This window comes from Rhodophyticola sp. CCM32, from assembly GCF_004751985.1.
Classification (GTDB): domain Bacteria; phylum Pseudomonadota; class Alphaproteobacteria; order Rhodobacterales; family Rhodobacteraceae; genus Rhodophyticola.
The window spans coordinates 2,337,970-2,391,848 of the sequence record NZ_CP038492.1 but is presented as its reverse complement, the minus strand read 5'-3'; the positions used below and the strand labels follow the sequence as shown (position 1 = coordinate 2,391,848).

The following is a 53,879-nucleotide window of genomic DNA, read 5'->3' as shown; positions in this document are numbered from 1 at the left end:
TGCAACGACAATCGCACCGGGTACGCAAACCCGAAGAAAACAAAGGCATCTGATAGGAGGAGTAAACGATGCAAAGGTTATTGAACTCAATTGCGGTCATGCTGGTCATGCCGGGCGTGCTTGCGGCGCAGGAATTGCGCATGATGCACCAGGGCAGCCCTGAATCGATCGCGACTTACGAAGGCGTGGCGGAACGGTTCCATGAGGCCACCGGCGTCGAGATCGAACTCGTTTACGCCCCCCATGACAGCTATAATGAAAGCTTCGGCGCAGCGGTCCTGTCCGGGCAGCTTGCCGATATCGTCGAGCTTGATGCACCGTTTCTGTCCAATTACGTCTGGTCCGGGCATATGCGGGAAATCACGCCCTATGTCAGCCAGGAACTGCTGGATGACATGACCGCCTCGAATATCGCGCAGGGCACCTATCCGGTTGACGGCAATCTCTATGCCCTTGGCCTGACCGACAGTGCGGTCATGCTGTTCGGCAATCGCCAGTTGCTGGAGGAGGCGGGCGTTCGGATCCCCACCGGGATCGAAGATGTCTGGAATCGCGACGAACTGGTCGGCGCGATCGAGGCGCTGGCCGGGCTTGATGGCGTGACATGGCCGATTGATATATTCCGCAGCTATGGCAACCGTACCGAGTGGATTACCTATGCCTATGAACCGCTGATGATCTCGGCGGGCTGCGACCTGATCGACCGCGACAGCTGGGAGGCCAGCGGCACCATCGACAATGAGGCCTGTGTTGACCTGCATGTGGAAATGCAGCGCTGGGTCGAAAATGACTGGGTTGTTCCGGCCTCAGCCGGGGCCAATGCGTTCTATGCCGATGGCGGAAATGTCGGCATCTCGCTTGGCGGCTTCTGGGTGTATAACGAATATATCAACGCACTTGGGGCCGGGAATGTGGTGGTCATGGGCATGCCCGATCTGGGCAATGGGTCCATCGGCCCCAATGGCACCTGGATCTGGGGCATCACAACCGCCGCCGAAGACCCTGATCTGGCCGGACAGTTCATTGAATTCATGATCAACGACACGGATTACCGTGAATATGTAAAAGGCAATGTCGGCTTTCCGGGCATGAACAGCTTTGCCGCCGAAAGCCCGCTTTATGCGGAAGGCGGGGCGATGCATGTGGCACTGGAACAGCACGCGGTCGAACGCCCGCCGCACCCGGCCTACCCGACGATCACCCTGGCCTATATGGAGGCGATTGATGAGATCTTCTCGGGCGGGGACGTGCAGGACGCCTTGGAGGAAGCTGCCGAAAACATCGACATTGATATCGAGGATAACGGTGGCTACCCGCCATTCGGTGGCTAGAAGACAAGCACATTTCCCCCGGCGCATTGCGATGCATTCCGCGCCGGGGGCATCCAGACATGCCCCATATGTAAATCGAGATCAGTTGTGAACGTCTCTTCATCCTCTCAGCGGCAGGAATGGCTGATGATTGCGCCCGCAATCCTGCTTCTTCTGACGTTTCTTGTTGCGCCTTTCCTGTTGTCATTCTGGACAGCAATGACCAACCAGCCCCTGATCCCGCGCCCGGTGCCGGTACAGTTTGTGGGCTTTCGGAATTATGAGCGCATTCTGACAGATGATGATTTCTGGCAGGCGGTCTGGAACGTGGTCCGGTTCACGTTGATGGTTATTCCGGTTCAGTGCGGCCTGGCCCTGGCCCTTGCGATGCTGCTGAACGCGGCACTTCCGTTCCGCAACTTCTTTCGCGGGGTGATGTTTCTGCCGCAGATCACGTCCATGGTTGTGGTCTGCGTCATATGGGTCACGATCTATCAATACCCGTCCGGCCCCGCGAACCAGCTGGTCCATATCCTGAGCTTTGGGTTGCTGGACCCGGTTGACTGGCTGGCCGAACCTTCCGTTGCGATGCCCGCGCTGGTCGTCCTGTCCGCATGGCAGGCTTACGGGTTTCAGATGATCATCTATCTGGCCGGGCTTCAGTCGATTTCCGAAGATCTCTATGACGCGGCCAAGCTTGACGGGGCCAGCCCGTTGCGCCGGTTCTGGCATGTCACCATGCCCGGTCTGCGCCCGACCCATGTGCTGGTGCTGCTTGTCACAACCATTCAGGCCTTCAAGCTTTACACGCAGGTCGCGATCCTGACCCAGGGCGGACCAAGGGGCACCACCGACACCATTGTGCACTATATCGTGGAGGCCGGCTTCGCCCGCGGGCGCCTTGGCGCCGCCGCCGCCGGCTCGGTCATCCTTTTCGTGCTGGTTCTGTTTATCACGCTCATTCAGCGGCGCGCGTTAAGGAGGTATGATGTTTAAGTCTCAAAACGGGGTTTCGCTGCGGACCGTGCAGCTTGTCACGGCGATTTGTGTCTCTCTCATCCTGATCGCCCCGCTTGTGATGCTGTTTGTTGCCTCCCTCAAAACCGACCGGTTCGAGATCATGGCGGATATGGGATCGTGGCGGGCATTCTGGGTGTCGACCCCCAGCTTCGATAACTTCGCAGAGATCATGTCCTTCTCGGGGCCCTATGGCTTTGCCCGGTATCTGGTGAATTCCCTGATCATTCTGGTGGGCACATTGGGCCTGGGCATCATCTTCTGTTCGATGGCGGGTTATGTACTCGCGCGCGGCTCGATGCGGGGGCGGGCGGCGCTTCTGGCGGCGGTCATTTCCCTCTACATCATCCCGCAGGAAAGCATCATGATGCCGCTTCTGCTGATCGTGACCCGGATGGGGTTGGGGGATGGCTTTCTGGCGCAGATTCTGCCCTGGGCGGCCAACCCGATCTATATCTTCATTTTCTACCAGTTCTTTTCACAGATCCCGATAGAAATCCACGAAGCCGCAACGCTGGATGGCACCAAGCCGTTCCAGGCCTGGCGGTATGTCTATATGCCGATGAGCGTACCGGCGACGGCGACTGTCGCGATCCTGATGGGGATCGAAAGCTGGAACCAGTATCTGTGGCCGGTGCTGATCACCCAGACAAGCTATGCAAGGCCGATCTCGGTGGCGATTGCCGCGATTTTCGGGAATGACGAAATTTACTGGAACTATGCGATGGCCGCATCGGTGACGATGATGATCCCGATCCTGATCTTCTACATGCTGTTCCAGCGCTGGTTTGTCAGCTCGTTCATTTCATCGGCCGTAAAGGGATGAGCGCGCACATGCAGAAAGACGGGCAAACTGAAACTCTCTCCTTCACGGCCAAAGCGGGTATGCAATTGCATGCGTGGATCGGGCCGCGTGGCAGTGGCACGGCCGAATTGTCTATGCATATTCCACCGCTGGATACCGTTGGGCTCAAAACCACCGAAACCGGCATTACTGCGGTGCATTATATCTGTGACACCGCAGGGGCGGCCCAATTGAAATGGAATCGCGACGATACAGACTGTCGGGCAATCTATGTCTTCGATCCTGCAACTGTGACCGATAAGGGTATCGAGATACTATATGTTGACCCGATCACCCGGCGCAGCAATCCGAATGGCCCTGCCGGGTTCCGTCCGCCATTCGGGTGGATGAACGACCCGAATGGTTTCTGCTATCATGATGGATGCTTTCACCTGTTTTACCAATTCAACCCGACCAGCCTTGCCTGGGACAGGATGCATTGGGGCCATGCGGTTTCAAAGGATCTCTATACATGGACCGATCTGCCTGTGATTTTGTTTCCCGACCCGGCTTTCCCCGGTGACGGAGGCGCCTTTTCGGGAAGCTCTTGGCCGGCGGAGGGGGCGGGGCTTGATCTGTTTTTCACGCATCATCGCCACGGTGCTGATGAGGTTGAGGTGCAATGCCGTGCCCGAACGTCGGATCTTGTCGGGATCGACGCGGAACCTGAGGTCCTGATTGATGCGCGCCCCGCCGACGCACGCGAACGTATGGATTTTCGGGATCCGTTTATAACCCGTGGCCCGGATGGTCGCCTGTATATGGTGTTGGCAGGGCGAAACCGGGCCGAGGCATTACTGTTTCTCTACCGGCAGGCTGAAGATGAAAGCTGGGACTATCAGGGCGTGCTTTACAGTGAACCCCGGTTTGGTGGCGTTGCCGCGGAATGCCCGGTTTTGTTGCCTTTCGGTGATCCGCAGGATGCAGGCACAAGCTGGCTTCTGATTTTTAGCCTGCTTGGCAGCCGGTCAAAGGTAAAGAACCGCCGAAATGTCACTCTTGCGCTTGTTGGGCGTTTCGATGGTGTTCAGTTCACGCCAGATCTCGAACGTGAACTTGACCATGGCCCCCATTTCTATGCTTTCCAGGCGTGTAACAGCCCTGAAGGCATCATTGGTCTGGGTTGGGTTGCAAACTGGTCCGAGTTGCACGCGGGTAAAAAGCTTGAGAGTGGCATGACATGGCCCAGACAGCTTGCGCTTCTTGATGCGCCGGACGGGTCAAGGCAGCTAAGCGTGTTGCCATATAGAATCCCCGGTGACGGGCCGACACTGGACATAGCTGCGAATGATGAACCAGTCGCCATACCCGCTGCCGATATTCTCGAAATCAAGTTATCCATCCCCAAAGGGAATGATCCGCTTCATATGACCCTTGGGGGCGACATTGATCTGGACCTCATCCTTTCAGAGCGGTCCTTGATCTATCGTTGTGCCGATATGGATCAACGAGAGCTTGATGTGCCGTTTACAGGCGTTGGCGGGGTTCGGGTTCTGCTTCACCACGGGACGTTGGAGATATTCGATCAGGCCGGGGAATGGAGCTCGACACTCGCCTGTGCGTTCTATGGCAAGACCTCGCACATAAACATTGCAGTCTCAGGAAAGGCCCAAATGTCAGTTGCTGCACGTAGCGTATAGGTGTGACGATATCTTACCCAACCGGTTTTGGGCGGATAATCCGTATCTATGCCAGCTTGAAGGGATACCAAATATCACTCTGACAGATCAAACTCTGCCAAGGCATTCACAATCTCTTCAAGGGCATAGATCGCACGCACGGTCGGGCTCAGGGCGTGGGCATCAATGATAATGATCCGCCCCTCGCGCACTGCGGTCATTTTGCGTGTGACAGGGTCCGTCATCAGAAATTCAAGCTTCCGCTCGATATCATCGGCCGCGAAACGGCGCCGATTCATTTCGGCCAGAATTATAACGCTGGGGTCTGCAAGGGCAATGTCCTCCCAGTCGAGTGTGGGCCATTTCCGGTCGGATTGAACGATATTCTCGATACCCAGACGGTCCATCATATAGGCAGGCACGCCCTGTTGGCCGGCGACATAAGGGGCGGCATAAATATCCGCAGATGAAAACCAGACTATGGCCGAGGTGCCCTCTGGCAGGTTCAGCGCTTCAACGCCTGCAACCGCCGAGGCTTCCCGCGCCTGTAGATCAGCGATAAGGGCCGCACCTTCCTCCCGGGCATCGTAGATATTCGCCAGCTCTTCGATGCCCCTGTAGAGCTGATCTGGTGTAAAGGCGTCTTCCCCACCGGGACTGTCCTGTTCCTCGCAATCGGTTGGCATCACATAGGTGGGAACATCCGCGTCGTGAAACATCTCGCGCGTGGCGACAATTCCGTCTTCGCCGACAAGCCAGTCATGCATGACCGTGACAAGATCAGGCTGTTCTTCCAGAATGCTTTCAAAGCTTGGATCATCATCGGATAGCCTGTCTATTCTGGCATTCAGGCCCTCAAACTCCGGCAGGACAGGGTTGAACCAAACGGATGTTGCGGCGACATGATTGCCCAGCCCCAGAAGATAAAGGATTTCCGTTGTGGATTGGCCAACTGTGACGGTTGTTTCGGGGGCTGCATCAAAGATGAGCTCCTGACCGCAATTTTCCAGAGTGAGCGGATATCTGGTCTCTTGGGAGAGACCTGTGGATGCTGCAACAGATGCAGCAAAAGCAGCCATCAGAACGTTTGGAAGATGCATAATGTCAGAATCCGGGAACAGCTCGATGGCATGGCTTGAACATCAAAGAGTAACGCGCTCCATACCCGCAGAATATATCTTCCAGATGAAGGTCGAATGTCATATGCATCGCCTCTTTATACCGGATAGACGCGCATCCGGTCGTTCCTGTCTAAAACGGCATGCCGTCTGATTTATGGTTCACTCTGGGCCTGGTTTTCCTGACCCTGTCGCGGGTGTGGAAATGCTTGCAGTATCTGGCTCAAAGTTACATGTTGATTTCATTCGGAGAATTAAAGATTTAGGGGGGGCCCGTCTTTAAATTCCAAAACAAATTCTGAAATACTGATCTGAGCAACCGAAGGAATTGTCAAGTAATAATATGTTGTTGATCCGCAATCGCAATTATTTCAGGTCTTAAAGAGTTTTGTTTTTATTGGGGCGAGGTTTATGTTTATGCATATTGCCGTTTACATGATGTAATAAAAAACTTATAATGTGGCGCATTGTATAAATAATACCCCATAAAATTTTGGGGCGCCAATCCTATATTATCGTCTTGCTGCCACACTTGGACAGTCTCGTTTCAAACGCCCAGATACCGGTTCTTGACCCCGTCTTCGAGGCTGCCGATCACATCAGACCAGACGGTCTTGCCCCGTTGCAGAATAACGGCCGTATCGGCAATCGCAGTTATCTCGCGCAGGGATTTATCAACCACCAGAATCGCCATGCCCGTGTCGCGTTTCAGGGCGGCGATGGCGGTCCAGATTTCCTGTCGCACCACCGGGGCAAGGCCTTCGGTCGCCTCATCCAGGATCAGAAGGCGCGGGTTGGTCATCAGCGCGCGCCCGATGGCCAGCATCTGCTGTTCCCCGCCTGACAATGAGCCTGCGGGTTGGTCGCGCCGTTCCGCCATGCGGGGGAAAAGCGCGGCAACCCGCGTCATGTCCCAATGGCCGGGTCGCGCGGCGGCGATCAGGTTTTCGCCGACTGTCAGGTTGGTGAAACAGCGCCGCCCTTCCGGCACAAGGCCCAGCCCAAGGCGCGCGGCCTTATAGGCGGGCAACCGGGCCAGATCATGGCCGTCAAAGAGGATCTGCCCCGCGCTCACCGGCAACAACCGGCAGATGGTCTTGACGGTGGTTGTCTTGCCCATCCCGTTGCGCCCCATCAGGGCCAGAACCTGCCCCTCTTCCAGCGTCAGGGATACATCGAAAAGCGCCTGTGAGGCGCCGTAGAAAGCGGCGATATGGCTGACCGAGAGCAGCGTCATGCCTCTTCCCCCAGATAGGCGCTGCGCACGGCGGGGTCGGTTCTGATCTCATCTGCGGTGCCGGTGGCAATGACCTCGCCATAGACCAGCACGCTGATCCGGTCGGCCAGGGCAAACACCGCGTCCATATCATGTTCAACCAGCAGGATCGGGGCGGTTGTGCGCAGCCCGTCCAGAAACCCGGTCAGGGCCTTTGAGCCTTCAAAGCCAAGCCCGGCCATGGGTTCATCCATCACGAAAGCCTTCGGTGACAGGGTCAGCGCCACGGCAACCTCCAGCTGACGCCGCTGGCCATGGGACAGATCCGAGGTGCGGGTTTTGGCGTGATCGGTCAGGCCGACCTGCTCCAGCGCGTGTTCGGCAATTTCCCGCATCTGCCGCTGTGCCAGAGCACGGCCGAAAAACCGGAACGGGGTGCCGCTTGCCCCTGTGGCCCCCAGAACCGCGTTTTGCAGCACCGTATCTTCCATCGCCAGCGCCGATATCTGAAAGGTCCGCGCCAGGCCCCGCTTTGCGCGGGCCGCCGTCCTCAGCGCTGTCACATCCTCCCCGTTCAGCCTCACCTGCCCCGCATCAGGGCGCAGCCCGCCTGCGATCTGCTGGATCAATGTGGATTTGCCCGCGCCATTGGGGCCGATCAGGGCGTGAATTTCCCCCGGATGCAGGTCGATGGAGATATCCTTGCTGGCCTGCAGGGCGCCAAAGGATTTGCGGATGCCGATGGTTTGCAGAACCGGGTCAGTCATCGGGTGTCTCCCGCCCGGCCAGCGTGCCGATCACCCCGCCGCGCGCAAACAGCACGATCAGCAGAAGCAGGGCCCCCAGATAGATATGCCAGTAATCCGACAGCCCCCCCAACAGATGTTCCAGCAGGATGAACAGCACCGCGCCCACAACCGGCCCGAACAGGCGGGCCACCCCGCCGATGATGACAAAGACCATAATTTCGCCGCTGGTCTGCCAGCTGAACATGGTGGGGCTGACAAACCGGTTCAGATCGGCAAACAGCGCACCGGCCAGTCCGGTGATCATGCCCGATATGGTAAAGGCGATCAGGCGCAGCCGATAGGGCGAGATACCAACTGTTTCGACCCGGATATCACTTTGCCTTGCAGCGTTCAGGGCCAGCCCGAAAGGGGATTTCGCCAGCCGGGCCGCAAAGAGAAGGACAATCATCAGAAGCCCCAGAACGATCGCGTAGAACTGGATCGGGTCCAGCGTGTTCAGCCCCGGAAACCCGTTGCGCACATAGATCGACAGCCCGTCCTCGCCGCCATAGGCGGGCCAGCTTATGGCGAAGAAATACAGCATCTGGCCAAAAGCCAGCGTGATCATGATGAAATAGGCCCCTGATGTGCGAATGCTGATCGCGCCGATGATCAGCGCGGCCAGACCCGAGGCGCCCATCGCCACCAGCCAGATGACAGGCATGGATTTGGTGCCTTCAATCAGGAACGGGATTTCCAGGATCGGGTCGAAATTCTGCGCATGGCTGGCCAGCACCCCCATCGCATAGCCGCCGATGCCGAAAAACGCCGCATGGCCCAGGCTGACCATGCCGCCAAGCCCAAGCGCGATGTTCAGGCCCACACCGGCCAGCGCCAGAATCGCGGCCCGCGTGGTCAGGGTGATCAGAAACGGCTCATCCGCCGCCCAGGCCCATAGGGGAAAGACCACAAGCGCAAGCAGCATAAGCGCATTGACGCCCTGTTCCCGGGTCATGTGCGGGCTCCGAACAGGCCGGTGGGGCGGACCATCAGAACCACCGCCATCAGGATGTAGATCAGCATCGACGCCAAGGCAGAACCGGTGCTGCTGGCCGCGGAGGCCTCCATGAACCTCCCGAACAGCGCCGGCAGAAGCAACCCGCCAAGCGTATCTGTCAGCCCCACCAGTATCGCCCCGATCAGCGCGCCCCTGATCGACCCGATACCACCGATCACAATGACCACAAAAGCCAGGATCAGAACCGGTTCGCCCATCCCCACCTGCACCGATTGGATCGCCCCGATCAACGCGCCCGCAAGGCCCGCAAGGGCCGCGCCAAGGGCAAAGACGATGGTGTAAAGCCGGGAGATGTCGATGCCGAGCGCCGCGATCATCTCCCGGTCATTTTCGCCTGCGCGGATCTGGATACCAAGCCGGGTGCGGGTGATCAGCAGGAACAGGCCAAGCGCCACCACAAGGCCGATGACAATCAGCGCCAGCCGATAGACCGGATATTGGATGCCACCGGGCAGCATGATCGGGCCGGACAGATAATCAGGCGTATCAAGGAACAGCGGGAAGGAGCCGAAGATCCAGCGCGTGCCTTCGGAAAAGATCAGGATCAGCGCGAAGGTGGCCAGCACCTGGTCCAGATGGTCCCGGTTATACAGCCGTCGGATCACCAGAACCTCGACCAGCGCGCCGGCGGCAGCCGAGGCGGCAAGGGCCGCGACCAGCGCCAAAAGGAACGAGCCGGTCAGCCCCGCCACCGCCGCCGCCGCGAAGGCCCCGATCATAAACAGCGAGCCATGGGCCAGATTGATCAGCCCCATCACCCCGAAGACAAGGGTCAGACCGGCGGCCATCAGAAACAGCATCACACCCAGTTGCAGGCCGTTCAGGGCCTGCTCGGCGAAGAGAATGAAACTCATATCGGTGCTTTGCGAATAGGGGCCCGACGCGCCGCGTATATGGCTGCGTCAGGCCCTGAGAGAGGGGTCAGTAAGAACACTCGGCCGCGTAAACGTCACCGTGATCTTCCAGCGCCACACCGATGATCTGGTTGGTGAAGACATCACCTTCCTGGATCACCTCCCGCACATAGATATCCTGCACCGGGTGCTGGTTTGTGCCAAAGGCGAAATCACCGCGTGTGCTGTCGAAATCAGCGGCGGCAAGTGCTGCGCGAAACGCGTCGGTGTCATCCGGCGATGCGACGGCCAGAGCCGAGAGGATCAGATTGGCCGCATCAAAGCCCTGACTGGCATAAAGCGATGGCAGGCGCCCGTATTCTGCCTGAAAGCTTTCCACGAAAGCCGCATTGGCGGGGATGTCGATATCCTTGTTCCATTGCGAGGTGTTGACGATGCCAAGCGCGTCTTCGCCCACGGCTTGCAGAATGCCCTGATCAAAGCTGAAAGCCGGGCCGACCAGCGGAATATCAACGCCGCTATCGGCAAATTGCTTCACAAAGGCGATGCCCATGCCGCCGGGCAGGAAGAAGAACACCGAATCCGCGTCTGAGGCCCGGATCTGCGCGATTTCCGAGGCATAATCGGTCTGCCCAAGTTCGGTGAACAGCTCCCCTGCCACTTCCCCCTCATACATCCGCTTATACCCGGTCAGCGCATCCTGACCCGCCGGATAATTGGGTGCGAGGATGAAGGAATTTGCATAGCCTTCTGAATTGGCATAAGCGCCTGCGGCCTCATGCAGGGCATCATTCTGCCAGGCCACATTGAAGTAATTCGGGTGGCATCCACGCCCGGCCAGTTGCGAGGGCCCGGCATTGGGCGAGACATAGATCACGCCCTGGGCGACGGCGCTTGGGATGACCGCCATGGCCAGGTTCGACCAGATGATCCCGGTCATGATGTCCACATCTTCCGACTGGATCATCCGGTCAGACAGCTGCACCGCCAGATCCGGGCGGCGCTGATCATCCTCGATGATCACCTCGATGTTTTCGGCACCGGATTGTGCCATGGCCAGCATAAAGCCGTCACGCACATCAATGCCCAGGCCAGCCCCGCCCCCGGACAGGGTGGTGATCATGCCGACACGCACCTCCCCTTCATGGCCATCGGCCAGTGCCGCTGTTCCAAACGCCGCGATCCCGGCTGCCATCGCAAGTGATTTCAGGGTCATGAATGTCTCCTTGTTGAGTCCTGGCCCTTTGTCGACCATTCTGATTGTTTCCAAAAGGAAAACATGCATGAAATATAACTTCAAGCCCATATATTTTAAGTTTAAAATGTATGGCAAGTGATGCAGAGGCCTTATATTTCAAACCGTAGCCCCGTCAGAAGACCTGTGTGTTTCTGCTTCAGGTAACGCGGCCGGTTTTCTGATACTCCGGGTTGATCCAAAGCCGGTTGTCCAGCACATCGGCCAGCACATCCACCGCGCGCCGCACATCGCCCGCGTCGATATAAAGTGGTGTGAAACCGAAACGCATGATGTTGGGCGCGCGGAAATCCCCGATAACGCCCCGCGCGATCAGCGCCTGCATGGCCGCATAGCCATGTTCGAAGGCGAAAGAGACCTGACTGCCGCGCAGCGCCGCATCGCGCGGACTGACCAGCGCAAGATCAGGGCAGCGCGCCTCGACCTCGGCGATGAACAGATCGCAAAGCGCCATGCTGGCGCGGCGCAGATCCTGCATATCCACCTTGTCCCAGACCCGCAAAGCAGCCTCCAATGCGGTCATCTGCAACACCGGCGGGGTGCCGACGCGCATCCGTTCAATGTCTTTCGCGGGCCGGTATGAGGGTTCAAAGGCAAAAGGCGCGTCATGACCCAGCCAGCCGCTGAGCGCAGGCGCGATATCGGGTGTGATATCAGGTCGGACATAGATAAAGGCGGGCGCGCCGGGGCCGCCATTGAGATATTTATAGGTGCAGCCAACGGCGAAATCGCAGCCGGACGCCACCAGATCCACCGGCAGCGCCCCGGCACTATGGGCCAGATCCCAGATCATCACGGCACCCGCCTCATGGGCCGCTTTGGTCAGGCTGTTCATGTCATGGAGCCGCCCGGTGCGATAATCGACCTGGGTGAGCATCACCACCGCGACCTCGTCAGTGATCGCGGCGGCCACATCTTCGGGGGGCACGACCCGCAATTCATGGCCCGCATTCATATGCGCAATCAGACCTTCGGCCATATACAGATCGGTGGGGAAATTGCCGCTGTCGGACAGAATGATTTTCCGGTCCGGGCGCATCTGCAATGCCGCAGACAGCGCCTGATACACCTTGATCGACAGGGTGTCGCCGATGACGACCGAACCCTCGGGCGCGCCGATCAGGCAGCCCAGTTGATTGCCCACGCGCAGGGGTTGCCCCATCCAGTCATCCAGATTCCAGCCGGTGATCAGATGCTGGCCCCATTGTTCCTCGACCATCCCGGTCAGATGCCCGGAAACAGATTTCGGCAAGGGCCCAAGCGAATTGCCATCAAGATAGATCACCCCTTCGGGCAGGACGAACTGGTCTTTCATCGGCAGGTTGCCTGTGGCGGATGTCATCACAATTGCCCCCGCATGTTCCACAGCTCGGGGAACAGCTCCACCTCCAGCATGCGGCGCAGATATTTCACGCCCGAGGTGCCGCCGGTGCCGCGTTTGAAGCCGATGATCCGTTCCACGGTGGTGACATGATTGAAGCGCCAGCGGCGAAAGTAATCCTCCAGATCCACCAGCTTTTCGGCCAGTTCATAAAGCGTCCAGTGTTCATGAGGCGATTGGTACACTGTGGTCCAGGCCGCCATCACCTGGTCATTTGCGGCATGGGGCTGATCCATCCGGTAAATCTCGGGGTCGAATTGCAGGCCCAGTTGCGCGGCCAGATTGTCCAGCGCCACATGATACAGCGATTTGGTGGTCAATTCCTGACCCAGCATATGGTGCAGTTCGGGCCGGTGTTCATGTACCTTCAGCATCGCCCGGTTGCGATTGCCCAGGATGAACTCGATCAATCGGTATTGATGGGATTGAAACCCCGAGGACTGGCCAAGCTTGGCCCGAAACTCGGTATATTCACTGGGGGTCATCGTGCGCAGCACATCCCAGGCATTGTTCAACTGCTCGAAAATGCGGGCCACGCGGGTCAGCATCTTGAAGGCCGGAGGGAAGCGGCCTCCGATCAGTTCATTCCGTGCAGTCGACAATTCATGCAGGGTCAGCCGCATCCACAATTCCGAGGTCTGATGCTGAATGATGAACAGCATCTCGTCATGGGCATCCGATTTGCAGTTCTGGGCCCCCAGAATCGGATCCAGCGACAGGTAATCCGTATAGCTCATATCCTTGGAAAAGGACATTTTGGCGCCATCGCCAGCGGGGTCATAGGCTGTGGTCATAGGTTTTTGTCCCGGTCTGGGTCGCATGTGAATCTGTCGCGTCCGGCAGCAGCGCGACCAGTTGTTCAAAGGCCTGGATCGACAGGTTGGAATGGGCCTGAAAGACGGCCGGTGCGGCCTGTGTATCGCGGCTCAGCGCCACGTCGTAAAGCGCCTGATGCGGTTCAAGCGCCATGGCTTGGGAAAATGCGTCGGCCGCCGGGTTCGCGGTGCCCGGCTGACTGTGTGACAGGTCGCGCAGGCCGGTCTGGATATAAAGATGATAGCGGTGCAACTGATCATTCAGCATGGCCCGAAACCGCTGCATCCAGACGGATGGTGCCGCGCTGATCAGCGTGTCGTGGAACGCCTCGTGCCGTTTGGCCCACAGCTCCAACTCATCTTCCGCGTGCAGGACAGAGGGGAAGGGTATTTTCGACAGGTGGTGGAAACTGCCGACAACCCTGGCCTCCCAGCCCTCATCGCCGCAGGCAACAGCCTCGGCAAAGAGCGCCCCCTCAATGGTGCTCCGGCTGCGTTCCAGATCCAGCAGATCCGCAAGCGACAGGGGCGCGACGCGAAATCCTTTATTGTGTTCGGGCACCACCAGCCACTCGGCGCTCAACCGGTTCAGGCATTCCCTGAGCGGGGTCAAACCCAGACCATAGAGGTCAGACAGGGCTGACAGGCGCAGAGGGGCGCCGGGTTCCAGATGTAGGGCGAGAATGTCCTGACGGACCTGACTGTAAAGTGCATCGGACTTGGACTGTAAATTTGACATAGGCGACTCGACATGACTGCATTCATATGCAGTCTATAATATCGCATATATAAATACAAATCGTATATTATATTTGGAGAAAGCCTCTGATGATGTCACTTTCCGGGTTGTTCAAGCCTTCAATCACGGTGAAATGGTCATGGGTGCCGTCCACCACACAGCGCGTGTCCGCATCCAGCCCCTGCCAGAGCTGAGCAAGAATCTGTGTCTGGCGAATGAACTCGGGCCGCTCCCCCCCGCCGACCCAGGTGGTCAGGCACGGATTGCCCGCAGGCCAATGCAAAACGGCACTTTCGGCGCTGGCCTCTGCCGCATCCAGGTGCAGGGTGTCATTCATGCCTGTCCACATCAGGGGCCGCAAATCATGCAGACCGCTGATTGACATCGTATGGGCAACCCGCGCCAGCACATCCGCCGCCAAAGGCGTATCATCGCAGATCATCCGGCTGACCAGATGCCCGCCCGCCGAATGCCCCGACAGGCGGATCGGCCCGGCGACCTGCCCCGCCGCCACCGTGATTGCCTGACCGATCTGCCGGGTCATATGGGCAATTCGCGCCTCGGGGGCCAGGGTATAGCTGGGCAGGCACACGGCCCATCCCCGCGCCCGCGCGCCTTCGGCCAGATCGGTCCAGTAGGATTTGTCGAGCCGCATCCAATAGCCGCCATGCACAAACACGACGAGCCCTTTTGGTGCCCCCCCGGGCCAGACCATATCAAACCGTTCGCGGGGGTGTTTGCCATAGGGCAAATCCAGTTCAATCCGCACCCCGCTGTCGCGATAGGCCGCGGCCCTGGCCGTCCATCTGTCCGGCAGGTCTTCCGAGCCGGGTATATAGGCCATATTGGCAAAGGCGTCGTCCCAATCCTGTATGGATTTGGTCTTCATGTTCACTCCACCTGATATTGGGGTGTTGAGGCCAGGAACCGGCCATAGGCCGCCGCATTCGGATGTGAGAATTGTTCGGTCAGCGGGCCGCGTTTGCGGATCGTTGCCCCCATATCGGCCAGCAATTCATCGAAATGCTTGAAATGGAACGGGGCAGAGCAGAGGCCGCCATAAATCTGCGCGGCTGGGCGTTCATTCCGTTTCCAGGTCAGCATCATCTCGATATTGGCACTCATCTCATCCGATGTGGGTTGCCGGGCCAGTTGCCCATCCGCATAGCGCACCAGCCAGTTGGCGATCATTTCAGCAGACAGAACCGTGCAGAAGCTGGAGTTGAAACCGACAAAGCCCATATCGGGCAGGTCCGGGTTCACCGACAAACGATAGACGCGGTATTGCCCATCCTCCTCGATCAGCTTGTCCTGATACGCTTGCGGCAGATAGGGCACGCCCAGGGTCCATCCGACGGCAAGAATGGCCATGTCGCAAGGGATCAGATCACCATTGCTCAGCCGCACGGCACCGTCTTCATAGTGCTCAATCGTTCCCATCACCGGGGTGATCGTGCCTGCATTCAGCGCTTCAAACAGGCCCGGCGTTACGATGGGAACGGAACACGAAACCTCTTTTTCAATCGGCGTGTCGGGCACCATATTGTGCTTTTTCAGGCCCAGTTGCAGCTTCAGCAATGTCTCAAGGCCCCGGAAATTCACCCAGACCAGCGGTTTCAGCACGGCGGCGATCACCCGTTGCAGGGGTGTTTTGCCCCACATGTTGAACTGCTGTTCCTGCGCCCGCATGTAGAGCAGCCGCTTGAAATTGATCCCGCCCACGAAATAGGGCACGCGCCAGACGTTTTTACGATACACCATGGTGACCGATGCCGCCCCGTTACCCGCCGCATTGACTGCAATGTCAGTGGCGGATTTGGAACCACCCAGCACCACCACATGTTTGCCATCCACAATGGCCGGGTCCGTGTAATCCGAGGAATGCACCACCGCGCCGCCCTTTGCGGTGAAATCCTCCTGCCCCGGAAGGACCAGTTCATTCTTGTCGGAAAACTGGCCGGTCCCGATGGCGACAAAATCGAAATCCTCGGTCCAGATATGGCTGCCCGCCTCCAGCGTCAGGGTCCAGCCGGGCTGCCCGTCGCTGCGCCGATCCATGGTTTTGACCACTGTATTCAGGCGGAACAGACGGGCCAGATCGTGCTTGGCGGCATAGGAATGCAGATAGGCATGCACCTGCGGGCCCTTGGGCCATTCCGGGTAGCTGTCCGGCATCGGGTGGTCGGTATAGCAGTAGAGATCCTTGGGGGATTGCGTCTGCACATCCGGGTAGGAGCGTGAAGGCTCCCACACGCCGCCGAAATCCGCGCTGCGTTCAAACCCGCATACCCGATGTCCGCGTTCGTCAAACGCCTTGGCCGCAGCCAGCCCGCTGACGCCGCCGCCAATGACGGCCACTTTCTTGCGTTGTGTCATCTTGTGCCCCTCCTTCATGCCGCATCCGGCGGAGGCAGGAAATCAACCTCATGCAGCGCTGACAGGCGCACCAGTTCGGCAGGGTCGGTGACACCGTCCAATTGCGTGAAAAGGTCATAAAGCTTGCGCGACGGCGCAACACCGAACACGCAGGTTGCCTCAGCCCCCGAACGGTTGAAGATGCCATGGGCCTGCCCCATCGGCATTGCGATCATGTCACCCGGGCCCGCCTTGTGCACATCGCCCAGGAATTCAACCTCAAGATGACCGTCCAGCATGATAATCCATTCATCCTGGGTGGGGTGAATATGGGGCGGTACAAACGTGTCGGCGGGTATCGTGGCGTGCCAGATAAAGGCATTGGGGCTGTGTAGTTTCGGCACATATGTGTGGCCAACGACATTCCAGCTGACATCATTCAGGCCGCTTGCGGCGGGCGTGATCCCTTTGTCCATCTTTGGGTTTCCTTGTTGCCTTGTGCCGACACGAAGCCTGCACTGGTTTGAATAAACCGGTTATCCAGAAAACGAACCTATTTCAGACTTGGATACTTTACACGTGAAACAAGCCGGTTCACCGGTAGGCTTTGCAATCAGAAGATGTGATACACCAAGCATATCATAAGTTTTGCACAGCCAACCGCTGCTTGCCACATGTGATCTGAACGAAGCGCGCCATCAGGTGACACAGATATTTTGCGATCACAGACTGGCGTAGGAGCGGCGTGACACTACCCTGTCGGTGCGTCCCAATCATGTGGCGGGGGCGGGAGGGGAGACCTCACTCAACTATCTGTATGACGGAACCGAAACGCTGGCCCATATCGCGGGGCATGCGAAGGTGAATGTCCACAGACCCTATAGCCTTTCGAGTTAACATTGAATCGCTTGTTCGCTGCCTCTCCCTTCGGTCGAACGCGAAAAGCGATGATCATGTCTCAATGAAAACTCGAAAGGCTTTAATGCAACAGTCCCTTCGTTGCTGTTTCGGGTCTATACAGGCCGGTCCCGCGCAAACTATAAGTGTGGAGAGGCCCAGTTCCTACTTGCCAATAGGATTTCTTTTTTGTGGCAGATACTCGCGATAAAACAGTTTCGCCATCTGTTTGCAGCCCAAATTGTTGCATTGATTGGCACTGGCCTTTCGACGGTTGCACTCGGACTTTTGGCATTTGATCTGAGTGGCGGCAACGCAGCGCTCGTGTTGAGCGGGATCTTCACCGTCAAGATGATCTGCTATGTTGCCATCGCACCAATCGCAGGCGCTATCGCTGAAAATCTACCACGCCAGAGCATACTGGTTTCGCTTGATCTGGTCCGGGCGGCGGTGGCGCTGTGTTTTCCGTTCGTGACTGAGGTATGGCAGGTTTTCGGGCTGGTCGCCGTGCTGCAAGCTGCCTCTGCAAGCTTCACGCCCGTGTTTCAAGCGACTATTCCCGATATTCTGACAGATGAGGCAGACTATACGCGGGCCTTGTCCCTGTCGCGTCTTGCCTATGATTTGGAAACGATGTTTAGCCCTCTTCTGGCGGCGGTACTTTTGACATTGGTGGGATTTGATGTCCTTTTTTCAGTGACCTCCGCCGGGTTTCTTGTCTCGGCGGTTCTTGTCGGGTCGGTGGTGATACCTTACGTCGTTGCAGGCGGCCCTCCGCGCTCTATCTACGAGCGGACGACACGCGGCATACGCACCTATTTTGCCACGCCACGATTGCGTGCCCTTCTGGCACTTTGCTTTGCCGTTTCATCGGTGGGTGCGATGGTTCTGGTCAATACCGTCATTCTGATTCAAGGCGATCTCGGCTTGTCGCAAAGTGACCTGGCCGTGACGATGGCGGCGTTTGGTGCAGGGTCAATGGTTGCAGCATTATGGGTTCCGCGTGCGTTGGAAGCAGTATCGGACAGGTCGATCATGTTACCGGCCGCAGCGCTGATGGGAACGGCGCTGATTGCGCTGGCGGTCTGGATCGCATTGTTCGATCTAAATTGGGCCGCTATTTTGGTGACGTGGTTTGCTGTTGGCCTTGGATATTCGACCATCCTCACCCCATCGGGCCGTTTGCTGCGCCGCTCATCAAATACACAGAACCGCACCTCCCTTTTTGCGGCGCAATTTGCGCTGTCTCATCTGTGTTGGCTGATCACCTACCCGCTGGCCGGAGCACTTCTGACATGGGCAGGCGTGCAGCTTGCCTTGGTGGTTCTGGGCGCATTGGCTTTTGCCGGGCTGATCATCGCACACAGGCAATGGCCCGATCCCGACCCTTTGGTCATCGCGCATAGCCATCCCGAGCTGTCGAAGGATCACCCGCACATGAAAGAACATGATGGTCACCATCACCCGTTCGTCATTGACGATCTGCACCCAAGCTGGCCCGCGCATCGTTAATCGGGGCGGGGGGTGTACGCCCTTGTGTCATTGCGACAATACGGTCCGCCAACCGGCTGAGCAGGCCATGATCGTGGCTTACCATCAACACCGCCGTGCCTGCCTTTGCGGCTTCGCGCAGCAACAGGCCGATTTTGTGGGTCGATGGACCGTCAAGGGCGCTTGTCGGCTCATCGGCGGTGATCAATGCGGGCCGTGCGATCATCGCGCGCGCAATCGCGGCCCGCTGGCACTGGCCAATGGAAAGTTCGGCGGGGCGGGCTTCGGGGTCGATCCTCTCCAGACCGACGGAAGCGAGGGCCGCCTGGGCTTGGTCCCGGGCAACGGCACGCGCAATGCGGGGCCTGTGGGGTGCGGTCAATGGCTCGGCAACCGAGCGCCAGATCGGCCAGTGTGGCACCAGACTGGCAACCGGGTCCTGAAAGATAGGCAGAACAGCCGCGGGATTCGAAAGCTCGGGTCTCCGGAATATCTCGCCGGACGTTGGCTTTTCCAATCCCATGACCAACCGCAAGAGCGTGGATTTCCCGCAGCCCGACGGCCCTTGCAGCCCGACGATTTCACCCGCTGCGATCTCCAGTGATACGCCGCTCAGGGCATTGATGCGCCCTTGAGTATACCGGACAGCGACATTCGACAGACGCAGTATCGAAGCAGGGCAAGGGATTGCGGGGCGGGCTGGAAACGGCGCGAGCACGCTTAACAGGCGACGGGTTTCGGCATGCACCGGCGCGCGTCGCAAGGTTTCGGATGTGCCGGTTTCCACCAAGCGTCCATCGTGCAGAACACTGATCCGGTCGGCGTTGCGCAAGACCAGTTCAACGTCATGGCTGATCAATACAACAGCGCGCCCCAGCGCACGCAAGGCATCCATCACCGCCTGCGCGCGGTCCGCGTCAAGGGCGCTGGTCGGCTCGTCCGCGATGATCAGCGGGCAGTCCAGCGCCGCTGCTGCCGTGATTGACGCGCGTTGCAGCATACCACCGCTCCAAGTATGCGGATGCTGCCCCATACGCCCAGACGCCTGATCCACACCCAGGCCCTCCAGACGTCGCGCAATGTCGTGCCAGTCCGGCGCAAGGCCGTGGCTGCGCCAAGCCTCTGCCACATGATCACGCACAGTGCGTAGCGGATCACAGGCCGCCCATGGGTTTTGTGCAATGAACCCGACTTGCCGGCCACGTGCCGCTTGCCATGTCGGCCTGTCAGCGGTGGTCATGTCATGCCCATTCAGACGCAGTGCTCCGGTCACGCGCGTACCCTTGCGATGCAAGCCGATCAACGCCTTGGCGATCGTCGATTTCCCTGCGCCCGACCCGCCCACCAAAGCGAAACACTCTCCTGGATGCACCTGAAACGAGACATCGCGCACAGGCGTTTCACCCGAAGGATAGGTGATGGTCAGGCCATCGCAGTCTAGAACAGGCGCCATCTAGTGTTCCTTTGGGCTGGCCACGTCACGCAGCGCATTGCCCAGTAAATTCGCCGCCAGAACTGAAAGGAAAATAAGCGCCGCCGGGGCGACAAGAAGCCAGGGCGCTACGGAAAAGAACAGCCGCGATTCCGATAACATGGCCCCCCATTCGGCATGGGGCGGCTGCACGCCGAGGCCCAGAAACGAAAACCCCGAGATCGCACCGATCATGCCGCCAAGCGCGAGGGTCGCGATAATCCCGAGCTGCAAAGCGACGCCGGGCAGGATATGACCCAGAATAATGCGCCAGTGTGGAATACCCGCCATCTGCGCCGCGATGACGTGGGGCTTGTGGCGTGCATTCAGTGCCATGGACCGCGCCAGCCGTGCATACCACGCCCAATCCGCCACGATCAGCGCAATCAACAGGTTGAGAAAGCCCGGCCCCAGAATTCCGAGCACCGCGAAGGCCAACACAAGTCCCGGAAGCGTTAGTGCGATATCGACCATCCGCATGATAAGCGTGTCTATGATCCCACCCGCAAGGCCCGCAAATGTGCCCAGGACCAATCCAATTGCAAAGACGGCCCCCAAAACGAACATCGCCGCACCGATAGAGCGGTGCGCGCCATCCATCGCCCGGCTGAAGATATCCCGGCCCGTGGCGTCGGTACCGAAGGGATGCGACAGGCTGGGGCCTTTCATGGCGTTGATGTAGTTGGGCACGTCCGGCGCGTGTGGCGCCCAGAACATGCCGATGATGGCAAAACCAAGCACGGCCATGGCAAGCAGAATGCCTAGCCGACCGGCCCTATGCCGCCACAGGCGCAAGACGATGCGCCGGTCACCGACGAAGGGCGCAACTTTGGGGCGCGTGAGGTCCAGCAAGCTCATCTTCGGCCCTCGCGCAAGCGGGGGTCCATCGCCAGCGCAAGCAGGTCAATCAGCAAGGCAGCGGTCACATACGACACTGCAGCGATCAGAACATAGGCCTGGATAACCGGATAGTTGCGAGCGGTCAGCGCCTCCAGCAGATAGGCCCCAAGGCCGGGCCAGGTGAAAATAACCTCGATCAGGGGCGCGCCGCCGATCAGGGCGCCGATACTGACACCGATGGCTGTCAGAAATGGCAAAACCGCGTTTGGCAGGGCATGGCGCAACAGGATACGCCGTTCCGTTGCACCACGGGTGCGGGCCACATCGGCGTAGCCGCTGGCCATCTGTTCCAGAAGGCCGGCGCGCAAAAGCTGGGTCCAGCCTGCCGCACGGTCGATCCCGATGATGAACGCCGGGATCAGGGCCGCTGTCCAAATCCCGTCCGACAGCACCCGGCCTATATTGAAGCCGACGATAATGAATTGCAGCGCCAGCAACCCGAATATGAAAGTCGGCAGCGAGGCGCCGATCTGCGTATAAAACCGGATCAGACGATCTGGCCAGCGGTCACGATAGTAGGCGGCAACAAGCGCAAGGAGCATCGACAGTACAATCGAGACAACCAGCGCAGTTCCCAGCAGGATCAATGTCGCGGGCAAGCGATCAAGAATTTCACCGGTGACCGAGCCACGACTGGTAAAGGACTGCCCCAGATCGCCCTGAAGCACCCGCCCCAACCAATCCCAGAACTGCACGAGCAGCGGTTTGTTAAGGCCCAGAACTTCACGCGCCACCTCGATCTCGGCGGCGGTCGGGTCTTGCACACCGCGCGCCAGCAATACGCGTGTCGCGGGATCGCCCGGTGCCAAGGGCAGGATCGCCCAGACGACAATACTGGCGGCAAATGCCGTCGCAATCGCCTGGACGATCCGCCAAACCGTTGCGGTGATCACGCTGGGGCGCCTTTGTGCAGGTGGCTTTCGATCACGTGTTGGGCGCAGTTTGCCAGCTGATGTGATGCCAGGCGACGCCCGGCACGTAATCAGACCAGGCATCACTGACCAAAGCGCGTTCCACAAGAATTGTCAGGGCGAATGCATACGGATCCTCTTCGACCAGAATGTGCTGGATATCCGCCAGAATGACCGCCCGCTCGTCCGGGTCCACGGTTTCATCCAACCGGTCGATCAGACTGTTCATTTGCACGTTGCAATAGCCGCCATAGTTTCGATCCCCCTCGCATGCGACATAACGGTTCAAGAACCCGCTCACGGCCCCAACGGTCGCGGTTCCTGTCGCGACCATCGCAAGATCCCATTCGACCAGATCATTCAGCGCGGCTTCGCGGATACTGTCGACCGATATGATACTGGACGCGATGCCTATTTCCGCAAGATAGGCTTGCACCGCATTGCTCAGCGGCACCAGATCAGGTTGCTGGGGATAGATCATCAAGATCAGTTCAAGGGTCTCGCCATCGCGGGTGCGGGTGTCACCTTCACGGACCCATCCCGCCGCATCAAGCCGCGCATTGGCCGCGCCCATGTCAAAGCTATAGTTTTCGACAGCCCAGGGAAATCGCGGATTGTATAGCCCCGTCGCAGGTATCTTTGCGCCGTGGAAAACAGCGTCTGCGATCTCGGAATAATTGATCGCCTCCATCACGGCCATGCGCACCGCAATATCCTCGAACGGCCCGTCCGTGACGTTCATCACCCCCATGAAGCCCCCGGTCGAGGGCGCTCCGAGAGCAAGGTTGAGATTAGGGGTTGCGGCAAAGACGGGTGCCGCGGAAATAGGCGGATAAAGTGCGATATCGACCTCGCCGTTTTGCACGGCAAGAATACGCGCGTTCACGTCCGACACGAAGCGCAACTCGACACCCTCCATCGCAGGTAGACCTTGCCAGTAGGCGTCATACCGCTCGGCGATCATGCGTTGGTCATCCAATGCGACAAGACGGTAGGGGCCGGTATGGATCCCGGCGCCGATCAGGTGATCGTAGTCTTCGCCAACCGCCAGAACGGTTTCGACGTCGATCATCATCAGGCGGCTTTCATGGGCAAGGATATTGGGCAATTCGGGCACGGGAACACCGGTTTGCACCGTAATCTCCAACGGGCCGGTCTGGGTGAAGGTCACCACAGCGGGGAGAACGGCCTGTGTGCCGCTGCTGCGCTCACGGAAATACGCGATTGAGGCCAGAACGGCAGGCACGTCCATCGCGCGCCCGTTTTGGAATGTCACCCCATCGTGGATCGTGATGACCCAGGTCGTATCATCGATACGGGTCAGGCTTTCGGCCAACCAGGGCGTAATGGACCCATCGGGCTGGAACTTCATCAAAAGCTCCCCCTGGCCAAATTCCTGCATCCAGAACCCCTGATCGACAGGGTCCATGGACCGGATCTGAAAGCCAGTGGCCATATTGATGATCGTGTCTTCGGCGACAGCGGGCACCGAGGTAACCGCACCAAGAGCCAGCACCGTGCCAGCCAGGATTGAACGCAAGTTCATGAAAGTGTTTCCTTTTCGGGGGATTGATAAAGTGAGGGTCCACTGCGGCTTTTGCAGTGTGAAACCGAAGATCAGGAGCGTTGCCACCCTGGACAAGCACGTCTTCGACAAACCGGCGGGTGGCCGTGCGATCCGGCAGCCGGAACCAGTGACCCTGCGGATACAGGACCAGTATGGGCCCTTTGTTGCAGGGGAAAATGCAGCCGGTGCGCGTCGTCAGACAGCGATCAAAAACACCCGCCTGTTTCAGCTCGTCCTTGAGCATCTGAACGAAAGGCCTCGCACCATGGATCGCACAGCGCGGACCGGTGCAGACCAGCAGATGAAAATCATAGTCCGGCGGTGTGTTCCAGCCCGGTTTCCCAAGGCTGGGACGTACCTGCTCCACGGATGTTGCGGGTTGTGGGTGCGCAAGTGTTGCGGCTGCGAACTGGGCCAGCTGAATCGCATCAGTTGCCAGATCAGGACCAAGTTCAACTGTCGTATCTGCATTTTGACCGCGGGTCCTCCAGTCTGCGATGACACCGGGCAACCACTTCATCAGGCCTTCGGGGAAGGGTACGCCCAGCGGCTGCACGCGAATGGTCCGAAACCCCTCTGCGCGGAGGGACACGAGCATATCGGTCAGGCTTGGCCCGGTGCCTTCCAGCCGGATCAGACGCACAGGACCATCTGCACCTGCTTTGCAGGCCGCTTCCAGGCGGTCAAAAGCGCGGTTGCTGAGTGAATATGCCGAGATGACAAACAGCACTGCATGTTGATCGGTCAAGACAGCCCCCGTGCGGTGCACGTTGCTATGGGATGCGCGCGGTTGAGGGCTGCTGCCGAAAGCTCTCCTTTTGCAAATGCAATGACATCCTCGCCCGCGTTTAAATCACCAAATACCTGACATTCTCTGCACGATCCGACACAGCCGATTTGGCACCGTTGCCTGCACCTGTCTACAGCCGCGCAGCCGTTGATTGAAAAATCCTCGGCAATGCAGCCATCCGCAGCCGCCATCGCCGCTAAGAGCTTTGTCGTCAGATCGAAACTGGTCTCGCAAGTTCGTCCTCTAATCGGACAGGATTGCACATCTTTGATTGTATAAGATACCTGGTCCATCGCTCCCTCCGCACAGCGGCGAGGGCGTGGGAAAACCAGATTTATGTTCAGCTTGCGCTGGTATTGCCATCTCTAGCCTCCTGCCAGACGCCCCGCCTGGGTTGAGTTTCTATAAGATGGCAGGTCTCCTGACTCGCGGATCATGGCTAGGCCAACCTTCCCGGGAATTGTCCCAGTGGTATTTCGGCTTCGCTCACCGCTCACAGTTGCGGGGGCAGTCACGGATTCGGTGCCTGTTGGCTATTACTCACCGTGTTCCCTTTTCATTCCAGACGACACTTGGGACGCCAGAAACCATCAAGATCTAAGTTTCATATTCGAAAGACTAAAGCAACACCCCGGGACATTGGCAATATGTCATGTCTCAGATCAAAGGCGGGCTGCTGTAGCGGCACACTGAGGAAGATTTGAACACGACCCCTCAATTCGAGGTCTGAAACAAGCCGCCTGGATGCTTGCGGGCTGATAGACACTTTTTCACTGATGAAAGAGGGTGTTTTCATGCCGAGAACACCCTCGGTTTCGCACGGGCCCCCGCCAATGAACTCCTCCTCTGTCAGATCTTGATGCGTAGAACCTGATAGCTCAGGCTCGGCAGGGCGATGTTAACGGTGCTGCCATCAAGATCGGCGCCCGTGGCAGGCCGGGGCGCGACAGTGTCGGGGGCGGTGGCCGTATTGACGGCCTCAAGATCGTCATGGCGGATCATCTCGTGAAGGGTGATCCGCCCTGCATTGCCGAAACCCGCGAGATTGATGCTGGTCTCAAGCGTCTCGGTCAGATGCCGGTTGACCATGAAGAAGGTCATGACACCCTCTTCCTCGTCATAGGCCGATGAAATATCAAGATATTTTACGTTGTCGGCAAACTCGACATCATAGCCCGGGCAATCGACGCTCAGACACCACAGACGGCAGCCCCATGGGTCAGGACATCGTCATGCGGGTACGCGCAGGCTGAGTTTTCACCCGGGCGGGCTGGACGGTGCCGGGGCCCGGTCGGCATTTCGTCTCACCGGACCCGGGTCAAAGACGATTTCCATCCGCACCGAAAAGATGCGCCGCCGCATGGTCATAGGACAAATGAACCATCTGGCCCGCGTCCAGCGTGAGCGGGGCCGCCATTTTGGCCAGAACAAGCGCGCCGCCATCCAGAACGATATGCAGGATGGCGACATCGCCGAGATATTCGACCAGGTCGACGCGCCCCTCGAATTCCGCCGATTGCGGATCCGCCAGACGCAGCATTTCGGGCCGCAGCCCGATCGCCCCCCTTTCGGCCTTGTCGGTCCGGCTGTCGGATGGCAGCGTGAGCCCATCCGATATCCGAATGCGCGCGCCCCCCGGATCCGGCAGGATGTCGCCTTCCAGAAGGTTCATCGAGGGTGCCCCGATAAAGCCGGCCACGAAACGGTTGCGCGGCGCGCGGTAAAGCTCTTCGGGTGTCCCGATCTGTTCCACCTGACCCGCGTTCAGAACGACAATGCGATCAGCCAATGTCATCGCCTCGACCTGATCATGCGTGACATAGATCATCGTCGTATCGGGCAGTGACTTTTTCAGCTTGGCAATCTCGGCACGGGTCGAGATTCTGAGCGCGGCGTCAAGGTTCGACAAGGGCTCATCGAACAGGAAAATCTCTGCTTCCCGCACGATGGCGCGGCCGATGGCAACACGCTGCCGTTGGCCACCGGACAGCTCTCGGGGGCGGCGGGCGAGATACGGGGTCAGTTGCAGCATGTCGGCGGCAAGCTTGACCCGCCGGTGGCGCTCTGCCCACCCGACCCCGGCCACTTTCAGGTTGAACGACATGTTGTCCTCCACGCTCATATGCGGATAAAGCGCATAGGACTGGAACACCATCGCAACACCGCGTTTGGAACCCCGAACATCGTTCATCACCTTGTCGCCGAACCGCAGCGTTCCGCCGCTGATCTCCTCCAGCCCCGCGACCATTCTCAACAGCGTTGATTTCCCGCAGCCGGACGGACCAACGAAGACCAGCATCTCGCCCTGATGCACGTCCATCGAGACCTCGTGGATCACCTGCAAGCCACCGTAGTTCTTGCAGACAGCTTGAAGTTGAATATCAGGCATGTTGCACCCTCACCAAACAGCGCGACGGGGCGCGATGGGATCAATCGTGCCGGCCATTCGGTCGCACAGGCGTTTCAGCAACGCAGATTGCAACGCGCTGGCCTCGGCATCGTCCCACAAGTTGACATGCTCACCCGGATCTTTTGTCAGATCGTAGAGCTCCCCCGGCCCGGCCCCGTGTTGAACCACGATCTTTGCCGTGTCGGTCCGCAGCATCGTCAGGTTCGCGCCGCCGATATCGTCATGCCAGGGCATGGCGTTGTAATACTCGCAATAAATATCCTCGCGATGCGGTTCCCGGCTCTTTCCGGTCAACTGCGGCCAGAGCGAGCGTCCCTGAACCCCCTGTTCCGGCGGCAGGCCGACGGCGTCAAGCAGTGTCGGTACGAGATCGACAAGTTCGACAAGACCCTGAACCTCACCCTGCCTGATCCTGCCCGGCCAGTGGAACACCAACGGGACATGGACACTGGGTTCGTAGAAAAACGGCCCCTTCAGGTAGATGCCATGATCCCCAAGAAGCTCTCCGTGATCCGACATGAAGACGATAAGCGTATCATCCGCCTGGCCGGTTTCCTTCAGCATCTCGATGATCCGGCCAACCTGATCCGAAACCAGATCACACATGGCGAAATAGGCCGCCCGGACGTAGCGGTGATCCCGCTCGGTCATCTCGGGATAGGGAAGGGCCGCCAGGCCGCAATAGGCGCTTTCATGATCTTTTTTCTGAAGGGGGGTTTGCCCTCCAGCTCGCCCGCCCGGTAGCTCGGCAATGGCAGGTCGTCCAGTTGATCGAGATAGCGGTCAAGATAAGCTTTGGGCGGGTCGAACGGGTGATGTGGGTCGAAGAAATTCACCATATACATCCAGGGCGTGTCGCTGATGTCATGTGCCTGGATGAAATTCCGCGCCATTTCGGCGCAGAACGTGGTTTGGTGATCCTCGGCTTCCGGCCCGATGCGGATATGCGCGCAATCGGGGAAAGCTTCGGTGGCATAGGCTTTGCCCCGCTCGGCCAGCCACATATTATGCGCATTGAGCGGCCAATTGGGCGCTGAATCCGTCGCTGTGCCGTCGATCTGATCGCGGACCGACGATGACGGGTGATGCGACCAGTGAAAGCTGTCGAAACCATCGTTGTGGCGCGGCTCGTGCACCGGGGCAATCGACGGATTGCAGGCCGAGACATGGAGCTTGCCTGCCAGGCCGCAGGCATATCCTGCCTCCGAGAGAATGCGGGAGATCAGCCGCTCCCTCGGTGGCAGATCCTGACCGTTCTGATACGCGCCGGTGGTGCGCGGATACCGTCCGGTCATGAAACTCGCACGGCTCGGCGTGCAGACCGGGCTCTGGCAGTAGGCATGCGGCACGGCGGCACCCTCGGCATAAAGGCGGTCGATATCCGGTGTGTTGACATAAGGATTGCCCGTGGCCCCCAGCGTGTCCCACCTTTGCTGGTCTGTGCACAGCAATAGGATATTGGGTCGTTTGCTCATTGTCTCACGGCTCCTAAGTTCATTGTTTCACTGCCCCTGCGATCCCCTCGACAAAGAACCGCTGTACGAAAAAGAAGAAGAGGATCACCGGCAAAAGCGAGATCGTCGCCGCCGCCGCCATGCCCGACCAGTCAGTCTCGTTATTGCTGACGAAAGCCAGCATCCCCACCGGCAACGTGCGCAGATCGGGCGCCCCGAAGGTAAAGACAAGCGGAATGAGGAACGTGTTCCAGGCATACAGAAAGGTCAGCACGCTGACGGTCGCGGTGATCGGACCGGCCAGTGGCAGCATGATTGAAAAGAAGATGCGGAAGAAGCCTGCGCCGTCGAGTTCCGCGCTTTCCTCCAGATCCTTCGGAACGCCGTTGAAGAACCCGGCATAGAGAAGAATGGCCGCCGCCTGCCCGGACCCGGCCAGCGCCAGAATGATCCCCCATCTTGTGGAAAGCAGACCGAAGGAATCGGCCAGATCGACAATGGGAATGATCGTGACGCCGACCGGCACAACCATCGTGACAAGCAAAACACCAATGACAAAGCGTTTGCCGAGAAAATCGAACCGCCCCAGCACATAGCCCGTCAGCGAGGTATGCACGATCACCAGAAGGACGGTTCCGGCGGTGATGAGCACGGTATTCAGCATATAGGTCGAGAAATGCGCGGAGACCCATGCGCGGCTGTAATTCTCCCAGAGAAGCGTATCGGGAATGAGGTCCAGCCCCTTCTGGAAGATCTCAAGCTGACCCTTGAGAGAAGCCGAGATCAGCCAGGCAAACGGATAGCACCAGACGACCAGAAGACAGACAAGCGCCAGGATTCTGATCACATTCCAGGGTTTGCGCAGCAGTTTCATGTCGCCTCCGCCGCAGAGCGCCGAAACCGGCGGATCGCCAGAACCTGCAGGACCGTCGCAAGCGAAACGATCAGCCCGAAAAGGATCGCAGCCGCCGAGGCATAGCCCAGCCGGGGAACCGTGTTGATGAAGGCGTTGCGATAGACGAAGATGTCGATCACCTCGGTTCCGTAGAACGGCCCGCCACCGGTCAGCGTCAAGATCAGGTCGAACACATTCGTAGCCTCGATCAGCGTGATCAGCGTGATGATGATTGTGAAGGGGATCAGCATCGGAAATGTCACGCCGGTGAATTTCTGCCAGGCATTGGCCCCGTCCAGTTCGGCAGCCTCATAAAGATCGGTCGGGATCGTCTGGAGCGCGGCCAGCCAATAGATCACGGTGATGCCAAGCCATTTCCAGACCCAGATGCCGACAGCACTGTAAAGCGCGAGACCGGCATTCCCCAGAAAGTTGATCGGCGCCTCGATCGCGCCGGTCTGCATCAGCGCGATATTGACCGGCCCGCCTGTCGGATCAAGGATATACCGCATGACAACGCCGACAATCGCGGCGGTGGTCACCACCGGCAGGAAGATACCGGTCCGGAACAGGCGCACACCGGGGAACCGGGCATTCAGCACAATCGCGATAAGCAGTGCCGCACCAACCCGTAAGGGCACTGCGATCAGCAGGAACACCATCGTGTTTCCGAACGCATTCCAGAACAGGCGATCCTGCCAAAGCTCACGGTAATTGTCGAACCCGATATAGGTGCCCGTCGTCGCGAAGCCGTTCCAGTTCTGGAACGAATATCCGATCGACGCGATGATCGGATAAACCGTAAACGCCCCCACGAGGAGGAGCGTCGGCAGAAGGAAGATGTAAATCGCGCGGTCCGCCCAAAGGCGCGCCGGTAACGACGGTGGGGTGCGTGACATCCTGTTTCTCTCGTTCTTTGTTTTCGCACACCGCTTTGGAAATGCGGTCGCGCAGCGTCAGCGGACGTCCCCATCGGGAAACGCCCGCTTGCCTGATTTCAGCCCCTGTAGTCCTCTCCCCGCACCCAATCCGGGAAGACCCAGTCATCATGTGACACATCAAAGCCGGCGGCCTGCGCCTCTTCGATGCCTTTGTCCCGCTCGCGCGACATGGCATCCGAAAATTCCTGAAGGAACGGCGTCGCGTCGTCGAAAGCTCCCGAAAACGCGCCCTGAATGATCTCGCCCAGACCCGGCGTCACCGGATTCATGCGCGAGAAGACCTGCGCGGTCGCGGGGTTCGATATCAGCGGGTCGGGCCCACGGAAAACGCTTTCGCTGAAATTGCCGATGACGGTGCTGTATGTCGGATGCACATCGGCCCGTTCGACCGCCGAAAGATCCAATGGCGGCTGATCCATCCGGCTGGCAAGCTCCACATAATAGGCATCAGAGGTGAAATTCTGCAAAAGCTCGATGGCAAGTTCGCGATGTTCGCTCTGCCCGGACACGTAATAATGTCCGAACTGCGCCCCCCGGTTCAGGATCGGCGCCTCGCCGTTCGGCGTTGGCACATTGCTGACCCCGGTTTTTGCAAGGAATTCTGGCGCGATCCTGTTCAGAACGCCACTGTTCCAGGGGCCGTCGAAGAACATCATCGCCTCTTCCGCAGCCCAGCGCTGGCGGCCCTGACGTGCATCGACCGACGAGGAGGCCGGATGCAGGCTTCCGTCGCGCTGGAACTGCAAAAGGAAATCGAGCGCATCGAGAAACGGCTGGCTGGTATAGGCATAGTCGCCCGTCTGCGGGTCGAAGGTCCCTGCCGCACCCGCCGCCATCGCGATATCCTCCCAAAGAGCGCCCATGCGATTGGTGAATTGCAGCGGAAGGAGAAGGCCGAAATACCCGTCACCCGTGGCCGCCCTGGCCAGGTCATGCGCCTCGGCCCAGGTCGCGATACCGGCCTCCGGATCGCCACCGGCCGCAGCCATTTTTTCGCTATCGTACCAAAGGCTCGCATTGTGCCAGAGATTGCTGAAGATCGCGACCGAAACCTGGTTGCCATCGAAGACAGTCGCGCCCTCGACCAGCGTTGCCTGCTGGAAGGGGCTGTCAAACTCCAGCCCGGTCAGGGGTGCAAACCATCCGGCTTCATATAGCGAGGCAAGCGTCGCCGGATCGCCGTCAACGTCAAAGATATCCGGCGATTCGCCGGAGCGGAACGCCAGTTGCAGCGCCTGCATCGAAGTCGCGGGGTTGGTATTGGTGTATTCGACCCTGCCCCTGCCCGACTCCTCGAACGCGTCCCAGAAACGCTGATTCATGTCAGTCAGGGGGGCGAAGATATCCCACCATTGAAGAACGGGGCCGTCCTGCGCGAACAACGCGCCTGGCGACGTGGCCATGGCCGCCGCAGCAATCCCTCCGCCCAGAACAGCTCTGCGGCGAAAATCAGTTGTATTCGATCTTGTCATGAAATGATCCTCCCTCCCTAAACTTTAGGTTATATATAACTTATGTCAATCGGTATCTTTACGATATCCCTCACAGAAGGCAGTCTTGCGTTTTGGCTGACAGCGCTCCGGGAGGGCAGGCACTTGGCAAAAGACAGGGATACGTCAAGCGGCGGCGGCCACAAGACATTGCCCGGTCGGCCAACGATGACAGATGTCGCGCGCGCGGCGGGCGTCAGTCAGGCAACGGTGTCGATTGTGCTGAACAATGTCGGTGGCTCACGTGTGAATGCGCAAACCGCGAAGATGGTGCGGGAAACGGCCCGGAAGCTCGGCTATTCCATCAATCGCCGATCGCGTGTCGGCATGGGGAAGGCCCAGACAATCGGGTACATCATCGAAGATACCTTCACCAATCCGATGGTGAATATCGCCATCGAACAGGCGCGTCATGCGACCTGGGACGGGGGCGCGGTCCTGATGGTGCTTCCAACGCAGGGCGACCGGAGACTGAGGCGGGAAGCCCTGGAAATCCTGCTGGATCTTCGTCTTGTCGGCATCGTCATTTCCTCGTTCTTCACAAATCAGATCAAACCGCCCTCGATCCTGCGCAACGTCAATTCGGTGATGGTGAACTGCTATTCCGACAACCCGGCGATCCCCGCGCTTCTGCCATCCCACGAGGCCGGCGCGCGCGAGGGGACAGCGCATCTTGCCGCGCAGGGTCACCGACGGATCGCAATGATAAACGGCGATCACTGGATGGAAGCCTTTCAGGATCGCGAGATGGGATATCGGCGTGCGCTCGTCGACGCAGGGCTGTCATTCGACCCGGCCCTTGTCGTTCCGGACAATGACAGCCAGGACCACGCCCAAAGCGCTGCCGCCCATCTTTTCGACCTGCCCGACCCGCCCACTGCCATCTTCTGCGCGTCGGACAGATTCGCGATGGGGGCCTATGAGGAGATGCGCCATCGTGGCCTTCGGGTCGGCCATGATGTCGCCATTCTCGGTTTCGACAACGATCCGAATGCCAGCAGCCTCAAGCCCGGCTTGTCCACGATCGAAGTGCCGCATGGGGAAATGGGTCGCCGCGCCGTCGAGCACCTGCTGGCCATGCACGAAGACCGGACCGAGGGAACGATCAACGGCCACAATCGCGTGCCTTCGCCACTTATTCTGCGTGGCTCTACAGGGGATGACCCATGACACCCCAAAGGCAAAGATGGGGTGCGCCGCGTTGCCGGATCTGCGGGCGGGCGCCGATGCGATGCAACCGATCATCCAATGCACGGGATATGGTGTAGCGACCGGGTGGAATGGGGCATTCGGGGGCCGGTGTGAGTGAGGTCATCTGAACGCTTCATACAACGGATGTCGCAGGGTTTCTCCCCTTAATGTATACATAAATACATCAATAAGTATGCTTCAAACTGAAAAAAGAACACTAAGGTAGGTTTCAGGTATGCAAAGGGTGGTGCCTGCGTTGGATGCACCCTTGGTCGCATACCGGGCCGAAAATCAAACGGCGCAGGGTCTGTGCCTGTGTTGCAAAGGGTTTCTTAGGGGGCTCGGTGCGTGATGCCATGACAGCCATCAGCGATGTGCCGGTCGTCGTTGGCCAGGGGTCGTGGGGCATTGATGAGGAGCGTATTCCCCGTGTCGGTGTGAACATTCTTGTTGTCGAGGATGGCGCGTTTGTTCCGGCAGAATAACCAGAAAGCCGATCTCAGGCGGGTCTGACCACACTCAAACCCGCCTGAGACAAGGCCCCCACCTTACTTCGCCGGATTGAGGTGGGGGCCGTATGATCCCGACGAAGCCAATGGTCAGATACAGGGGTCACACGGGGGAGCGGCAATGATCGAAAAGATAAAACTCTGAGACGGACGCAGCCGGGCCATCCGGTCAGGCCATGAGGCGCCGGTCAGGAGTGTTGCCGAAACGGGGAGTGGACGCGCAAGATGCTTGCACAGCAGATAATGAATGGCGTGGTGTCAGGGTCGATCTATGCCCTGTTCGGCCTGGGTTTTACGCTGCTTTTCGGGGTTCAGAAACTGCTGAACCTTGCCCATGGCGCGGTCTTCATGGCGGGGGCTTTCATTGCCTATTACTGCGTCATCATAGGCCTGCCGTTCTGGGTGGCCCTGCTGTTCGCGATGCTTGCGACAGGGGTGATCTCGGTCATTGTCGAACTGGTGGCCTTTCGACAAATCCGAAAACAGGTGGACCCTGAATTTCCTGCGATCGTCTCGTCGCTTGGGGTTGATCTTATCCTGATCAATATCGCGCAGAACCTGTCGAATACCCGGGTGTTGAGCATGCCGTTCGGCACCTTTCCGGTTGAATTCTATAATATTTTCGGGCTGCGTATATCGCTGCTGCAAATCGTGATCCTTGTGTTGGTGGCGGCGCTGGTGGCGGCGTTGGTGGCCGCTTTGGTCTATTATCTGCAAAAAACAAGCTTTGGCCGCCAGGTGCGCGCGGTGGCGCAGAATGAACGGGCGGCGGCCCTGCTTGGGGTCAGCTCGGCCAGCGTCTATATGCAGACCTTCTTCATCGCGGGCGCGCTTGCGGGCGTGGCAGGCGTGCTGATCGGGTTGTCGTTCAATTCGATTCATTTTCTGATGGGGGAACCCTATCTGCTTTATGCCTTTGTGGTGGTGGTGATCGGCGGCATCGGTTCGGTTCAGGGGGCGGTGGTTGCGGCGATTTTGCTGGGCGTCACACAGGCGCTGACCAAGGCCTATCTGTCCTCGACCCTGTCTGATGCGATTATCTTCAGCTTACTGTTCGTGGCGTTGCTGCTCTTTCCCAACGGGTTGTTCGGCAAAGCCGTGCTGAGCGCGGGGGGCGATCGGCAATGATGCAGTTCTACTATTCCTATCAGCCGGTTATCGACTTCTTCCTGTTGAGCCTGGGCTTCGCCTATTCACAACAGATCGCCCTGCGGGCCGGGGTCTTTTCCATCGGCACAGCGGCTTTCGCGGCGCTGGGCGGGTATCTGGTTGCAATCCTTGTGACCCGAACCGAAATGCCCATATGGCTTGTCATTCCGGCAGGCGCGGGTATCGGGGCCTTTGGCGGCTATATTCTGTCCATTCCGCTGGCCAGATTGCGCGGCGCCTTTGTGGCGATTGCCACGCTGGCCTTTGTCAAAGTCATCATCGCACTGCTGCTGTATTTTGAAGATTTCACCGGTGGGGGCAGTGGGGATCAGCAGCATCCCGCGCGTCATGAACACATGGTCATTGGCGCTGATGGCTCTGCTGGTCATCTACATCAACTGGTCGGTCGGGCGGTCCACCCTGGGGCGGATTTTTTCGGCCCTGGCGCAGGATGAATCGGTTGCTGCCTCGCTTGGGGTGTCGATCCGCAAATATCATATGATCGCCTTTGTTGTTTCCGGCGCGATTGGCGGTCTCTTCGGCGGCCTTCAAAGCCTGTATGTCTACAATATCGAACCCTCTAATTTCGGCTTTGCCTTTGTGGTCACCGTTTTGACGGTTGTCGTGCTGGGCGGGCGCACAACCCTGCTTGGTCCGATTATGGGGGCCGCGATCATGGCCATTCTGCCGGAAATTGCCCGCCCCCTGGCCGATAACCGGACCATGGTTAACGGGATCATCATGATCCTTGTCATCACCTTCCTGCCCAAGGGGGTCGGCGATGCGATTGTTGACGCGATCAGGCATCGCATGCGGTCGATGCGCCGCCCCCGGCAGACCAGCAAAGAGTGAGGCCGCCGATGCCATCCCTTCGGATTGAGAATATCAGCAAGCATTTCGGCGGCCTGAAGGCGGTTGACGCGTTTTCGATGGTTGTGAAACCGGGAGAGATTACCGGATTGATCGGCCCGAACGGCGCCGGGAAAAGCACCGTGGTCAATATGATCGCCGGAGTGCTCAGCCTGACAGGGGGGATATCAAACTGGGGGACCGGTCAATCGCCCGGGACAAGACCGAACAGGTCGCGCGGGCGGGCATCGCGCGCACATTCCAGAATATTCGTCTGCTGTCGGAAACCACGGTACTCGACAATATCGTGATCGGCTTTCACCGCCATGAAAAGGCCGGCCCGCTGGCGGCCCTTCTGGGCCTGCCAAGCGCCACGCGCGAGTTGCGGGAGCTGCGGGAACGTGCTTGGGACCTGCTGGAACAGTTCAACATGGGCGATTATGCCTCCGTATCGGCGGGCAATCTGGCTTATGGGCACCAGCGACGGGTCGAGATCATGCGCGCCATCGCCAGCGACCCTGCGGTTCTGATGCTGGATGAACCGGTTGCCGGAATGAATGATGTGGAATCCGACGAGTTGGCACAGATATTCCGCGACCTTGCCGGGCGGGGTCTTGGCCTGCTTCTGATTGAACATAATGTCGGCTTCGTGACACGGCTTTGCAAACATATCTATGTTCTGGATGCGGGGCGCCTTCTGGCCTCTGGCCCGCCGGATCAGATCACAAATGATCCACGTGTGATCGAGGCGTATATCGGGGCATCGGCGGCATGATACTGGACATCAAGAACCTGCATGTCGCCTATCAGGGCATCAAGGCGCTGCGCGGGGTCAGCCTGCATGTGGATCAGGGAGAGATGGTGTCGATTATCGGCTCCAACGGGGCGGGAAAATCGACCCTGTTGAACGCCATCAGCCGTGTGATCGCGATGAGCGATGGGCAGATCCTGTTCAAAGGGTCGGAAATTCGCCGTGTTACGGCCCATAAAGTGGCCCGGCAGGGCCTGTTGCAGGTGCCCGAAGGGCGCCAGATTCTCGGGGAAATGACGGTTCTGGAAAACCTGCAGGTGGGGCAGCTGGCCCTTGGCGGGCGGCCCGCGAAATACAGCCTGTCCGATGTCTATGCCCTGTTTCCGGTTCTTCAGGAACGGCATGCGCAACTGGGGGGCACGCTGTCCGGCGGGCAGCAGCAGATGCTGGCCATCGGCCGCGCCATGATGGGGGGGCCGGATCTGCTGCTTCTGGATGAGCCCAGCCTGGGCCTGTCGCCCCTGATGACCGATGAGGTTTTCGCCGCGCTGGAACGGTTGAACCATGATGGCCTGACGGTTCTGCTTGTCGAGCAGAATGCCCATCGCGCGCTGGCCCTGACATCCCGGGCCTATGTGCTGGATCGCGGGCAGGTTGTGCATGATGGCAAAAGCACCGATCTGGCCGGCGATACATCCATTATCGAAAGTTATCTGGGCGTCTGAAACGGCATAAGGCGCCGGGTGGGAGGAAACGCAAATGCTGCAATTCGGGGAATTCGCCGCCGTCACCACAATTGGCGATCTGCTGCTTGGAACGGCGCAGGCGCGGCCGGATGTGGATGCGCTGGTGTTTCCCGATGACCGGCGCAGTTTCAGCGCCCTGGCCGCTGGCGCGATGCGCCGGGCGCGGGGGCTTTATGCGCTTGGGGTGCGCCCGGGCGATCATGTGGGTATTCTTCTGCCAAGCTGCATTCCTTATGCGGAGCTGTTTTTTGCGACAGCGCTACTTGGGGCGATCTCTGTCCCGATCAACGCGCGCTATCGCAGTTCCGAATTGCGCTACATCCTGCGCAATGCGGATCTGAAACTTGTCGTGACCACGGGGCAGGTGGCTGAAAAGGTGAATTTCATCGACCGGTTGACCGAGGCTTTCCCGGACCTTGCCGATCAGCGGCCGGGCGAAAGACTTGCCCTTGCGGATGCCCCGAAACTGAGTGCGGTATTGCTGATATGCGATGCAGAGGCGCCGGGTTTTTTGTCAGCCTCCGCTGTGGATGCGGCTGCGGAAACGGTGGATGACGCGGTGATCCACAGCCTGCGGCGGCGGGTCTGCGTGCGTGAAACCGGGCTGATCCTTTATACATCGGGCACCACCTCGCACCCCAAAGGTTGCATGATCTCGCATGAGGCTCTGGTGCGCACGGGGCAGGGGCTTGCGACGCGGTATCAAATGACCTCTGACGATGTTTTCTGGTCGCCGCTGCCGATGTTTCATATCGGGGCACTGTTCCCGATCTGTGCGTCCTATTCCGTCGGCGCAACCTATGTCTCGATGCCGTATTTCGAGGGCGGCGAAGCATTGCGCCTGATCGAAGAGGAACGGGCGACCATTGGCTACCCGGCTTTTGGAACCTTTATCGCCGACATGATCTATCACCCGGATTTCGAGCAACGCGACCTTTCCGCATTGCGGTTGATGAACAGCAATATGGCGATGCAGCCGCCATCGTTCCGCAAGGCGTTGCAGGAAAAGATGCCCGATTGCATTCAGGTCGGTACATTCGGGATGACGGAAACCTCGGGCACGGTGACCACAAGCATGCCCGGTGACAGCTATACCACCCGGACCGAACGGCTGGGCAAACCCCTTGATGGGCTGGAGGTGCGGATTGTCGATGAAAACGGGCGTGATCTGCCTGCCGGAGAGATCGGCGAAATCCTTGTGCGGGGGTTCAGCATTTTCAGCGCCTATTACAAGGATGCGGATAAAACCGCCGAGGTGCTGCGCGATGGCTGGTTTCATTCCGGCGATCTGGGATCACAGGATGGCGATGGCACATTGCTGTTTCACGGACGCCTGAAAGACATGCTGAAAGTGGGTGGCGAAAACGTTGCCGCGCAGGAGATCGAAAACCTCGTGGGTCAACATGAGGCGGTGAAACTCTGCCAGGTGGTGGGCCGGTCTGATCCCAGACTGGTCGAGGTGCCGGTTGCCGTGGTCGAGCTTGTGCCCGGTGCCAGCGTTCAGGGCGCGGATCTGATCGCTTTCTGCAAAGGCAAAGTCGCCAGTTTCAAAGTGCCGCGCGATGTGCATTTCGTGACGGAATGGCCCATGTCCGCCAGCAAGATCCAGAAATTCAAGCTTCGTGAGATGGTTGAGGGCCGGTAAGGCTCTGCGGGTGGAAAACTCCAGTTTTCCACGTGGAATTCTTGAGAATTCCGGGCGTCGGCTTTGCTGCGAACCCAGCCTGACGCCATTGGGGGAGAACCCGCAGCACACCGCCTATACCGTTTCGGGTGCAACCTGAGACAGATCGCAACGCAAAACGCGTTCGAGACATCGGCGAGAGACCGTTTTTTCGATGCAAGGCTTACCCTACAGCATGCTGCCTTAAACCTGAGACATCGCGCATCACAAATACCCTGGGAACGCGAAGCGTGGCAGGGCATTTGTGAGTCAAGTTTAAGGCAGCGTGCTTTAGGCCTATTCCTCTGGCGCCAGTGTCAGCGTCAGACCATCCAGCGCTTCGGTCACCGGAATCTGGCAGCTGAGGCGGGACCGGGCCTCTTCATAGGCAGGGCTGAATTCCACCAGCTCCGTTTCATCAGGTTCCGCCTCGGGCAGCTTGTCCATCCAGTCGGGGGCGACATGGACATGACAGGTTGCGCAGGCGCACATGCCGCCACAGATCGCCGCGATATCAAGACCGCCCTTGTCGCGCAGGGTTTCCATCAGGCTTGCCCCCTCATTCGCCATGATGTCATGGGTCTGCCCCTGTCGGTCGGTCGCGTGTATCATCGGCATGGGTAAGAGGGTCCTTGTTGGATTGTCGGAGGATGGGCCGGTCTCAGCTTTGGAAATGCCGGGTCCAGCCGGTCCAGCTTTCCAAGCTTTCCGGGTAATCGGCAGGCCGCTGGTCACCATAGGCGCGCTGGCGCAGGGGGCTGCCCATGGCCTCGGCATATTCGCCGACCGGGACATAATAGAGAAAAGCCAGGGTCCGGCTGCGGAATTTCCATGCGCCGCCCTGGCGCAGATAATCATCCGTATAGCGCAGGGACGCGATCAGGGAGACCCCGTTCCGGTGGGATTCCGCATGGCCGAAGACTTCGCCCGTGACATGATCTGCATCGCTGTCATCGAAGCGCAGAATGTGGTCATGGGTCCAGTGTGCCGAAATGCCAAGCACATCGAACCGGCCTTTATACATCTGCATGACCGCATCGACTCCTTCGGCTGTCATGACCCCATCCTGCGATTTCACAACCGCATCGCGGGTGAACAGGCTGCGCAGCATCGGCACATCACGATCATCGCAGGCCTTGCAATAACGCGCGACCAGTTCCGAGATTTCGGCCCGGGCCTCTAACCGGTCAAGCCGTGCCTCAATATCCGGTTCGGACATGGCAGTTCCCCCCATATGGTGATGGTTCTGGTGTATGTGTCAGGTCAGACATGGCGCACAGGGTTGCTTCCATCCCAATCCTGTGCGGCGGATGCGACCATGTCGAAATAGCGCAGCAGGCCGGGGCTGGATTGAACCAGTTCCAGCACAGAGCCGGATTGCATCGGGTCCGTATCAAGATAGGCAAAGGGAATGCCTGCTGCCGTGCACCCGCCTTGCAGAACCTCCACACCCCGCGCAGCCCAATCTGCCAGGTCAGCCTTCAGATCTGTGCTGACCGCGCAGACATGGTGCAGGCCGGGGCCGCGCGTTTCAAGAAAGTCGCTGAAACAGGACCGGTCGCCGCCGGTTTGCTGCAAAAGTTCGATCTGCACCGGCCCGTCCTGGGCCAAAGCCACCCTTTGATCCAGATGGATCTCTGTGCCGCGATACTGCAATTCAGCCATCGGTATGCCATTCACAACGAAAAACGGGCCGACACCAAGCGTTTCGATCCAATGGATCATCGCCCTGTCAAGATCATCGACCACATAACCAAGCTGCATGATCGGCGATGCGAAACGGCTCATGATGCGATCCAGCGGCTCAGATGCCGCATCAGGATTATGCAGCACAGGGGGGTTTACGTATACATTTAGCCTCTGTTAGCATACACGAGAATTTCCAGCAAGCCCGGCAGGCGTCAGATAACGCCATCAAACCGGAAAGAGGATGACATCATGACCGTCTCGGAGCGTGGGGCGATTGAAGCCCGCCAAGCTTATGAATCCTCTCGCAAAGGGCCGCCCGAAGGGTTCCCGCAACTGCCCGATATCCCGGGTGATCGCTATGTCGACCCGGCGTTCAACGCGCTTGAGAAAACCCATATGTGGCACAAGTCCTGGGTCTATGCGATCCATGCCGATCAGGTGCCTGAGCCCGGCAGTTATGTGCAATGGGACAAACTGGGCGAGCCGCTGTTTTTCATCCGGGGGGAGGATGGCGAAGTCCGGTGTTTTTACAACACCTGCCGTCATCGCGGCGCGCCTGTTGTCACCGAGGCCAGCGGCAAATCGCGTGGCGTGACCTGCCAGTATCACGGCTGGACCTATAACACCCGGGGGAGCTGATCAATCTGCGCGACCGCCGCGATTTCGTTGATCTGGATATGTCCTGTCGTGGCCTTATTCAGATCCGGTGCGAGAATATCGGCACGCTTTATTTCGTAAATCTCGACCCTGAGGCAATGCCGTTGCGGGATTATCTGGGGCCGGTGGCGCGCACGCTTGATGATATGTCACCCGATAAGCTGATCCTGGTGGACAGTGCCTCCATCGATGTGGCCTGCAATGTGAAAGTGATGATTGATGCGTTTCTTGAGGTCTATCACCTGAAATCCATCCATCAGAATACGGTTGATAAATTCCTCGATCATCGGGGCTCGGCAATCACGCTCTGGCCCGGTGGCCATTCCCGCATGGTCACGCCTTTCAAGCGCGAGGGCTGGAAAGACCCCGGTGTGAAGGGCCTGCCGATGGTGGAGGGTGTCGACCCCTGGTACGAGGGCACGAACCTGTCGGTCATGGGCTATCCCAATATGGTCAGCCCGGTCTCGCCCCATGGCATTCCGATCCTGCTGTTCTGGCCAAAGACGCTGGATACGATGACGGTTGATGTGCATTGGTTCGGCCCCGATTGGGGCGATGGGCCACGACCGGACCGGTGGGATATGCGGATCGCCAATTTCCATGCCATTCTGGAAGAGGACCTGCAATTCGCCGACAAGATCCAGACCTCCGTGCAATCTGCGGGTCTGCGCGGATTTCCCCTGAATTATCAGGAACGTCGCATCTATCACTGGCATGAAGAGCTTGACCGCCGGATCGGTGCCGCGCGTATTCCGGACGGTCTGGGTGTCAAACAAATCCTGGAGGATTTCATTGACCTTCCCGGTCAGGGCCCTGCGGATGCGCGGGAACGGGGTCGCAGCACCGCAGAATCCGTGTTGTCGTGACAGAGGGGGGGCACGCCGATGGTGCCTATATGCGCCGGGACGGGGCGGTTGCGATCATTGTGCTGGCGCGACCGGAAAGGCGCAATGCGGTGGATGCCGAAACATCCGCCCGGGTTGATGCCCTGATCCGCGCGGCCGAGGCGGATGATGAGATCGGCGCCATCGTTCTGACCGCAGAAGGTGACCGCGCCTTTTGTTCGGGTATGGATTTGAAAGAGGCCGCGCAGATCGGCCCGGGCCATGGGCTGCTTCCGGGTGCGGGGTTTTGCGGCGTTACCGAACGGGCAATTTCAAAACCTCTGATCGCTGCGGTCAACGGGGCCGCAGTTGCAGGCGGGCTTGAGATTTGTCTGGCCTGCGATCTGGTTGTGGCGGCGGATCATGCGATCTTTGGCCTGCCCGAAATCACCCATGGCATGGTGGCCTTCACCGGCGGGGTGCAGCGGCTGGCGCAGACCCTGCCGCGCGCCGCCGCGATGGAGATTATCCTGACCGGGCACCCGATTGATGCACAGCGGATGCAGGCGCTTGGGCTTGTGAACCGCGTGGTTCCGGCCCCAAGTCTTATGGACGAAACCCTGTCCCTGGCCGGTCTGGTTCTGGCCAACCCCCGCTCGGCAGTGACCCGGGCGAAGGCATTGTTCGAGGCCGCGCGTGATCTGCCATTGCCGGATGCCATTGCCGAAGGCCATGCGCGGGCTGATCATCTGATGCGCTCAACCGATAGCCGCGCGGGGATCGCGGCCTATGCGGGGAAACGCAACCAACGCCGGGATTCAGAATGAAAGCGGGGCCGGGATGACCGATAGCGCCAAAGAAAATGAGGTGAAATGGGGTTTCACCGATGCTGAACTGGCGGATCATCCGACAGTCTATCGCCCGGATCTGATGCAGGGAAAACGCGTTGTGGTGACCGGGGGCGGCACCGGTATGGGCCGCGCGATGACCTTTCTGTTTGCCCGTCTTGGGGGCCATGTCACCATCTGTGGCCGTCGTGAGGAGAAGCTGAGAGCGACTGCTGATGCTGTGCACAAATCATGCGGTGCCGAGGTGACAACCCAAGCCCTGTCGATCCGCGAACCCGAAGCGGTTGATGCCTTTCTGGATATGGTCTTTGCCGAGGGCGGGGTGGATACGCTGGTCAATAATGCCGGTGGGCAATTCCCCCAGGATGCCATCGACTTTTCGCGCAAGGGCTGGGCCTCGGTGATTGATCTGAACCTCAATGGCACCTGGTGGATGATGCAGGGCGCCGCGCAGCGCTGGCGCGACAGTCAGACGGGTGGCAATATCATCAATATCGTTGCCCATGTGGGGCGCGGCATGCCGCAGGCGGCCCATACCTGTGCCGCAAGGGCCGGGGTGATCTATCTGTCCAAAACAGTGGCGACGGAATGGGCGCCGCTGAATATTCGCGTGAACTGTGTGGCGCCCGGTGCGATTGCGACCGAGGGCCTGTCTGCCTACCCGGCCGAGGCGACAAAACGGTTTACGGATGTCAATCCGCAGCGCCGTATGGGCGATGTCTGGGATGTGGCCGAAGGGGTGGTGTATCTGGCCGCCGATAGTGCGGGGTTCGTGACCGGCGAGGTGCTGACCATTGATGGCGGCATGCAGATGTGGGGCACGGTATGGCCTGCCGGTGTGCCCGAACATTTCAGCGTTGTCTGAGGTGTAAAGCCTTAATCCCTGGTCCAGGGAAGCTGTGACATGACACTGCGCGTCAATCCGCCATCGACAACAAGTTGATGCCCATGCACATAGCTTGCCGCTTCTGACGCCAGATACATGACAGCGGCGGAAATATCTTCGGGCTGTCCAAGACGCCTGGCCGGTACGGCGCCGCCGCGCCGGGTGCGCGCCGCCTCGTTGTTCTGATAGATCGGGGTTGAAACGCCGCCGTCGATCATGCCGGGCGCGACAGCGTTGACCCGCACGCCCAACGGTCCCCATTCCAGCGCCATCAGCTCTGTCAACGCGGCCAGACCCGCCTTGGCGGCGACATAGGCGTTCACCCCGGGGCTTGAGGCGATGCCAGCGGTCGAGGTGATGTTGATGATATTCCCGGAGCCGTTTGCAATCATCCGCTCGGCACAGGCCCGGGCGACAAGGAACGCTCCGGTCAGGTTGGTGTCGATGACGCTGCGGAAAATCTCTTCGGTGGTTTCCATCAGGGGATGAAACCGCACGATACCTGCATTGTTCACCAGAAGATCGGGGGCTTTACCAAGCGCGTCCAGCGCGGAGTTGATGGCCGACATATCTGCCACATCTCCTTTGAACGCCTGCACCTTGCGGTTGCGGGCCGCCTCGCGGGTGACAAGCGCGTCAGAGGCTACGGCATCGCGATCAAACACCGCGACCTCATAGCCGTGATCCAGTGCCGCCTCGGTGATCGACAGACCCAAACCCTGGGCGCCTCCGGTGATAAATGCAATCTTTGACATGTTGACTCCTACCCTGAAGAAAATAATACATATAACATATCATATGTATACAAAAACTCACGATCCGGGGTGGTTTGGCCTCTGGTCAAAGTGCAAAATACGCAATCACAGATGCGGAATGCAGAGATCTGACGTGGTTCAAACGGCCTTACCCCCAAAAGATACTGCATATGCCGCGTCGCTTGCGGCCGGGTTACAGGCGTCCGGGCTGCGGGCGGGGGAGAGGGGGCTTGCGCTTCTGTCCTCATCCGGTGACATAGATGCGCTTCTGGCCGCATGCCGGATGTTGAATGCGGATGTGATGCTGCTGCCGGCAACCGCCGGGCCTGATGAGATCTCCCAGGCCAGTGCGGCGCTTTTCCCCAAATTTGTGGTTGCGGATGTCAAAGACGGGCCGGTTAAGACCGCCATGACACTGGAGGATCTGAACGCGGCCATGCCCTTGCCGGACAAGATGCAGGCATCGGGCGAAACGACCGCGCAGGTTCTGTTCCCATCAAACCTGCTGGATGAGGTTGCAGCGGTCTTCCCATGTCCGCAATCCATGCTGCTATCCTCGGCAAAAGCCATTGCGGCGCGCCTTGGGATCACGGCGGCGGATCACCTCGCCGTCATGGCCGAGGCTGTGCATCCTGTCTCGGTGCTGATGCATCTGGCGGCAGGTGAGACCGGGGCGGCAATCTCCCGTTGTTCCGGGCGCGTGCCGAAACGGGGCGAGATTGCCGGGATGCCCGCCTCTGCAACGGTGTTGATCGTGCCGGATGTTGAAGGCTTGATGGCTCTTATCCGGGGGCGGGTGGCATATGCGCCGTGTTTGTCCGGTTTGCGGCAGATGGTCGTGCAGGCCCCGGGCCGCATGATCCCCCGGGCGCAGAAAGCCTTCCCCGGGGTTCAAATGCTCAACAGTTGGTCCATTGCTGAAACGGCGGGGCTGGCAAGCCTGTGTGATCCGGCTGATCCGGTTGATACGGCAATACGCACCCATGGGCGGCCTCTGCCGGGGGTTGAGGTGATGATTGTCGATCCTAGGACGGGACTGGACAATCTGCTGTTTGAGCGGGGAGAGATCTGGCTGCGCACCCGCCCCCGGTTTCAGGGCTATATCGGCGCCAAGCGGGGCATCGGTCATATCCACCGGCGCGACGGGTTTCTGCGCACCGGGCTTATGGGCATGCTGGATCAGGAAGGCCGGGTGATTTTATAGTGGTTTGCTTGCGACGCCTGCCGGCTTTTACCGCCTGTCTCTCTTTGTCTTAAATACATCGCTTCATGTGATCTGTTTCAGATAAACCGCAAAATGCTGTAGGCAGCGCTTGGACCGGCCCCTATAACCCGGGCTGTTACGACAAGCGGAGGCGCAGGATGCGCAAGGCGGCCATCAGCCGGAAAACGGCGGAAACGGACATCACCGTTGAGATCAATCTCGACGGGTCAGGGGTTTATGACATTCAGACCGGAGTGGGGTTTTTCGACCACATGCTGGACCAGCTTGCGCGTCATTCCCTGATCGACATGACCATTCGCGCGACCGGCGATCTGCATATCGACGATCATCACAGTGTCGAGGATGTGGGGATTGCTCTGGGTCAGGCATTGACCGCCGCGCTGGCGGATAAGCGTGGCATCCGGCGCTATGGCGCATGCCTGTTGCCGATGGATGACGCATTGGTGCGTGCGGCGCTGGATCTGTCGGGGCGGCCCTATCTGGTCTGGCATCTCGATATGCCCACCGCCAAGATCGGGACCTTTGATACGGAACTGGTGCGCGAATTCTTTCAGGCCTTTTCAACCCATGGCGGGATCACCCTGCATGTGGATGCGCTGCACGGGATCAACAGCCACCATCTGGTTGAGGCCGCATTCAAGGCGGTGGCCCGCGCCCTGCGCGAGGCGGTTGAAACCGATCCGCGCAAGGCGGATGCGGTGCCCTCCACCAAGGGCAGCCTGTGAGCGCATGACCACGGTTCTGATCGACTATGACAGCGGCAATCTGCACTCGGCAGAGAAAGCCTTTCAACGCATGGCGCGGGAAGGCGGCCACGCGCCGGTTATTGTCAGTGACCGGCCCGAAGATGTGGCCATGGCCTCGCGGATCGTTTTGCCCGGCGACGGGGCCTTTCCAGCCTGCCGACGGGGCTTGCAGGCGATTGACGGGCTGGAACAGGCGATTGTCGAAGCCGTCGAGCTCAGGGGTGTCCCGTTTCTGGGCATCTGTGTCGGGATGCAGATGCTGGCCTCCTGGGGGCGGGAATATGAGGATGTGGCGGGGTTTGGCTGGGTGCCGGGGGATGTGGTGAGGATCGCACCCGCCGCGCCTGAAATGAAAGTGCCGCATATGGGCTGGAACGATCTGGTCATTGACCGGGCGCATCCGGTTCTGGACGGGTTGAAGACGGGCGACCATGCCTATTTCGTGCATTCCTACCACATGCAGGTGGCCGGGGCTGATGATCTGCTGGCCCATGTGGATTATGGCGGTCCGGTCACCGCGATTGTGGGGCGCGATAATGTGCTGGGCACGCAGTTTCACCCGGAAAAAAGCCAGCATGCAGGGCTGCGCCTGATTTCGAATTTTCTGGACTGGGCGCCGTGAGACGAGGCAGTTTTTTAATTCAAATCAAACGCAAATCACTTTAAGTTCAAAAGAATACATAACGAATGATGCATCATAAAACGATGATACGCCTCCTTATTTCACTGATTGCACTGGCGTTTCTCACAAGCTGCGTCACAGATAAAACGGGTCCCGATTTCTATCCCGAACATGTCTCCAGCAGCCGTTGTTTTGCCGGAGATCATGAATTCAGCGTCTTTGTCGATGTGCCAAGCCGGTTTGGCGCTGTGCAGGCCCTGACCCAGATGGCACGAACCTCATCAGGACTTGAATCGGTTTGCACACTGACTCTGCCCTCGGCCAGGGGCTGGACAGCGCCCGGAGGCCGGGTTCAGACCAGCTTTGATATCTACGCAGCCGAGGTTTATGATGGAAACGCACAGCTTTGCGTCAGCGCGCGGACCTCTGGTGGCCATATCATCTCATGCGCTTCTCAGTCTCAAGTGCGACGCGCCATTGCTGCGCCGCTTGGCAGCAGCGGCGCGGTCATCAATCTGACCAATTGGCGGGCCTATCCCGGTTAGGGTCAGGACCCTAGCGCTGGACGCTCCGGGCAGAGCCTTCAGTTCACCCGCTGCCAGCGTCCGCCTTCCCGGCAGGCCGCGCCGCCAAGGATGCAGCCTGAGACCACCAGTTCATCGCCATTGAGTTGCAGGCGGGAGCGATAGGTCCGGTCCCGGTCAGGGGAATAGAGACGCCCGCGATATTCGCCGCCACCCTCGGGCAGGGTCTCCCAGATGATCTGCCGTCCGACATGTTCGGATTCCATCGTTGTGCCCGCGCCGTCGAACGCCTCGATCAGCGTCCCGCACAGTGCCGCGCCACATTGTGCCACCCGGATCAGGCCGGTATTGCCGTGGTCATCGGGTGCTGTGCGCCAATCCCCGATCAGATCATCCGCATGGGCCATGCCGGTCAGGGCGATGCTGGCCAGTGCGGCCAAAATCAGGTGTTTCATCTCGCTTTCCTCCGAATTGTGGTGCCATGGTGGGCCAGCCGGGGGCGGTCTGGCAAGCCTGACCTTGGGGAGCGCCCCGCCCGGTGTCTTGGCATTCGCCCGGCTCTGGGCCACAAGAGCCCCCGGATGCTGACGGAAAGGCCTGCGTGATGATCCTCTACCCCGCGATTGACCTGAAAGACGGCCAGGCCGTGCGCCTGCTGAAAGGGGATATGGAGAAAACCACCGTTTTCAACGACAAACCGGCAGATCAGGCCCGCGCCTTTCAGAAGGCAGGCTGCGAATGGCTGCATCTGGTCGATCTGAACGGGGCTTTTGCGGGCCAGCCCGTGAATGGCGCGGCGGTGGAGGCGATACTGGCCGATACGTCCGTGCCCGCGCAGCTTGGCGGGGGTATTCGCGATATGGCCACGATCGAGATGTGGCTGACACGCGGGATTGCGCGGGTCATTCTGGGCACGGTGGCCGTGGAAGACCCCGATCTGGTGCGCGAGGCCGCCCGGGCCTTTCCCGGGCAGGTCGCTGTGGGGCTGGATGCCCGTGAGGGTCGGGTCGCCACACGGGGCTGGGCGGAAGAGACCGATCTGATGGTCACGGATCTGGCAAAAGGCTTTGAAGACGCGGGCGTAGCGGCGATCATCTATACGGATATCAACCGCGACGGGGCGATGCAGGGGCCGAATGTGGCCGCGACCGCCGATCTGGGACGGGCCACCAGTATTCCGGTGATTGCATCGGGCGGGGTCTCCTCCCTTTCGGATCTGATGGCGCTGCGTGACACCGGTGTGATTGCGGGCGCGATTTCGGGCCGGGCGCTTTATGACGGGGCGCTTGATCTGGGCGCGGCCCTTGCGATGCTGGATGCATGATGGCGGGTGTCACCGCCACAACCCTGCCCCCCGACAGTGTGCTGCATACGCGCCGGGTGCCCGGGGATTTCCTTGATTGCTATGTCGTTTCGGCCTGTGCAACCCCGCGTCACGCGGCCAGTATCATCACCCGTTTCCCGGGCTGGGCCCGTGGTCTGTTGCTGATCCGCCGTGTGATGACCGCGCCATTCGGGCTGGATAATGACGGCCCGCCTGCGACCGACCGGGTTGGCATCTTCCCGGTGGAGCGGGAGACCGAACATGAAATCATCGCAGGCTTTGACGATAAGCATCTGAATTTCCGTATCTCGGTTTTGGCGCGGGACGGGCGGATCTATCTGGCAACCTGGGTGGCGCCTCATAATCTGGGCGGGCGGATCTATCTGGCCATGATCATGCCATTCCATATTCTGATCGTGCGCAACGGGTTAAGCCGGGTTGCCCGGGCATCAGAGCCGCGCAGGTAACGGTGCCTCTTTCCTCGCGCAGGGTTTCGGCCTAAACCGCCCCCATGCTGAAAACCCGCATCATTCCCTGTCTTGATGTCGCCGATGGCCGTGTGGTCAAAGGTGTGAACTTTGTCGATCTGGTCGATGCGGGCGATCCGGTGCAATCGGCCCGGGCCTATGATGCGGCGGGGGCGGATGAGCTGTGCTTTCTCGATATCCACGCCACCCATGAAAATCGTGGCACCATGTATGATCTGGCAACCCGCACGGCGGAACAGTGTTTCATGCCGCTGACCATCGGCGGCGGGGTGCGCATGGTCGAAGATGTGCGCGCCCTGCTTCTGGCCGGGGCTGACAAGGTCAGCTTCAATTCCGCCGCGGTGGCCGACCCAGATGTGGTGGCCCGTGCCGCTGACCGGTTCGGGGCGCAATGCATTGTCGTGGCCATCGACGCCAAAACCGTCAGCCCCGGCAAATGGGAAATCTTCACCCATGGCGGGCGCAAACCAACGGGCATTGATGCCGTTGATTTTGCCAGAACCGTCGCGGCCAAAGGCGCAGGTGAGATATTGCTGACCTCGATGGATCGCGATGGCACGCGATCCGGATTCAACCTGCCGCTTACCCGCGCCATTGCCGATGCGGTCCCGGTCCCGGTCATCGCCTCGGGCGGGGTTGGAACGCTGGATCATCTGGTCGAGGGGGTGACCGAAGGCCATGCAAGCGCGGTTCTGGCCGCCTCGATCTTCCATTTTGGTGATTTCACCATTGCCGAGGCCAAGGCCCATATGGCCGAGGCCGGTATTCCCATGAGGATGTCATGACTGTTCTCGACCGCCTGACCGCCACAATCGAGGCCCGCAAGAGCGCCGACCCGGAAACCAGCTGGACCGCGCGGCTGTTGTCGCAGGGTGCTGAGGCCTGTGCGCAGAAATTTGGTGAAGAAGCGCTTGAGGCGATTGTCGAAGCGGTGCGGGGCGATCGGGAGGCCCTGACCCGCGAAGGCGCTGATGTTCTCTACCATTTTCTGGTGATGCTGACAGCGTCAGGCGTGACATTAGAGGAGGTGCTGGCGGAGTTGGAACGGCGCGAAACCCGCTCGGGCATTGAAGAAAAGGCCAGCCGCTAACGTTGAAGGCGGCAATGGCCTGAAGCCTGTTTTCCTCGAGGAAAACATTTGGAAAACTGGAGTTTTCCGGGTGGAATTCTCGAGAATTCCATTCCCCTCGCTTACAGTTTGGAACTGATCAGCCCGGTGGCGAACCCGCCCATTCGAAGCTCCCCGAACAGCCGCTGATATTCAATCTTGGGGCACCGGTTCTGGATCACCTGAAGACCGGCGGCTTCGGCCTGTGCTGCGGCCTCTGCATGGGTCACACCGATCTGCATCCAGATTGTTTTGGGCAACGGATTCATGGCCAGCGCGGTAGCAACGATGTCGGGCACGGCCTCGGGCCTGCGGAAAATGTCGATCACATCCACGGGCTCAGCGATCTGCGATATATCTCCCACCACCTCTGCTCCGAACAATGTCTTGCCCACCTGGCCCGGATTGACCGGGATAATGCGATATCCCTTCAAGGACAGATACCGCGCCACATAATGGCTGGGCCGCACCGGGTTGGGTGACACGCCTACACAGGCAAAACTTTTGCTGTCGGTCAGAATCTGGCGCAACAGTTTATCACTGGGATTTTCGGTCATATTCTTGCTGTAACAGATCAAAAAAGCGCCCGCAGCGAAAAACCACGGGCGTAAGTCACGGAACGAGGGACAGTGATGGGCGGGCGGGGTTCCGAACCGCCGCGCCATGAGTTGTATTTAGGCAACGCTTGCAATGTTTAAAGGCCTGGGCACGGTTTCGTGATCATGGGCGCGCTGCCGGGTTGTGCACCGGGAAGGGGGTCAGCCCAGAATGCCCGGCCAGTTCGCTTCTCCCGCTGCAATGACTGACGGCAGTTCGGCCAGCCATAATTCACGGGCCCGCAGATTGGCGTTCAGATACAGCCGGTCTTCATAGATGCTCCAGGCTTCGGGCATGGTCGGGGCCAGATACCCGCGTGAGGCCGCGAAGGCGCAATAGCCGCCAAAGGCCGGGGCATAGCGTTCAGGCTCTGCCGCAAACAGATCGCGATTGGCGGCGCTGGAAAACTGCCAGCGGGCACCGCGCCAGTCAAAGCTGTGATCGGGGCTGCCGGGAACAGGCCCATGTTCGGTGAAATATGCCACGGCATCGCTGCCGTCGATGGCAACACCACCTTCGGCATAGGTTTCCGGTTCTGCTGCCAGGGCAGGGGAGGTGAAAGCTGCAAGGCCGATCAAGGGTGTTGCGGCAAAAAGACGAAGGGTATTGCGGCGGGTCAGCATGGGTTTTGTCTCCGGTTGGACGATTGATACCTGAACTATGCAAACCTTGCGCCCCGGTAACATCCCTTCTGACGGAGCTTTGATCGCGCGTGTGCGCCCGTGCTCAATCGAAGATATCTTCCACCAGGTCAAATGCCTCCTCAAACGCCTTTTTCCACATCGGTTTGCGGCGTTTCCGCTTGGCATGATGGCGGGGTGGTTTGCGATTTTGCGCCCCGAATGACGCCGGGGCCGGGCGACCGCGTTTGCCCTGTCGCGCCTCTGATTGTTTCAGCGCTTTCATCTTATGTAGCGGCGCCCCGCAGGAGCCGCAGGCAAGTTCATGGCCCTCCCTTGCTGTCAGCCGCAACACCGTGCGGGTGCTGCAATAACAGCAAGTGGCAATCTTGGGTCCATTGGGCATGGCGGCCTATCCTTTCGCCACCGCATACAGAGAGACGGCGGCCGCATTGGAAACATTCAGAGAGCCGAATGCCCCCGCCGCCGGAATGCGCACCAGATGATCGCAGAGGCTTTTGGTCCGCTCGCGCAGGCCCGGCCCCTCGGCCCCCAGAACCAGCGCCACGGGCCGGTCACCCAGATCTGCCACCGCGTCTGCGATCTCAATCTCGCCTGTACCGTCCAGACCCAGCAGGACATATCCCAGTGTCTTCAGCTCCTGCATCGTGTCGCCCAGGTTCTTGACCCGCAGATAAGGCTGGCGTTCCAGCGCGCCCGAGGCGGTTTTCGCCAGCGCCCCGGTTTCAGGTGCGGAATGGCGCGCGGGCGCAATCACTGCGCGGGCACCGAACACCTCGGCCGAACGCAGGATCGCCCCCACATTATGCGGGTCCGTCACCCGATCGAGCAGCAGCAACCGCGCTGCCCCTGTGCCGGCCACGGCGATATCAGCCAGCGGCCCCCAATCCAGCGCTTTCACTTCCAGCGCTGCACCCTGATGCACCGACCCCGGGTCAAGCGGCACCGGAAATTTGCGCGGATCGGCCATTTCCGGCTCCAGCCCGCCTTGTGCAATCGCTTCACTCAGCTTGTCGGCAGCATTCTTCGTCAGAACCAGCCGTTGTTTTATGCGGCTTGGGTTCACCAATGCATCGCGCACCGCATGCAGCCCGAACAGCCAGACGGTTTCCGCCGCCGCAGCACGGCGCGCCCGCTCCTTGTCGATCACCCACGCTGGTTTTTTCATGGCAGAAAGGCTCCGATCCCGGTTCGCCCCAGCCCCTATCGCCCCAGAGCCCCGATGCCAAGCACCCAGCCCCCTCCGGGGCACGGGCTTTTTGCAGTTGACGCCTGCCAGACCCGCAGCTATCCCACGGCCCACGCCGGGCAATGTTCCGGCCAGTGGGCGACAGGCCGCAAGGTGTGGCAGGGGACTGTAACTCCCTCGCGGAGACGCACGCCTGGTTCGATTCCAGGGTCGCCCACCATTCTCCTCCAAACCAATGACAGAGCTACCCCCCTAAAATTGGACACTGACGTAAGCTGCGATTTTATAGCGGTTTGCGTGTGATCTTTATCGAAAACCGCTGCCTCTCCCCTTCGGCTCGAACGCGGTTTTCGATGGATCAGCTAAATGCAGACGCTGCCTATAGAGCATCGTCCATGTAATCTGCACCGCATATACATTGCGCAGAGGGCCGCGCCCGTACCGAGGGGAGGGCGAGAAGCGCCCGCCCCGTGGGGGCGGTTCGGGCGCTGCCCGGCGGTGCCGCCGGGCGGGAGCATGGTGCGGGGTGGTGAAGGATTTCAGGCCGAAGCTATAGCGTTTCGAGTTAAACATGAATCACTTATTCGCTGCCTCTCCCTCCGGTCGAACGCGAAACGTGATGACGTATGTCTCAGGTTAAACTCGAAACGCTGTAAGACCAATCAGTTTGGGCAATGCGCCGCGCGCAAGGCGTCGAGGGCTGCTTGTGTCGTCGGAAGGGTAACCCCGGGTCCGAGGTCTTCCATGAGTGCGGCAAGCGTCAACGGCCCCAGCAGGCCGTCGACAGGTCCAGGATCAAGTCCGATCTGAAGCAATATGGTCTGGGCCTGTCGCACCTGCTCGTTTTCGTCGGTGGGGACCGGCTCGGCGCAAGCCGGGACCGGACCCTCTGCGAACGGTGTGTCCGCATCGGAAAGGGCGCCCCCAGCCCCGTCAATGCCGGTGGCGCCGTCGGTGACATCTGATGCGGTGATCTGTGTGCCGGTCATGCAAATGGCCAGCGCATCTGCAAGCCGATGTCCTCTTTCGGGGGCCGTGCCGATCTCCTCCTGCCGACAGCCGGTGTCAGCCGCGTCACAGAATATCTCGATACGCCAGCCTGGCCTGATAAGATCGTCGGCGATCATGCCGGTCCGGTTGGCAAAAACCCGATAGACAACATCATTGACGCGCCCTTCCTGCCAGAGACCCGCAGAATGCGCCGAGGCGACATCCACGATGCGGCGGTCCACATCCACGGCGCCGGGCAGCGGAATGTTGAAGCCAGCGCCGACACAGGGCGCATCGGCCAGAACAGGGCCGGACCACGCAAAGGCGAACAAAATACCGCCCCATCGGATCGCGCGCCTGAG

General features: G+C 59.4%; 60 protein-coding genes, 1 tRNA gene, 1 pseudogene and 1 riboswitch (2 of these 63 only partly in view). Of the genes and pseudogenes, 29 read left to right on the top strand and 33 right to left on the bottom strand.

Annotated features, from left to right (window positions below; all coding sequences use genetic code 11):
* The 5 genes from E2K80_RS11590 to E2K80_RS11570 form a co-directional block, all read left to right on the top strand.
* Window positions 1–53 carry the 3' portion of a LacI family DNA-binding transcriptional regulator gene (locus E2K80_RS11590; RefSeq protein ID WP_168193172.1) on the top strand. It extends 976 nt beyond the left edge of the window, so the window shows 53 of its 1,029 coding nt (coding positions 977–1,029); the start codon falls outside the window, past its left edge; it ends in the stop codon at window positions 51–53.
* A 15-nt stretch (window positions 54–68) separates the two neighbouring features.
* Complete coding sequence (locus E2K80_RS11585) at window positions 69–1,331, top strand: ABC transporter substrate-binding protein (protein WP_135375150.1); 1,263 nt, start codon at window positions 69–71, stop codon at window positions 1,329–1,331.
* 126 nt (window positions 1,332–1,457) lie between these two features.
* Entirely contained in the window at window positions 1,458–2,306 is an 849-nt protein-coding gene (locus E2K80_RS11580; protein ID WP_135375149.1) for a carbohydrate ABC transporter permease, read from the top strand.
* Window positions 2,299–3,153 carry a carbohydrate ABC transporter permease gene (locus E2K80_RS11575; RefSeq protein WP_210405376.1) on the top strand — a complete coding sequence of 285 codons (855 nt, stop codon included), beginning with the start codon at window positions 2,299–2,301 and terminating at the stop codon, window positions 3,151–3,153. Before E2K80_RS11580 ends, E2K80_RS11575 begins: the two co-directional genes overlap by 8 nt.
* 59 nt (window positions 3,154–3,212) lie before the next feature.
* Window positions 3,213–4,811: a glycoside hydrolase family 32 protein gene (locus tag E2K80_RS11570; protein WP_168193171.1), complete on the top strand. Its 1,599-nt coding sequence runs from the start codon at window positions 3,213–3,215 to the stop codon at window positions 4,809–4,811.
* Window positions 4,812–4,885: 74 nt separating this feature from the next.
* On the opposite strand, the gene E2K80_RS11565 is transcribed toward E2K80_RS11570, so the two are convergent.
* The 12 genes from E2K80_RS11565 to E2K80_RS11510 form a co-directional block, all read right to left on the bottom strand.
* On the bottom strand, window positions 4,886–5,869 hold the full coding sequence (locus E2K80_RS11565) for an ABC transporter substrate-binding protein (RefSeq protein ID WP_238475510.1): 984 nt from the start codon (window positions 5,867–5,869) through the stop codon (window positions 4,886–4,888).
* Window positions 5,870–6,455: 586 nt separating this feature from the next.
* A complete protein-coding gene (locus tag E2K80_RS11560; protein WP_135375145.1) occupies window positions 6,456–7,145 on the bottom strand; it encodes an ABC transporter ATP-binding protein in 690 nt (229 codons plus the stop codon).
* On the bottom strand, window positions 7,142–7,891 hold the full coding sequence (locus E2K80_RS11555; protein WP_135375144.1) for an ABC transporter ATP-binding protein: 750 nt from the start codon (window positions 7,889–7,891) through the stop codon (window positions 7,142–7,144). Before E2K80_RS11555 ends, E2K80_RS11560 begins: the two co-directional genes overlap by 4 nt.
* Window positions 7,884–8,867: a branched-chain amino acid ABC transporter permease gene (locus E2K80_RS11550; protein ID WP_135375143.1), complete on the bottom strand. Its 984-nt coding sequence runs from the start codon at window positions 8,865–8,867 to the stop codon at window positions 7,884–7,886. Before E2K80_RS11550 ends, E2K80_RS11555 begins: the two co-directional genes overlap by 8 nt.
* Window positions 8,864–9,784: a branched-chain amino acid ABC transporter permease gene (locus E2K80_RS11545; RefSeq protein ID WP_135375142.1), complete on the bottom strand. Its 921-nt coding sequence runs from the start codon at window positions 9,782–9,784 to the stop codon at window positions 8,864–8,866. The genes E2K80_RS11550 and E2K80_RS11545 overlap by 4 nt, the downstream gene beginning before the upstream one ends.
* Before the next feature lie 67 nt (window positions 9,785–9,851).
* On the bottom strand, window positions 9,852–11,000 hold the full coding sequence (locus tag E2K80_RS11540) for an ABC transporter substrate-binding protein (RefSeq protein ID WP_135375141.1): 1,149 nt from the start codon (window positions 10,998–11,000) through the stop codon (window positions 9,852–9,854).
* A gap of 178 nt (window positions 11,001–11,178) precedes the next feature.
* Window positions 11,179–12,381: a kynureninase gene (gene kynU / locus E2K80_RS11535; protein WP_238475509.1), complete on the bottom strand. Its 1,203-nt coding sequence runs from the start codon at window positions 12,379–12,381 to the stop codon at window positions 11,179–11,181.
* Window positions 12,381–13,214, bottom strand: coding sequence for a tryptophan 2,3-dioxygenase (locus E2K80_RS11530; protein WP_135375140.1), 834 nt, complete (start codon window positions 13,212–13,214; stop codon window positions 12,381–12,383). The genes kynU and E2K80_RS11530 overlap by 1 nt, the downstream gene beginning before the upstream one ends.
* Window positions 13,198–13,974: a GntR family transcriptional regulator gene (locus tag E2K80_RS11525; protein WP_135375139.1), complete on the bottom strand. Its 777-nt coding sequence runs from the start codon at window positions 13,972–13,974 to the stop codon at window positions 13,198–13,200. The genes E2K80_RS11530 and E2K80_RS11525 overlap by 17 nt, the downstream gene beginning before the upstream one ends.
* A gap of 67 nt (window positions 13,975–14,041) precedes the next feature.
* Complete coding sequence (locus E2K80_RS11520) at window positions 14,042–14,863, bottom strand: alpha/beta hydrolase (RefSeq protein WP_135375138.1); 822 nt, start codon at window positions 14,861–14,863, stop codon at window positions 14,042–14,044.
* Between the two features lie 2 nt (window positions 14,864–14,865).
* Entirely contained in the window at window positions 14,866–16,350 is a 1,485-nt protein-coding gene (locus tag E2K80_RS11515; protein WP_135375137.1) for a flavin-containing monooxygenase, read from the bottom strand.
* A 14-nt stretch (window positions 16,351–16,364) separates the two neighbouring features.
* Window positions 16,365–16,805: a cupin domain-containing protein gene (locus tag E2K80_RS11510; protein WP_135375136.1), complete on the bottom strand. Its 441-nt coding sequence runs from the start codon at window positions 16,803–16,805 to the stop codon at window positions 16,365–16,367.
* A gap of 610 nt (window positions 16,806–17,415) precedes the next feature.
* Here E2K80_RS11510 and E2K80_RS11505 point away from each other — a divergent pair.
* Window positions 17,416–18,738 (top strand): MFS transporter, encoded by a 1,323-nt coding sequence (locus tag E2K80_RS11505; RefSeq protein ID WP_135375135.1) that lies wholly within the window; start codon window positions 17,416–17,418, stop codon window positions 18,736–18,738.
* Here E2K80_RS11505 and E2K80_RS11500 read toward each other — a convergent pair.
* From E2K80_RS11500 to E2K80_RS11485, 4 genes are read right to left on the bottom strand one after another with little or no spacing between them, the layout of a single operon-like run.
* Window positions 18,698–20,170 (bottom strand): ABC transporter ATP-binding protein, encoded by a 1,473-nt coding sequence (locus tag E2K80_RS11500; RefSeq protein WP_135375134.1) that lies wholly within the window; start codon window positions 20,168–20,170, stop codon window positions 18,698–18,700. The two genes, E2K80_RS11505 and E2K80_RS11500, sit on opposite strands and share 41 nt — an antisense overlap.
* Entirely contained in the window at window positions 20,171–21,046 is an 876-nt protein-coding gene (locus E2K80_RS11495) for an ABC transporter permease (RefSeq protein ID WP_238475508.1), read from the bottom strand.
* A complete protein-coding gene (locus tag E2K80_RS11490; protein ID WP_135375133.1) occupies window positions 21,043–21,981 on the bottom strand; it encodes an ABC transporter permease in 939 nt (312 codons plus the stop codon). The genes E2K80_RS11495 and E2K80_RS11490 overlap by 4 nt, the downstream gene beginning before the upstream one ends.
* A gap of 31 nt (window positions 21,982–22,012) precedes the next feature.
* On the bottom strand, window positions 22,013–23,545 hold the full coding sequence (locus E2K80_RS11485; protein WP_135375132.1) for an ABC transporter substrate-binding protein: 1,533 nt from the start codon (window positions 23,543–23,545) through the stop codon (window positions 22,013–22,015).
* 58 nt (window positions 23,546–23,603) lie between these two features.
* On the opposite strand from E2K80_RS11485, the gene E2K80_RS11480 reads away from it, so the two are divergent.
* Entirely contained in the window at window positions 23,604–24,272 is a 669-nt protein-coding gene (locus E2K80_RS11480) for a hypothetical protein (RefSeq protein WP_135375131.1), read from the top strand.
* A 478-nt stretch (window positions 24,273–24,750) separates the two neighbouring features.
* Window positions 24,751–24,963: riboswitch (cobalamin riboswitch) on the bottom strand.
* Between the two features lie 242 nt (window positions 24,964–25,205).
* Here E2K80_RS11480 and E2K80_RS11475 read toward each other — a convergent pair.
* The 7 genes from E2K80_RS11475 to E2K80_RS11450 all read right to left on the bottom strand — a co-directional run bounded on the left by E2K80_RS11475 (window position 25,206) and on the right by E2K80_RS11450 (window position 31,528).
* Window positions 25,206–25,490, bottom strand: coding sequence for an alpha-L-arabinofuranosidase C-terminal domain-containing protein (locus tag E2K80_RS11475; RefSeq protein ID WP_274379266.1), 285 nt, complete (start codon window positions 25,488–25,490; stop codon window positions 25,206–25,208).
* Window positions 25,491–25,674: 184 nt separating this feature from the next.
* Complete coding sequence (locus E2K80_RS11470) at window positions 25,675–26,745, bottom strand: ABC transporter ATP-binding protein (RefSeq protein ID WP_135375129.1); 1,071 nt, start codon at window positions 26,743–26,745, stop codon at window positions 25,675–25,677.
* 9 nt (window positions 26,746–26,754) lie between these two features.
* Window positions 26,755–27,441: a sulfatase family protein gene (locus E2K80_RS19810; RefSeq protein WP_338014601.1), complete on the bottom strand. Its 687-nt coding sequence runs from the start codon at window positions 27,439–27,441 to the stop codon at window positions 26,755–26,757.
* Window positions 27,414–28,241, bottom strand: coding sequence for a sulfatase family protein (locus tag E2K80_RS19305; protein WP_210405374.1), 828 nt, complete (start codon window positions 28,239–28,241; stop codon window positions 27,414–27,416). The genes E2K80_RS19810 and E2K80_RS19305 overlap by 28 nt, the downstream gene beginning before the upstream one ends.
* A 19-nt stretch (window positions 28,242–28,260) precedes the next feature.
* On the bottom strand, window positions 28,261–29,094 hold the full coding sequence (locus E2K80_RS11460) for a carbohydrate ABC transporter permease (protein ID WP_135375128.1): 834 nt from the start codon (window positions 29,092–29,094) through the stop codon (window positions 28,261–28,263).
* The gene (locus E2K80_RS11455; RefSeq protein WP_135375127.1) at window positions 29,091–30,014 is read right to left on the bottom strand and encodes a carbohydrate ABC transporter permease; all 924 of its coding nucleotides are present in this window, start codon (window positions 30,012–30,014) and stop codon (window positions 29,091–29,093) included. The genes E2K80_RS11460 and E2K80_RS11455 overlap by 4 nt, the downstream gene beginning before the upstream one ends.
* A 98-nt stretch (window positions 30,015–30,112) precedes the next feature.
* The gene (locus E2K80_RS11450; RefSeq protein ID WP_135375126.1) at window positions 30,113–31,528 is read right to left on the bottom strand and encodes an ABC transporter substrate-binding protein; all 1,416 of its coding nucleotides are present in this window, start codon (window positions 31,526–31,528) and stop codon (window positions 30,113–30,115) included.
* A 42-nt stretch (window positions 31,529–31,570) separates the two neighbouring features.
* On the opposite strand from E2K80_RS11450, the gene E2K80_RS11445 reads away from it, so the two are divergent.
* From E2K80_RS11445 to E2K80_RS11415, 9 genes and pseudogenes are all read left to right on the top strand, one after another.
* Window positions 31,571–32,716, top strand: coding sequence for a LacI family DNA-binding transcriptional regulator (locus tag E2K80_RS11445; RefSeq protein ID WP_135375125.1), 1,146 nt, complete (start codon window positions 31,571–31,573; stop codon window positions 32,714–32,716).
* A 377-nt stretch (window positions 32,717–33,093) separates the two neighbouring features.
* Window positions 33,094–33,222, top strand: a complete 129-nt coding sequence (locus tag E2K80_RS19805) for a hypothetical protein (RefSeq protein WP_274379214.1) — start codon at window positions 33,094–33,096, stop codon at window positions 33,220–33,222.
* A gap of 267 nt (window positions 33,223–33,489) precedes the next feature.
* Window positions 33,490–34,374 carry a branched-chain amino acid ABC transporter permease gene (locus tag E2K80_RS11440; protein ID WP_238475506.1) on the top strand — a complete coding sequence of 295 codons (885 nt, stop codon included), beginning with the start codon at window positions 33,490–33,492 and terminating at the stop codon, window positions 34,372–34,374.
* Window positions 34,374–34,850, top strand: a complete 477-nt coding sequence (locus E2K80_RS19960; RefSeq protein ID WP_168193169.1) for an ABC transporter permease subunit — start codon at window positions 34,374–34,376, stop codon at window positions 34,848–34,850. The genes E2K80_RS11440 and E2K80_RS19960 overlap by 1 nt, the downstream gene beginning before the upstream one ends.
* Window positions 34,768–35,247, top strand: a complete 480-nt coding sequence (locus E2K80_RS19955) for a branched-chain amino acid ABC transporter permease (RefSeq protein WP_338014600.1) — start codon at window positions 34,768–34,770, stop codon at window positions 35,245–35,247. Before E2K80_RS19960 ends, E2K80_RS19955 begins: the two co-directional genes overlap by 83 nt.
* A gap of 8 nt (window positions 35,248–35,255) precedes the next feature.
* Window positions 35,256–35,734: pseudogene (locus E2K80_RS20085) on the top strand (ABC transporter ATP-binding protein); the annotation flags it as partial.
* Window positions 35,735–35,740: 6 nt separating this feature from the next.
* A complete protein-coding gene (locus tag E2K80_RS20080) occupies window positions 35,741–36,019 on the top strand; it encodes a hypothetical protein (protein WP_443216554.1) in 279 nt (92 codons plus the stop codon).
* Window positions 36,016–36,720 carry an ABC transporter ATP-binding protein gene (locus tag E2K80_RS11420; RefSeq protein ID WP_135375121.1) on the top strand — a complete coding sequence of 235 codons (705 nt, stop codon included), beginning with the start codon at window positions 36,016–36,018 and terminating at the stop codon, window positions 36,718–36,720. The genes E2K80_RS20080 and E2K80_RS11420 overlap by 4 nt, the downstream gene beginning before the upstream one ends.
* A gap of 34 nt (window positions 36,721–36,754) precedes the next feature.
* Window positions 36,755–38,386 carry a class I adenylate-forming enzyme family protein gene (locus E2K80_RS11415; protein WP_135375120.1) on the top strand — a complete coding sequence of 544 codons (1,632 nt, stop codon included), beginning with the start codon at window positions 36,755–36,757 and terminating at the stop codon, window positions 38,384–38,386.
* Between the two features lie 315 nt (window positions 38,387–38,701).
* Here the strand turns inward: E2K80_RS11415 and E2K80_RS11410 are convergent, their stop codons facing one another.
* The 3 genes from E2K80_RS11410 to E2K80_RS11400 are packed head-to-tail and all read right to left on the bottom strand — an operon-like array spanning window position 38,702 to window position 40,192.
* On the bottom strand, window positions 38,702–39,022 hold the full coding sequence (locus E2K80_RS11410; RefSeq protein ID WP_135375119.1) for a 2Fe-2S iron-sulfur cluster-binding protein: 321 nt from the start codon (window positions 39,020–39,022) through the stop codon (window positions 38,702–38,704).
* A 43-nt stretch (window positions 39,023–39,065) separates the two neighbouring features.
* Window positions 39,066–39,623, bottom strand: coding sequence for a nuclear transport factor 2 family protein (locus E2K80_RS11405; protein ID WP_135375118.1), 558 nt, complete (start codon window positions 39,621–39,623; stop codon window positions 39,066–39,068).
* A gap of 44 nt (window positions 39,624–39,667) precedes the next feature.
* Window positions 39,668–40,192 (bottom strand): VOC family protein, encoded by a 525-nt coding sequence (locus tag E2K80_RS11400; protein ID WP_135375117.1) that lies wholly within the window; start codon window positions 40,190–40,192, stop codon window positions 39,668–39,670.
* A 150-nt stretch (window positions 40,193–40,342) separates the two neighbouring features.
* Between E2K80_RS11400 and E2K80_RS19300 the strand changes: the two genes are divergently transcribed.
* The 4 genes from E2K80_RS19300 to E2K80_RS11385 are packed head-to-tail and all read left to right on the top strand — an operon-like array spanning window position 40,343 to window position 43,287.
* Window positions 40,343–40,732: an aromatic ring-hydroxylating oxygenase subunit alpha gene (locus E2K80_RS19300; RefSeq protein WP_210405372.1), complete on the top strand. Its 390-nt coding sequence runs from the start codon at window positions 40,343–40,345 to the stop codon at window positions 40,730–40,732.
* A 38-nt stretch (window positions 40,733–40,770) separates the two neighbouring features.
* Entirely contained in the window at window positions 40,771–41,616 is an 846-nt protein-coding gene (locus E2K80_RS11395) for an RHO alpha subunit C-terminal catalytic domain-containing protein (protein ID WP_210405371.1), read from the top strand.
* Window positions 41,613–42,401, top strand: a complete 789-nt coding sequence (locus tag E2K80_RS11390; protein WP_238475505.1) for an enoyl-CoA hydratase/isomerase family protein — start codon at window positions 41,613–41,615, stop codon at window positions 42,399–42,401. Before E2K80_RS11395 ends, E2K80_RS11390 begins: the two co-directional genes overlap by 4 nt.
* Before the next feature lie 13 nt (window positions 42,402–42,414).
* Entirely contained in the window at window positions 42,415–43,287 is an 873-nt protein-coding gene (locus tag E2K80_RS11385) for an SDR family oxidoreductase (protein WP_135375116.1), read from the top strand.
* Between the two features lie 11 nt (window positions 43,288–43,298).
* On the opposite strand, the gene E2K80_RS11380 is transcribed toward E2K80_RS11385, so the two are convergent.
* Complete coding sequence (locus E2K80_RS11380) at window positions 43,299–44,063, bottom strand: SDR family NAD(P)-dependent oxidoreductase (RefSeq protein WP_135375115.1); 765 nt, start codon at window positions 44,061–44,063, stop codon at window positions 43,299–43,301.
* Window positions 44,064–44,181: 118 nt separating this feature from the next.
* Here E2K80_RS11380 and E2K80_RS11375 point away from each other — a divergent pair, with 118 nt between their 5' ends.
* The 4 genes from E2K80_RS11375 to E2K80_RS11360 all read left to right on the top strand — a co-directional run bounded on the left by E2K80_RS11375 (window position 44,182) and on the right by E2K80_RS11360 (window position 47,201).
* Entirely contained in the window at window positions 44,182–45,267 is a 1,086-nt protein-coding gene (locus E2K80_RS11375) for an AMP-binding protein (protein ID WP_168193168.1), read from the top strand.
* Between the two features lie 158 nt (window positions 45,268–45,425).
* Window positions 45,426–46,013 carry an imidazoleglycerol-phosphate dehydratase HisB gene (gene hisB, locus E2K80_RS11370; protein WP_135375113.1) on the top strand — a complete coding sequence of 196 codons (588 nt, stop codon included), beginning with the start codon at window positions 45,426–45,428 and terminating at the stop codon, window positions 46,011–46,013.
* Window positions 46,014–46,017: 4 nt separating this feature from the next.
* Window positions 46,018–46,656, top strand: coding sequence for an imidazole glycerol phosphate synthase subunit HisH (hisH, locus tag E2K80_RS11365; protein ID WP_135375112.1), 639 nt, complete (start codon window positions 46,018–46,020; stop codon window positions 46,654–46,656).
* Between the two features lie 83 nt (window positions 46,657–46,739).
* Entirely contained in the window at window positions 46,740–47,201 is a 462-nt protein-coding gene (locus tag E2K80_RS11360) for a hypothetical protein (RefSeq protein WP_135375111.1), read from the top strand.
* Between the two features lie 38 nt (window positions 47,202–47,239).
* On the opposite strand, the gene E2K80_RS11355 is transcribed toward E2K80_RS11360, so the two are convergent.
* Entirely contained in the window at window positions 47,240–47,635 is a 396-nt protein-coding gene (locus E2K80_RS11355; RefSeq protein ID WP_135375110.1) for a DUF2147 domain-containing protein, read from the bottom strand.
* A 149-nt stretch (window positions 47,636–47,784) separates the two neighbouring features.
* Here E2K80_RS11355 and hisA point away from each other — a divergent pair, with 149 nt between their 5' ends.
* From hisA to E2K80_RS11335, 4 genes are read left to right on the top strand one after another with little or no spacing between them, the layout of a single operon-like run.
* The gene (hisA, locus tag E2K80_RS11350) at window positions 47,785–48,504 is read left to right on the top strand and encodes a 1-(5-phosphoribosyl)-5-[(5-phosphoribosylamino)methylideneamino]imidazole-4-carboxamide isomerase (protein WP_135375109.1); all 720 of its coding nucleotides are present in this window, start codon (window positions 47,785–47,787) and stop codon (window positions 48,502–48,504) included.
* The gene (locus E2K80_RS11345) at window positions 48,501–48,971 is read left to right on the top strand and encodes a DUF2867 domain-containing protein (RefSeq protein WP_238475504.1); all 471 of its coding nucleotides are present in this window, start codon (window positions 48,501–48,503) and stop codon (window positions 48,969–48,971) included. Before hisA ends, E2K80_RS11345 begins: the two co-directional genes overlap by 4 nt.
* Before the next feature lie 44 nt (window positions 48,972–49,015).
* On the top strand, window positions 49,016–49,777 hold the full coding sequence (gene hisF / locus E2K80_RS11340; RefSeq protein ID WP_135375108.1) for an imidazole glycerol phosphate synthase subunit HisF: 762 nt from the start codon (window positions 49,016–49,018) through the stop codon (window positions 49,775–49,777).
* Window positions 49,774–50,082, top strand: coding sequence for a phosphoribosyl-ATP diphosphatase (locus E2K80_RS11335; RefSeq protein WP_135375107.1), 309 nt, complete (start codon window positions 49,774–49,776; stop codon window positions 50,080–50,082). Before hisF ends, E2K80_RS11335 begins: the two co-directional genes overlap by 4 nt.
* A gap of 101 nt (window positions 50,083–50,183) precedes the next feature.
* Here the strand turns inward: E2K80_RS11335 and E2K80_RS11330 are convergent, their stop codons facing one another.
* The 4 genes from E2K80_RS11330 to rlmB form a co-directional block, all read right to left on the bottom strand.
* Complete coding sequence (locus tag E2K80_RS11330; protein WP_135375106.1) at window positions 50,184–50,657, bottom strand: CoA-binding protein; 474 nt, start codon at window positions 50,655–50,657, stop codon at window positions 50,184–50,186.
* A gap of 201 nt (window positions 50,658–50,858) precedes the next feature.
* Window positions 50,859–51,320: a YHS domain-containing (seleno)protein gene (locus E2K80_RS11325; RefSeq protein ID WP_135375105.1), complete on the bottom strand. Its 462-nt coding sequence runs from the start codon at window positions 51,318–51,320 to the stop codon at window positions 50,859–50,861.
* Between the two features lie 103 nt (window positions 51,321–51,423).
* Window positions 51,424–51,723 (bottom strand): hypothetical protein, encoded by a 300-nt coding sequence (locus E2K80_RS11320; protein WP_135375104.1) that lies wholly within the window; start codon window positions 51,721–51,723, stop codon window positions 51,424–51,426.
* Between the two features lie 6 nt (window positions 51,724–51,729).
* Complete coding sequence (gene rlmB / locus E2K80_RS11315; RefSeq protein ID WP_135375103.1) at window positions 51,730–52,506, bottom strand: 23S rRNA (guanosine(2251)-2'-O)-methyltransferase RlmB; 777 nt, start codon at window positions 52,504–52,506, stop codon at window positions 51,730–51,732.
* A 157-nt stretch (window positions 52,507–52,663) separates the two neighbouring features.
* Here rlmB and E2K80_RS18980 point away from each other — a divergent pair.
* A tRNA-Tyr gene (locus tag E2K80_RS18980) sits at window positions 52,664–52,747 on the top strand.
* Between the two features lie 442 nt (window positions 52,748–53,189).
* Here the strand turns inward: E2K80_RS18980 and E2K80_RS11310 are convergent.
* Window positions 53,190–53,879, bottom strand: partial view of a peptidoglycan-binding domain-containing protein gene (locus E2K80_RS11310; protein WP_135375102.1) — the 3' portion only. Its footprint extends 6 nt past the window's final position; the window shows 690 of its 696 coding nt (coding positions 7–696); its start codon lies off the right edge, out of view — the gene reads right to left on this strand; its stop codon occupies window positions 53,190–53,192.

What these genes read in the sequence shown, in the direction of transcription:
- E2K80_RS11575 (WP_210405376.1), top strand. Translation starts at nt 2,299, where the DNA reads ATGTTTAAGTCTCAAAACGGGGTTTCGCTGCGGACCGTGCAGCTTGTC.
- E2K80_RS11405 (WP_135375118.1), bottom strand. Translation starts at nt 39,623, where the DNA reads ATGTCCGAACCGGATATTGAGGCACGGCTTGACCGGTTAGAGGCCCGG.
- E2K80_RS11330 (WP_135375106.1), bottom strand. Translation starts at nt 50,657, where the DNA reads ATGACCGAAAATCCCAGTGATAAACTGTTGCGCCAGATTCTGACCGAC.
- E2K80_RS11415 (WP_135375120.1), top strand. Translation starts at nt 36,755, where the DNA reads ATGCTGCAATTCGGGGAATTCGCCGCCGTCACCACAATTGGCGATCTG.
- E2K80_RS11470 (WP_135375129.1), bottom strand. Translation starts at nt 26,745, where the DNA reads ATGCCTGATATTCAACTTCAAGCTGTCTGCAAGAACTACGGTGGCTTG.
- hisH (WP_135375112.1), top strand. Translation starts at nt 46,018, where the DNA reads ATGACCACGGTTCTGATCGACTATGACAGCGGCAATCTGCACTCGGCA.
- rlmB (WP_135375103.1), bottom strand. Translation starts at nt 52,506, where the DNA reads ATGAAAAAACCAGCGTGGGTGATCGACAAGGAGCGGGCGCGCCGTGCT.
- E2K80_RS11440 (WP_238475506.1), top strand. Translation starts at nt 33,490, where the DNA reads ATGAATGGCGTGGTGTCAGGGTCGATCTATGCCCTGTTCGGCCTGGGT.
- E2K80_RS11550 (WP_135375143.1), bottom strand. Translation starts at nt 8,867, where the DNA reads ATGACCCGGGAACAGGGCGTCAATGCGCTTATGCTGCTTGCGCTTGTG.
- E2K80_RS11580 (WP_135375149.1), top strand. Translation starts at nt 1,458, where the DNA reads ATGATTGCGCCCGCAATCCTGCTTCTTCTGACGTTTCTTGTTGCGCCT.
- E2K80_RS11525 (WP_135375139.1), bottom strand. Translation starts at nt 13,974, where the DNA reads ATGTCAAATTTACAGTCCAAGTCCGATGCACTTTACAGTCAGGTCCGT.
- E2K80_RS11410 (WP_135375119.1), bottom strand. Translation starts at nt 39,022, where the DNA reads ATGCCGATGATACACGCGACCGACCGACAGGGGCAGACCCATGACATC.
- E2K80_RS11355 (WP_135375110.1), bottom strand. Translation starts at nt 47,635, where the DNA reads ATGAAACACCTGATTTTGGCCGCACTGGCCAGCATCGCCCTGACCGGC.
- E2K80_RS19300 (WP_210405372.1), top strand. Translation starts at nt 40,343, where the DNA reads ATGACCGTCTCGGAGCGTGGGGCGATTGAAGCCCGCCAAGCTTATGAA.
- E2K80_RS11570 (WP_168193171.1), top strand. Translation starts at nt 3,213, where the DNA reads ATGCAATTGCATGCGTGGATCGGGCCGCGTGGCAGTGGCACGGCCGAA.
- E2K80_RS11345 (WP_238475504.1), top strand. Translation starts at nt 48,501, where the DNA reads ATGATGGCGGGTGTCACCGCCACAACCCTGCCCCCCGACAGTGTGCTG.
- E2K80_RS11380 (WP_135375115.1), bottom strand. Translation starts at nt 44,063, where the DNA reads ATGTCAAAGATTGCATTTATCACCGGAGGCGCCCAGGGTTTGGGTCTG.
- E2K80_RS11585 (WP_135375150.1), top strand. Translation starts at nt 69, where the DNA reads ATGCAAAGGTTATTGAACTCAATTGCGGTCATGCTGGTCATGCCGGGC.
- E2K80_RS11450 (WP_135375126.1), bottom strand. Translation starts at nt 31,528, where the DNA reads ATGACAAGATCGAATACAACTGATTTTCGCCGCAGAGCTGTTCTGGGC.
- E2K80_RS11530 (WP_135375140.1), bottom strand. Translation starts at nt 13,214, where the DNA reads ATGACCACAGCCTATGACCCCGCTGGCGATGGCGCCAAAATGTCCTTT.
- E2K80_RS11385 (WP_135375116.1), top strand. Translation starts at nt 42,415, where the DNA reads ATGACCGATAGCGCCAAAGAAAATGAGGTGAAATGGGGTTTCACCGAT.
- E2K80_RS11325 (WP_135375105.1), bottom strand. Translation starts at nt 51,320, where the DNA reads ATGCTGACCCGCCGCAATACCCTTCGTCTTTTTGCCGCAACACCCTTG.
- E2K80_RS11565 (WP_238475510.1), bottom strand. Translation starts at nt 5,869, where the DNA reads ATGGCTGCTTTTGCTGCATCTGTTGCAGCATCCACAGGTCTCTCCCAA.
- E2K80_RS11515 (WP_135375137.1), bottom strand. Translation starts at nt 16,350, where the DNA reads ATGACACAACGCAAGAAAGTGGCCGTCATTGGCGGCGGCGTCAGCGGG.
- E2K80_RS11545 (WP_135375142.1), bottom strand. Translation starts at nt 9,784, where the DNA reads ATGAGTTTCATTCTCTTCGCCGAGCAGGCCCTGAACGGCCTGCAACTG.
- E2K80_RS11520 (WP_135375138.1), bottom strand. Translation starts at nt 14,863, where the DNA reads ATGAAGACCAAATCCATACAGGATTGGGACGACGCCTTTGCCAATATG.
- E2K80_RS19960 (WP_168193169.1), top strand. Translation starts at nt 34,374, where the DNA reads ATGCAGTTCTACTATTCCTATCAGCCGGTTATCGACTTCTTCCTGTTG.
- E2K80_RS11445 (WP_135375125.1), top strand. Translation starts at nt 31,571, where the DNA reads ATGTCAATCGGTATCTTTACGATATCCCTCACAGAAGGCAGTCTTGCG.
- E2K80_RS11360 (WP_135375111.1), top strand. Translation starts at nt 46,740, where the DNA reads ATGATACGCCTCCTTATTTCACTGATTGCACTGGCGTTTCTCACAAGC.
- hisF (WP_135375108.1), top strand. Translation starts at nt 49,016, where the DNA reads ATGCTGAAAACCCGCATCATTCCCTGTCTTGATGTCGCCGATGGCCGT.
- E2K80_RS11500 (WP_135375134.1), bottom strand. Translation starts at nt 20,170, where the DNA reads ATGGCGCCTGTTCTAGACTGCGATGGCCTGACCATCACCTATCCTTCG.
- E2K80_RS11560 (WP_135375145.1), bottom strand. Translation starts at nt 7,145, where the DNA reads ATGACGCTGCTCTCGGTCAGCCATATCGCCGCTTTCTACGGCGCCTCA.
- E2K80_RS19805 (WP_274379214.1), top strand. Translation starts at nt 33,094, where the DNA reads ATGACAGCCATCAGCGATGTGCCGGTCGTCGTTGGCCAGGGGTCGTGG.
- E2K80_RS11495 (WP_238475508.1), bottom strand. Translation starts at nt 21,046, where the DNA reads ATGAGCTTGCTGGACCTCACGCGCCCCAAAGTTGCGCCCTTCGTCGGT.
- E2K80_RS11375 (WP_168193168.1), top strand. Translation starts at nt 44,182, where the DNA reads ATGCAGAGATCTGACGTGGTTCAAACGGCCTTACCCCCAAAAGATACT.
- E2K80_RS11395 (WP_210405371.1), top strand. Translation starts at nt 40,771, where the DNA reads ATGTCCTGTCGTGGCCTTATTCAGATCCGGTGCGAGAATATCGGCACG.
- E2K80_RS11420 (WP_135375121.1), top strand. Translation starts at nt 36,016, where the DNA reads ATGATACTGGACATCAAGAACCTGCATGTCGCCTATCAGGGCATCAAG.
- E2K80_RS11485 (WP_135375132.1), bottom strand. Translation starts at nt 23,545, where the DNA reads ATGAACTTGCGTTCAATCCTGGCTGGCACGGTGCTGGCTCTTGGTGCG.
- E2K80_RS11455 (WP_135375127.1), bottom strand. Translation starts at nt 30,014, where the DNA reads ATGTCACGCACCCCACCGTCGTTACCGGCGCGCCTTTGGGCGGACCGC.
- E2K80_RS11335 (WP_135375107.1), top strand. Translation starts at nt 49,774, where the DNA reads ATGACTGTTCTCGACCGCCTGACCGCCACAATCGAGGCCCGCAAGAGC.
- hisA (WP_135375109.1), top strand. Translation starts at nt 47,785, where the DNA reads ATGATCCTCTACCCCGCGATTGACCTGAAAGACGGCCAGGCCGTGCGC.
- E2K80_RS11400 (WP_135375117.1), bottom strand. Translation starts at nt 40,192, where the DNA reads ATGAGCCGTTTCGCATCGCCGATCATGCAGCTTGGTTATGTGGTCGAT.
- E2K80_RS11540 (WP_135375141.1), bottom strand. Translation starts at nt 11,000, where the DNA reads ATGACCCTGAAATCACTTGCGATGGCAGCCGGGATCGCGGCGTTTGGA.
- E2K80_RS20080 (WP_443216554.1), top strand. Translation starts at nt 35,741, where the DNA reads ATGCGCGCCATCGCCAGCGACCCTGCGGTTCTGATGCTGGATGAACCG.
- E2K80_RS11320 (WP_135375104.1), bottom strand. Translation starts at nt 51,723, where the DNA reads ATGCCCAATGGACCCAAGATTGCCACTTGCTGTTATTGCAGCACCCGC.
- E2K80_RS11460 (WP_135375128.1), bottom strand. Translation starts at nt 29,094, where the DNA reads ATGAAACTGCTGCGCAAACCCTGGAATGTGATCAGAATCCTGGCGCTT.
- E2K80_RS19955 (WP_338014600.1), top strand. Translation starts at nt 34,768, where the DNA reads ATGGCTCTGCTGGTCATCTACATCAACTGGTCGGTCGGGCGGTCCACC.
- kynU (WP_238475509.1), bottom strand. Translation starts at nt 12,381, where the DNA reads ATGACATCCGCCACAGGCAACCTGCCGATGAAAGACCAGTTCGTCCTG.
- hisB (WP_135375113.1), top strand. Translation starts at nt 45,426, where the DNA reads ATGCGCAAGGCGGCCATCAGCCGGAAAACGGCGGAAACGGACATCACC.
- E2K80_RS19305 (WP_210405374.1), bottom strand. Translation starts at nt 28,241, where the DNA reads ATGAGCAAACGACCCAATATCCTATTGCTGTGCACAGACCAGCAAAGG.
- E2K80_RS11510 (WP_135375136.1), bottom strand. Translation starts at nt 16,805, where the DNA reads ATGGACAAAGGGATCACGCCCGCCGCAAGCGGCCTGAATGATGTCAGC.
- E2K80_RS11555 (WP_135375144.1), bottom strand. Translation starts at nt 7,891, where the DNA reads ATGACTGACCCGGTTCTGCAAACCATCGGCATCCGCAAATCCTTTGGC.